Annotated in this window: 48 protein-coding genes, 19 tRNA genes, 3 rRNA genes, 1 pseudogene and 1 riboswitch (2 of these 72 cut by a window edge); of the genes and pseudogenes, 12 read left to right on the top strand and 59 right to left on the bottom strand. The window is 56.8% G+C overall.

Annotation, left to right across the window (positions count from 1 at the left end; genetic code table 11):
• The 9 genes from ACP26L_RS07550 to ACP26L_RS07510 all read right to left on the bottom strand — a co-directional run.
• Positions 1-335: the 5' portion of a hypothetical protein gene (locus ACP26L_RS07550; RefSeq protein WP_426451924.1), read on the bottom strand. It extends 250 nt beyond the left edge of the window; only the first 335 of its 585 coding nucleotides appear in the window; the start codon lies at positions 333-335; its stop codon lies off the left edge, out of view.
• 403 nt (positions 336-738) lie between these two features.
• Complete coding sequence (locus tag ACP26L_RS07545; protein ID WP_426451923.1) at positions 739-1,533, bottom strand: SDR family NAD(P)-dependent oxidoreductase; 795 nt, start codon at positions 1,531-1,533, stop codon at positions 739-741.
• 124 nt (positions 1,534-1,657) lie between these two features.
• Complete coding sequence (locus tag ACP26L_RS07540) at positions 1,658-2,818, bottom strand: UxaA family hydrolase (protein WP_426451922.1); 1,161 nt, start codon at positions 2,816-2,818, stop codon at positions 1,658-1,660.
• A complete protein-coding gene (locus tag ACP26L_RS07535; protein WP_426451921.1) occupies positions 2,815-3,162 on the bottom strand; it encodes a UxaA family hydrolase in 348 nt (115 codons plus the stop codon). The genes ACP26L_RS07540 and ACP26L_RS07535 overlap by 4 nt, the downstream gene beginning before the upstream one ends.
• Before the next feature lie 70 nt (positions 3,163-3,232).
• Positions 3,233-4,144 carry a fumarylacetoacetate hydrolase family protein gene (locus ACP26L_RS07530; protein WP_426451920.1) on the bottom strand — a complete coding sequence of 304 codons (912 nt, stop codon included), beginning with the start codon at positions 4,142-4,144 and terminating at the stop codon, positions 3,233-3,235.
• 57 nt (positions 4,145-4,201) lie between these two features.
• Positions 4,202-4,975: an SDR family NAD(P)-dependent oxidoreductase gene (locus ACP26L_RS07525; RefSeq protein ID WP_426451919.1), complete on the bottom strand. Its 774-nt coding sequence runs from the start codon at positions 4,973-4,975 to the stop codon at positions 4,202-4,204.
• 107 nt (positions 4,976-5,082) lie between these two features.
• Positions 5,083-5,844 carry an IclR family transcriptional regulator gene (locus ACP26L_RS07520; protein ID WP_426451918.1) on the bottom strand — a complete coding sequence of 254 codons (762 nt, stop codon included), beginning with the start codon at positions 5,842-5,844 and terminating at the stop codon, positions 5,083-5,085.
• A 319-nt stretch (positions 5,845-6,163) separates the two neighbouring features.
• Positions 6,164-9,727, bottom strand: a complete 3,564-nt coding sequence (locus tag ACP26L_RS07515; RefSeq protein ID WP_426451917.1) for an S-layer homology domain-containing protein — start codon at positions 9,725-9,727, stop codon at positions 6,164-6,166.
• A 13-nt stretch (positions 9,728-9,740) separates the two neighbouring features.
• Positions 9,741-11,303: a M4 family metallopeptidase gene (locus tag ACP26L_RS07510; RefSeq protein ID WP_426451916.1), complete on the bottom strand. Its 1,563-nt coding sequence runs from the start codon at positions 11,301-11,303 to the stop codon at positions 9,741-9,743.
• 297 nt (positions 11,304-11,600) lie between these two features.
• On the opposite strand from ACP26L_RS07510, the gene ACP26L_RS07505 reads away from it, so the two are divergent.
• The 5 genes from ACP26L_RS07505 to ACP26L_RS07485 all read left to right on the top strand — a co-directional run bounded on the left by ACP26L_RS07505 (position 11,601) and on the right by ACP26L_RS07485 (position 16,745).
• Positions 11,601-12,569, top strand: coding sequence for an AAA family ATPase (locus tag ACP26L_RS07505; RefSeq protein ID WP_426451915.1), 969 nt, complete (start codon positions 11,601-11,603; stop codon positions 12,567-12,569).
• Positions 12,570-12,576: 7 nt separating this feature from the next.
• A complete protein-coding gene (locus tag ACP26L_RS07500; RefSeq protein ID WP_426451914.1) occupies positions 12,577-13,677 on the top strand; it encodes a DUF58 domain-containing protein in 1,101 nt (366 codons plus the stop codon).
• A complete protein-coding gene (locus ACP26L_RS07495) occupies positions 13,674-13,814 on the top strand; it encodes a hypothetical protein (protein WP_426451913.1) in 141 nt (46 codons plus the stop codon). The genes ACP26L_RS07500 and ACP26L_RS07495 overlap by 4 nt, the downstream gene beginning before the upstream one ends.
• A complete protein-coding gene (locus ACP26L_RS07490; protein ID WP_426451912.1) occupies positions 13,811-15,142 on the top strand; it encodes a DUF4129 domain-containing protein in 1,332 nt (443 codons plus the stop codon). Before ACP26L_RS07495 ends, ACP26L_RS07490 begins: the two co-directional genes overlap by 4 nt.
• Positions 15,143-15,237: 95 nt before the next feature.
• Positions 15,238-15,337: riboswitch (purine riboswitch) on the top strand.
• Between the two features lie 70 nt (positions 15,338-15,407).
• On the top strand, positions 15,408-16,745 hold the full coding sequence (locus ACP26L_RS07485) for a 5'-deoxyadenosine deaminase (protein WP_426451911.1): 1,338 nt from the start codon (positions 15,408-15,410) through the stop codon (positions 16,743-16,745).
• Positions 16,746-16,853: 108 nt separating this feature from the next.
• Here the strand turns inward: ACP26L_RS07485 and ACP26L_RS07480 are convergent, their stop codons facing one another.
• From ACP26L_RS07480 to ACP26L_RS07470, 3 genes are all read right to left on the bottom strand, one after another.
• The gene (locus tag ACP26L_RS07480; protein WP_426451910.1) at positions 16,854-17,447 is read right to left on the bottom strand and encodes a DUF1349 domain-containing protein; all 594 of its coding nucleotides are present in this window, start codon (positions 17,445-17,447) and stop codon (positions 16,854-16,856) included.
• A gap of 255 nt (positions 17,448-17,702) precedes the next feature.
• Positions 17,703-18,416, bottom strand: a complete 714-nt coding sequence (locus ACP26L_RS07475) for a FadR/GntR family transcriptional regulator (RefSeq protein WP_426451909.1) — start codon at positions 18,414-18,416, stop codon at positions 17,703-17,705.
• Between the two features lie 259 nt (positions 18,417-18,675).
• Positions 18,676-19,128, bottom strand: a complete 453-nt coding sequence (locus ACP26L_RS07470; protein WP_426451908.1) for a flavodoxin — start codon at positions 19,126-19,128, stop codon at positions 18,676-18,678.
• 503 nt (positions 19,129-19,631) lie between these two features.
• Here ACP26L_RS07470 and ACP26L_RS07465 point away from each other — a divergent pair.
• Together ACP26L_RS07465 and ACP26L_RS07460 are read left to right on the top strand one after the other, a co-directional pair.
• The gene (locus ACP26L_RS07465; protein ID WP_426451907.1) at positions 19,632-20,240 is read left to right on the top strand and encodes a hypothetical protein; all 609 of its coding nucleotides are present in this window, start codon (positions 19,632-19,634) and stop codon (positions 20,238-20,240) included.
• A gap of 701 nt (positions 20,241-20,941) precedes the next feature.
• Positions 20,942-21,076: pseudogene (locus ACP26L_RS07460) on the top strand (recombinase family protein); the annotation flags it as partial.
• Between the two features lie 184 nt (positions 21,077-21,260).
• On the opposite strand, the gene ACP26L_RS07455 reads toward ACP26L_RS07460, so the two are convergent.
• The 5 genes from ACP26L_RS07455 to ACP26L_RS07435 all read right to left on the bottom strand — a co-directional run bounded on the left by ACP26L_RS07455 (position 21,261) and on the right by ACP26L_RS07435 (position 24,158).
• On the bottom strand, positions 21,261-22,244 hold the full coding sequence (locus ACP26L_RS07455; RefSeq protein WP_426451906.1) for a lysophospholipase: 984 nt from the start codon (positions 22,242-22,244) through the stop codon (positions 21,261-21,263).
• A 97-nt stretch (positions 22,245-22,341) separates the two neighbouring features.
• Positions 22,342-22,644, bottom strand: a complete 303-nt coding sequence (locus ACP26L_RS07450; RefSeq protein WP_426451905.1) for a YunC family protein — start codon at positions 22,642-22,644, stop codon at positions 22,342-22,344.
• Positions 22,645-22,760: 116 nt separating this feature from the next.
• Positions 22,761-22,913, bottom strand: a complete 153-nt coding sequence (locus ACP26L_RS07445) for a hypothetical protein (protein ID WP_426451904.1) — start codon at positions 22,911-22,913, stop codon at positions 22,761-22,763.
• 339 nt (positions 22,914-23,252) lie between these two features.
• Positions 23,253-23,639: a DUF423 domain-containing protein gene (locus ACP26L_RS07440; RefSeq protein WP_426451903.1), complete on the bottom strand. Its 387-nt coding sequence runs from the start codon at positions 23,637-23,639 to the stop codon at positions 23,253-23,255.
• 219 nt (positions 23,640-23,858) lie between these two features.
• Positions 23,859-24,158: a hypothetical protein gene (locus ACP26L_RS07435; RefSeq protein ID WP_426451902.1), complete on the bottom strand. Its 300-nt coding sequence runs from the start codon at positions 24,156-24,158 to the stop codon at positions 23,859-23,861.
• A gap of 235 nt (positions 24,159-24,393) precedes the next feature.
• Between ACP26L_RS07435 and ACP26L_RS07430 the strand changes: the two genes are divergently transcribed.
• On the top strand, positions 24,394-24,609 hold the full coding sequence (locus tag ACP26L_RS07430) for a hypothetical protein (protein WP_426451901.1): 216 nt from the start codon (positions 24,394-24,396) through the stop codon (positions 24,607-24,609).
• A 125-nt stretch (positions 24,610-24,734) separates the two neighbouring features.
• On the opposite strand, the gene ACP26L_RS07425 is transcribed toward ACP26L_RS07430, so the two are convergent.
• Positions 24,735-25,472, bottom strand: coding sequence for an ATP-binding protein (locus ACP26L_RS07425; protein ID WP_426451900.1), 738 nt, complete (start codon positions 25,470-25,472; stop codon positions 24,735-24,737).
• Between the two features lie 636 nt (positions 25,473-26,108).
• Here ACP26L_RS07425 and ACP26L_RS07420 point away from each other — a divergent pair.
• A protein-coding gene (locus ACP26L_RS07420; RefSeq protein WP_426454850.1) for an IS5 family transposase occupies positions 26,109-26,869 on the top strand; the annotation gives its coding sequence in 2 pieces (ribosomal slippage) (positions 26,109-26,448 and positions 26,448-26,869; 762 coding nt in all).
• Between the two features lie 206 nt (positions 26,870-27,075).
• On the opposite strand, the gene ACP26L_RS07415 is transcribed toward ACP26L_RS07420, so the two are convergent.
• The 24 genes from ACP26L_RS07415 to ACP26L_RS07300 all read right to left on the bottom strand — a co-directional run bounded on the left by ACP26L_RS07415 (position 27,076) and on the right by ACP26L_RS07300 (position 36,473).
• Positions 27,076-27,149 (bottom strand) — tRNA-Pro (locus ACP26L_RS07415).
• A 5-nt stretch (positions 27,150-27,154) separates the two neighbouring features.
• Positions 27,155-27,228, bottom strand: a tRNA-Arg gene (locus ACP26L_RS07410).
• A gap of 10 nt (positions 27,229-27,238) precedes the next feature.
• Positions 27,239-27,309 (bottom strand) — tRNA-Cys (locus ACP26L_RS07405).
• A gap of 15 nt (positions 27,310-27,324) precedes the next feature.
• Positions 27,325-27,399 (bottom strand) — tRNA-Gly (locus tag ACP26L_RS07400).
• Between the two features lie 3 nt (positions 27,400-27,402).
• Positions 27,403-27,489 (bottom strand) — tRNA-Leu (locus ACP26L_RS07395).
• 13 nt (positions 27,490-27,502) lie between these two features.
• Positions 27,503-27,588 (bottom strand) — tRNA-Leu (locus tag ACP26L_RS07390).
• 17 nt (positions 27,589-27,605) lie between these two features.
• Positions 27,606-27,678, bottom strand: a tRNA-Lys gene (locus tag ACP26L_RS07385).
• 8 nt (positions 27,679-27,686) lie between these two features.
• Positions 27,687-27,761, bottom strand: a tRNA-Gln gene (locus ACP26L_RS07380).
• A gap of 12 nt (positions 27,762-27,773) precedes the next feature.
• A tRNA-His gene (locus ACP26L_RS07375) sits at positions 27,774-27,849 on the bottom strand.
• 28 nt (positions 27,850-27,877) lie between these two features.
• A tRNA-Asp gene (locus ACP26L_RS07370) sits at positions 27,878-27,954 on the bottom strand.
• Between the two features lie 12 nt (positions 27,955-27,966).
• A tRNA-Met gene (locus ACP26L_RS07365) sits at positions 27,967-28,043 on the bottom strand.
• Between the two features lie 16 nt (positions 28,044-28,059).
• Positions 28,060-28,135, bottom strand: a tRNA-Val gene (locus ACP26L_RS07360).
• A 3-nt stretch (positions 28,136-28,138) separates the two neighbouring features.
• A tRNA-Asn gene (locus tag ACP26L_RS07355) sits at positions 28,139-28,214 on the bottom strand.
• A gap of 20 nt (positions 28,215-28,234) precedes the next feature.
• Positions 28,235-28,319: transfer RNA gene (locus ACP26L_RS07350), tRNA-Tyr, on the bottom strand.
• Between the two features lie 9 nt (positions 28,320-28,328).
• Positions 28,329-28,404, bottom strand: a tRNA-Thr gene (locus ACP26L_RS07345).
• Between the two features lie 4 nt (positions 28,405-28,408).
• Positions 28,409-28,484 (bottom strand) — tRNA-Val (locus tag ACP26L_RS07340).
• A gap of 8 nt (positions 28,485-28,492) precedes the next feature.
• A tRNA-Glu gene (locus ACP26L_RS07335) sits at positions 28,493-28,564 on the bottom strand.
• A 16-nt stretch (positions 28,565-28,580) separates the two neighbouring features.
• Positions 28,581-28,656 (bottom strand) — tRNA-Ala (locus tag ACP26L_RS07330).
• Positions 28,657-28,675: 19 nt separating this feature from the next.
• Positions 28,676-28,752 (bottom strand) — tRNA-Ile (locus ACP26L_RS07325).
• Between the two features lie 44 nt (positions 28,753-28,796).
• Positions 28,797-28,913, bottom strand: a 5S ribosomal RNA gene (gene rrf, locus ACP26L_RS07320).
• Between the two features lie 191 nt (positions 28,914-29,104).
• A 23S ribosomal RNA gene (locus tag ACP26L_RS07315) occupies positions 29,105-32,025 on the bottom strand.
• A 267-nt stretch (positions 32,026-32,292) separates the two neighbouring features.
• Positions 32,293-33,829: ribosomal RNA gene (locus ACP26L_RS07310) — 16S ribosomal RNA — on the bottom strand.
• Together the 16S, 23S and 5S rRNA genes with 19 tRNA genes alongside form the textbook arrangement of a ribosomal RNA operon.
• A gap of 546 nt (positions 33,830-34,375) precedes the next feature.
• Positions 34,376-35,767, bottom strand: a complete 1,392-nt coding sequence (gene ltrA / locus ACP26L_RS07305) for a group II intron reverse transcriptase/maturase (protein WP_426445489.1) — start codon at positions 35,765-35,767, stop codon at positions 34,376-34,378.
• A 454-nt stretch (positions 35,768-36,221) separates the two neighbouring features.
• The gene (locus ACP26L_RS07300; RefSeq protein WP_426451899.1) at positions 36,222-36,473 is read right to left on the bottom strand and encodes a hypothetical protein; all 252 of its coding nucleotides are present in this window, start codon (positions 36,471-36,473) and stop codon (positions 36,222-36,224) included.
• Positions 36,474-36,754: 281 nt separating this feature from the next.
• Here ACP26L_RS07300 and ACP26L_RS07295 point away from each other — a divergent pair, with 281 nt between their 5' ends.
• Positions 36,755-37,159 carry a lipoprotein gene (locus tag ACP26L_RS07295; RefSeq protein WP_426451898.1) on the top strand — a complete coding sequence of 135 codons (405 nt, stop codon included), beginning with the start codon at positions 36,755-36,757 and terminating at the stop codon, positions 37,157-37,159.
• Between the two features lie 61 nt (positions 37,160-37,220).
• Here ACP26L_RS07295 and ACP26L_RS07290 read toward each other — a convergent pair whose 3' ends face one another.
• The 9 genes from ACP26L_RS07290 to ACP26L_RS07250 form a co-directional block, all read right to left on the bottom strand.
• Positions 37,221-38,366, bottom strand: a complete 1,146-nt coding sequence (locus ACP26L_RS07290) for a metallophosphoesterase (protein ID WP_426451897.1) — start codon at positions 38,364-38,366, stop codon at positions 37,221-37,223.
• A 288-nt stretch (positions 38,367-38,654) separates the two neighbouring features.
• The gene (locus tag ACP26L_RS07285) at positions 38,655-39,596 is read right to left on the bottom strand and encodes a methylenetetrahydrofolate reductase (protein WP_426451896.1); all 942 of its coding nucleotides are present in this window, start codon (positions 39,594-39,596) and stop codon (positions 38,655-38,657) included.
• 103 nt (positions 39,597-39,699) lie between these two features.
• Complete coding sequence (locus ACP26L_RS07280; protein WP_426451895.1) at positions 39,700-40,848, bottom strand: phosphotransferase; 1,149 nt, start codon at positions 40,846-40,848, stop codon at positions 39,700-39,702.
• A gap of 48 nt (positions 40,849-40,896) precedes the next feature.
• Positions 40,897-41,166: a hypothetical protein gene (locus ACP26L_RS07275; RefSeq protein ID WP_426451894.1), complete on the bottom strand. Its 270-nt coding sequence runs from the start codon at positions 41,164-41,166 to the stop codon at positions 40,897-40,899.
• Positions 41,157-42,056 (bottom strand): transporter substrate-binding domain-containing protein, encoded by a 900-nt coding sequence (locus ACP26L_RS07270; protein WP_426451893.1) that lies wholly within the window; start codon positions 42,054-42,056, stop codon positions 41,157-41,159. The genes ACP26L_RS07275 and ACP26L_RS07270 overlap by 10 nt, the downstream gene beginning before the upstream one ends.
• 7 nt (positions 42,057-42,063) lie before the next feature.
• A complete protein-coding gene (locus ACP26L_RS07265) occupies positions 42,064-42,816 on the bottom strand; it encodes an amino acid ABC transporter ATP-binding protein (RefSeq protein WP_426451892.1) in 753 nt (250 codons plus the stop codon).
• 46 nt (positions 42,817-42,862) lie between these two features.
• Positions 42,863-43,525 carry an amino acid ABC transporter permease gene (locus tag ACP26L_RS07260; RefSeq protein WP_426451891.1) on the bottom strand — a complete coding sequence of 221 codons (663 nt, stop codon included), beginning with the start codon at positions 43,523-43,525 and terminating at the stop codon, positions 42,863-42,865.
• On the bottom strand, positions 43,506-44,171 hold the full coding sequence (locus ACP26L_RS07255; RefSeq protein ID WP_426451890.1) for an amino acid ABC transporter permease: 666 nt from the start codon (positions 44,169-44,171) through the stop codon (positions 43,506-43,508). Before ACP26L_RS07255 ends, ACP26L_RS07260 begins: the two co-directional genes overlap by 20 nt.
• Entirely contained in the window at positions 44,168-45,382 is a 1,215-nt protein-coding gene (locus ACP26L_RS07250; protein WP_426454848.1) for a threonine synthase, read from the bottom strand. The genes ACP26L_RS07255 and ACP26L_RS07250 overlap by 4 nt, the downstream gene beginning before the upstream one ends.
• A 402-nt stretch (positions 45,383-45,784) precedes the next feature.
• On the opposite strand from ACP26L_RS07250, the gene ACP26L_RS07245 reads away from it, so the two are divergent.
• On the top strand, positions 45,785-46,771 hold the full coding sequence (locus tag ACP26L_RS07245) for a pectinesterase family protein (RefSeq protein ID WP_426451889.1): 987 nt from the start codon (positions 45,785-45,787) through the stop codon (positions 46,769-46,771).
• Between the two features lie 212 nt (positions 46,772-46,983).
• Here the strand turns inward: ACP26L_RS07245 and ACP26L_RS07240 are convergent, their stop codons facing one another.
• From ACP26L_RS07240 to ACP26L_RS07225, 4 genes are read right to left on the bottom strand one after another with little or no spacing between them, the layout of a single operon-like run.
• Positions 46,984-47,913 (bottom strand): glycoside hydrolase family 130 protein, encoded by a 930-nt coding sequence (locus ACP26L_RS07240; RefSeq protein ID WP_426451888.1) that lies wholly within the window; start codon positions 47,911-47,913, stop codon positions 46,984-46,986.
• 4 nt (positions 47,914-47,917) lie between these two features.
• Positions 47,918-49,102: a glycosyl transferase gene (locus ACP26L_RS07235; protein ID WP_426451887.1), complete on the bottom strand. Its 1,185-nt coding sequence runs from the start codon at positions 49,100-49,102 to the stop codon at positions 47,918-47,920.
• 19 nt (positions 49,103-49,121) lie between these two features.
• Positions 49,122-50,285 carry a glycosyltransferase family 4 protein gene (locus tag ACP26L_RS07230; protein ID WP_426451886.1) on the bottom strand — a complete coding sequence of 388 codons (1,164 nt, stop codon included), beginning with the start codon at positions 50,283-50,285 and terminating at the stop codon, positions 49,122-49,124.
• Positions 50,282-50,476 (bottom strand): hypothetical protein, encoded by a 195-nt coding sequence (locus ACP26L_RS07225; protein WP_426451885.1) that lies wholly within the window; start codon positions 50,474-50,476, stop codon positions 50,282-50,284. Before ACP26L_RS07225 ends, ACP26L_RS07230 begins: the two co-directional genes overlap by 4 nt.
• 541 nt (positions 50,477-51,017) lie before the next feature.
• On the opposite strand from ACP26L_RS07225, the gene ACP26L_RS07220 reads away from it, so the two are divergent.
• Positions 51,018-52,799: a S8 family serine peptidase gene (locus ACP26L_RS07220; protein WP_426451884.1), complete on the top strand. Its 1,782-nt coding sequence runs from the start codon at positions 51,018-51,020 to the stop codon at positions 52,797-52,799.
• A gap of 540 nt (positions 52,800-53,339) precedes the next feature.
• Here the strand turns inward: ACP26L_RS07220 and ACP26L_RS07215 are convergent.
• The 4 genes from ACP26L_RS07215 to ACP26L_RS07200 form a co-directional block, all read right to left on the bottom strand.
• A complete protein-coding gene (locus ACP26L_RS07215; RefSeq protein ID WP_426451883.1) occupies positions 53,340-54,356 on the bottom strand; it encodes an endo-1,4-beta-xylanase in 1,017 nt (338 codons plus the stop codon).
• A gap of 40 nt (positions 54,357-54,396) precedes the next feature.
• A complete protein-coding gene (locus ACP26L_RS07210) occupies positions 54,397-55,314 on the bottom strand; it encodes a carbohydrate ABC transporter permease (protein WP_426451882.1) in 918 nt (305 codons plus the stop codon).
• 87 nt (positions 55,315-55,401) lie between these two features.
• Entirely contained in the window at positions 55,402-56,373 is a 972-nt protein-coding gene (locus tag ACP26L_RS07205; RefSeq protein ID WP_426451881.1) for an ABC transporter permease, read from the bottom strand.
• A 124-nt stretch (positions 56,374-56,497) separates the two neighbouring features.
• Positions 56,498-56,775, bottom strand: partial view of an ABC transporter substrate-binding protein gene (locus ACP26L_RS07200; RefSeq protein WP_426451880.1) — the final stretch only. It continues 1,402 nt past the right edge of the window; 278 of the gene's 1,680 nt are visible here — the last part of the coding sequence; the start codon falls outside the window, past its right edge; it ends in the stop codon at positions 56,498-56,500.

Here is a 56,775-nt window from a genome sequence, read left to right as displayed (position 1 = left end):
GCCATCGTCTTGAAATCGTCGATCAGCGTGCCGTACGTGTTGAGCTTGTAGCTCGTGAACACTCTATCCTCATCGCGGTACATGTCATCATAGATTTGGCTGCCGGCGGCTTGAATATGGAAGAGTTCAGAATCGGCCGGCACCAGAATCAGTTTGGACTGCGAGACGCGAAGCACTCTCATCTGCGCTTTCGTTCTATAGTTGAATGCGATCACCGATTCTCCCCCGGCGAACGAAGACGGTTCCGTACAGGATACCTCCATCAGATCGTTCCCCTCATATGAGACTTGACCGCGGTACACCTTACCATTGTGCAAAAGTTGCATGTCTTTCATCTCACTCACCCCCTGCTTGATTACTTATAACTATATCCGGGAATCTTTCGGAAAGTTTCAGCTAATTATTAGGAGATTATTAGATTTCGTAAGAGATTTCATCTAATGGAGTCGATTTTTGTCGAATTATAGCAATGTTTTTGCTGCCTGTTAAGTACTTAGCTTTTATATACCCCAAATCATGGAAGTTGATACGTGGTTGTCCCAGGTCATCTTTCCACTTCGAAGCCGCGCTGCCGCCCCGACCCGTGCCGGTGCCGCTCCTGCTACCCTTTTTTACACAAGAGCGCTGCCGCTTAAACCCCCTTCCCGACCCACCTAACGCCCAAAGCAAAAAGCCCTCCTGTCTCCAGGAGAGCTCTACCTGCCGCGTATAGGACATTCGGCGCATTCTAATGCCTTTCTAATGCTCGAGATGGTCATCCGGCTGGGCTGCCTTAACCGTCAGGCCTCCGTCCACCATGAGCAGGTGACCGTTGATCTGCATCGCCTCCTCGGAGGCGAGGAACACAACCGCATCGCCGATCTGGCGGGCCGTCCCGAGCCGCTTCATCGGGTTGGCTTCCACTTCCCTGGCCCGGATGCTCTCATCCGCCAGGTAATCGGTGCACATATCCGTGTCCACGGTGCTCGGACCCACGGCGTTCACGTTGATGCTGTAGCGGCCGAGCTCGATCGCCATTCCCTTGGTCAGCATATGGGCCGCCGCCTTCGAGGACTGATAGTGGGGGATGACGGGACTGGTCACGACCAGGCTTGCCGTGGACAGCACATTGATGATTTTGCCGTACCGCTTCGGAATCATCGCCTTGGCGGCAAGCTGCGAACAGAGGAACACCGACTTCACATTCGTATCGTAGGTGCGGTCCCACGTCTCTTCGCTGGCCTGAAGGAACGATTCGAAGGGGGCGATGCCCGCATTGTTAACGAGAATCTCCACCTCCCCAAGCTGCTCGCGCACCTGCTCGAACATCGCCGTCACCTGATCTTTCTTGCCCACGTCCGCCTGTACGATGATACTCCGGACGCCGAGCGCTTCCGCCCGGGCTTTCACGTCTTCGGCCAGTGCCCGCGAACGCTCGGAAGTGAAATTGACGGCCACATGCGCCCCCTCTTCCGCCAGCCGGATGACGATGGCCTCACCGATCCCCCGGCTGCCCCCGGTGACCAGCGCCACCCGTCCTGCCAATCTGCCCATACTGCCCTGCCTCCTCTGCATCTTATCGCTAGGTATAACAAAGCGGCGCCCCGGCTCCTGCCGTCCGTCCCGCAGAAGCCGGCAGAACGCCGCTTCGGTCAAGAAGCCATAATTCGCCCCAAGCTTACAAGCTCGGACCGATCCGGTTGATGCTGAACTCCGTATGGCCGAGAATTTCGGCCTTCGTCAGCTTGCCGGCCGCCACAGCCGCTATCTCTTCCCAGACCGCCGCCCCGGCCGCCTCCAGGCTCATCGTGCCCTCCAGCATGTCACTGACATCCACGTCCATGTTGTCGGACATGCGCAGGTACATCTGTTTGTTGCCGGTAATCTTGATCACCGGCACGACCGCCGAGCCTGTGGGCGTCCCGCGCCCGGTCGTGAAGCAGACGAGATGGGCGCCGCCTGCGGCCATCCCCGACACGCACTCGATATCGTTGCCCGGCGAATCCATGAAGTACAGGCCGCCCTTCGGAATGCGCTCGGCGTACTCGATGACCCCTTGGATCGGCGCCGTACCGCACTTCGAGATGCAGCCGAGCGACTTCTCCTCGATCGTCGTCAGCCCGCCTGCGATATTGCCGGGGCTCGGATTGCCGCCGCGCATGTCGGCGCCCATCCGCTCCACCTCCCGCTCGAAGCGACCTACGATATGGTAGAGCTGATCGGACACCTCCGGCGCCGCACAGCGGGAGGCGAGCACATGCTCGGCTCCGATGATCTCCGTCGTCTCGCCGATCACGACGCCGCCGCCCAGGCCGATCAGCGTATCGGCGGCCGCGCCGAGCGCCGGATTGGATGCGAGGCCCGAGGTCGCATCGGAGCCGCCGCACTTGACGCCGATGATCAGCTCGCTCATCGGGAACGGTTCCGGCTGCATGGCGTCCAGCTGCGCCCGCATCTTCCGCGCAATCTCGGTCCCATGCTGGATCGCCTTGACCGACCCGCCTACGGACTGGATGTCGAACACCTCGACGAGCTTGCCCGTCTCGCGGATCGTCTCCGCCAGGGCGTGTGGATCGACCACCTCACAGCCGAGCGAGATGATGATCACCCCGCCGACATTCGGGTTGCGGCCCGTTCCCGCCAGCACCTCGAAGGTGCGGTCTTTGTCCGCGCCGATCTGCGAGCAGCCGTGCTGGTGCGGAATCGCCACCGTCTCCGGCACGAGCTGGGAGATCCGGCTGCAAACCTGGTTGGAGCAGATGACGGTCGGAATGATCAAGAGATGATTGCGGATGCCGATATCGCCGTTCGGTCTGCGGTAACCCATCAGGGTAGTCATGCGTTCAGGCCCCCTTCGCTTGTCGTCCCCGTACCGGCCGCCTGGTCCCCGCGGCCCCGGATGCCTTCGACATTATGAACATGCACATGCTCCCCCGCACGGATAGGGGCTGTCGTACGACCGATCACTTCCCCGTATTTGCGCACCTCCGCGCCTTGGGGGAGATCCTGCAGCGCCACCTTGTGCCCGAACGGCACCGGCTCCAGAAGCGTCACCTGCAGCTCTTCGCTGCCCCGGTAGCAGGTGATGCGCGCCCCTGCCGCCAGCTCCCTGATCGCCGTCGCCACATGATCTCGCGGGTCCATCACCAGCGCCTGCGCGCCTGCGGTAATCTGTCCTGCCATGCTGCCGCTCCTCCTCTTTTATGCTCGCCGCCTGACGGCCGGATGCCTCCCAGCGTAGGCCCCTGCCGCTTTACTTCCGCTCGCTGACCAACCGGTTCGTCAGAGCGCCGAGCTTCTCGATCTCGATCGTCACCACGTCGCCATCCTTCAGATACACCCGCTCGGCTTCCGGCAGACCCAGCACGACGCCCTCCGGCGTTCCCGTCAGGATCACATCGCCCGGCTGCAGGGTCATATGCTGCGAGATGTAGCTCACGATCTCATCGCAGCGGAAGATCATGTCCGACGTATTGGAGCTCTGGCGTGTCTCCCCGTTCACCTTGCAGGAGATCGCGAGCTCATTCGGATTGCCGACCTCATCGGCCGTCACAAGATATGGGCCGAGCGGAGCGAAGCCGTCGAGCGTCTTGCCGAGCATCCACTGGGCCGTGCGCAGCTGCAGGTCGCGGGCCGAGAGGTCATTGGCGCAGCTGTAGCCGAGCACGTAATTCAGCGCCTCTTCTCGTGAAACATCCTTCGCCTCTTTGCCGATCACGATAGCCAGCTCCGCTTCATAATCCACCTGGGAGGTCACGCGCTCCGCCAGGGAGACGTCGTGCCCATGCCCGGTTAGAGCGTTATTGAATTTGTTAAAAAGAATCGGATACTCCGGGATCGCCGCCCCCGTCTCCTCGGCGTGCTTACGGTAGTTCAGTCCCACGCAGATGATTTTGCCGGGCTGGAGTACGCTTGGACCGAAGGTCTGATCCGCTTCGTCGAACAAAGCGCCTCCCTTGGCGCCGGAAGCCAGCGTCTTGTCCACGAGACTCTGAAGCGCCTGCAGGGCACCTTCTCCACCTTCGATGACTTCCTGGATGCTTAGCGGCACATTCACCTTGCCGTCCTCCAGAATATCCAGTGCGCGCTCCACATACAAAATGCCCTCATTCGTCTTGATGCCCAGCTGCAGCCGGCCGCCTTGCACAAAGTTAAGCAGTTTCATAGCAGTCTCTCCTCCTGTACATCTATAGTAGATTCAGAGCTTGCGCTCTTGTAGCGTTTACCCGTTCTTCCCGAATACGACTCCGCCGTCGATATACAGCGGGGAGCCCATCATGAACTTCGATTCATCCGAAGCCAGGAACAGGGCCGCCTTCGCGACATCCTCCGGCCGGCCGAGATCGCCGCTGAGCTGACGCTTCTTGAGAGATTCGTAGCCTGCCTCCGGATTATCGTAAGATTTCCTCAGATAGTCCTCAACGAAGGGCGTCAGAATCGTACCCGGCAGAAGCGCGTTCACCCGGATGTTGTACGGAGCGTAGTCCACCTGCATGGACTTGGTCAGCGCCAGCACCGCCCCCTTCGTCGCCGAATAAGAGGCTCTGCGTGCCAGCCCGATCTCCGCGATGCAGGAAGACATGTTGATGATCGAGCCCTCCCGGCGGGCCATCATATGCGGCAGCACATACTTGCTCGGCAGGAATACACCCCGGATATTGACCTCGATGACCCGGTCCCACTGCTCCGGCTCCACCTCGTGAATCGCACCTACTCCACTGATCCCCGCATTGTTGAACAGTACGTCGATACGGCCGTAGGTTCCGATCACCGTATCCACCAGCCCCTGAACCGATTCGGGCTTCGTGACGTCCGCCTGAACGAAGACCGCCTGGCCGCCTTCGCTGCGGATCTCCTCCACGGTCTCCTGCCCTTTGTCTTCCGCCAGATCGTTCACAATGACAACCGCCCCCTCGCGGGCGAACAGCAGAGCCGAGCTCTTCCCGATCCCCGAGCCGGAGCCTGTGATGAGAATGATTTTGCCGTCCAGTCTCATAGATGCCTTCCTTCCTCTCTCCCTGTGGTTGCAAAGCCTGTTCCTGCTTGCGTACCTGTGTGCCTGCCTGTATTCTGCCAACCTGCGTGTTCCGGGTCCGGACCGTTTCAGACGGCGACCGGGTTCTGGGACAACCGCCCGGCGAGCGCGCAGATCTCACGGACCGCCAGTTCCCGTTTCGACTCCCACTCATGAAGGAACATCGAGCAGGAGATCGCGGCGATCACGCTCCCTGCGCTGTCTCTCACTGGAGCCGCCACACAGCAGAACCCCATGACCGCCTCCTGCAGATCGAAGGCATACCCCTGCTCCCTGACGTCCTCCAGCTGCTTCAGCAGTTCTTTCCGGCTGCGGAGCGTATGCGGAGTGGAAGCCGGCTCCAGCGCCTCCTGCGGATAGAACGCTTCCAATTCGACGCGGTCCTTCCACGCCAGCATCGCTTTGCCCAGCGCTGTGGCATGCGCCGGCAGCTTCAAGCCGGGCTCGGAAGCCAGCCGCACGGGAGAAGGCATCTCTTCCTTCGCCAGATAGAGCACCTCGTGTCGCTCCAGCTTGGCGAGCTGTATCGTTTCGCCCAAGGCGTGCTTGGTCACCGAAGCCTCCTTGCGGAACCGGTCGATCAGGCTGAAGCCTTTGAAGAAAGCGTGGCCGAGATAACCCATCCGCGCACCGAGCGCATACGTTCCGTCCGCGTCCCGCTTCACCCAATCGAGCGCCTCAAGCGTCGCGAGCAGGGAGAACATCGAACTCTTGTTATACCCGAGCCGCTTCGACAGGTCAATCAGCCTTAAAACCGATGGCTCTGAAGCGATGGCCTGCAGGATCGCATCCGCTTTCTCCAGGGCAGGCACCCAATATTTTTTATCCACTGTGCCCTCCGTGCTGTCTCTTATTGGTTTATTATAGTAAACCACAGTTTATTATTTTAACGTTTTAAGTGTAACGCCGGTGGCGCTTTGGTGTCAATTGGAATTTTACCTGGTGACGGGAGAGCCTGCGAAGCCAAGATAAACGGCTTCGCCGTCCTTTACGGACGATGCGCGTTGATGCGCGTTTATAAGAAATATAAGATGACGGGATCGAGCTCTGGCGAGAACTAAATTCTTATATTAAAAAAAGACCGCCCCCTCTGGGGCAGTCTTCGGCCGATCCTTCGGCATGTTATGCCGTTCATTCCGCTTCCGTTCACTAAGGACGGACAAACCGGAGCTTAGCCGCCTCAAGGAGGCTCGCTTTACCCGAAGGAGCTGCGATTGGAGCTTTGAAGGCCGCTGCAAATGCTCCTCCCGTACCCTTGACGGTCAGCGTGAAGTTCAGATCGAACTTCTCGTAACGGTTGGTGAGATGCGCCGTCAGCGTCACCTGCGTATCGGAAACCGGACGGGTTACCCTTCCCTCGGCCGTAATGACGGCAGGCACCGATGAGATCCAGCTGACAGCCGCACCGTAAACCGGAGCGGCTGCAGGAAGGATCAGGTCCTGCGTCACACTGTCATTCCGGTCTCCCGCTGCAAACATCGGCTCTAGAGCCGAGGCGTCCTCAATAATCGCATCCCAATCTTCAAGAATCATATAGATGATCGCGTCAAAATCATACTGAATGGCACTCTGCGTCGTATAGGCCCCATTCTGCGCCACTTGGTCAATCAGATACTTCCCGATGATCAGCAGCTCATAATCTTCCATATACGTATAATACTCATTGTCGAGATGCAGGAGCGGAGACATCAGTGCGCTCAGCATCTCTTCCGGGGTACCCGCTTCATTGACCGCAAGGATGGCTCCCGCTTCGTCTCCTTCCAGCTGCAGTCTCTCCACTGTAAGATCGAGCAGGTCCTGTACCGCCCAGCGTCCGGTGAATCCCGAACCCCGGCCGAGCAGCACCTCCTCCGCTACCTGGGTCTGCCTGGCATCCGACAGGCTGTAGTAAGGAGTGAGCTCCAGCCACAGTCCGGCCGATTCCAGAGCTTCCCGCATCTCAGCCGCATTAGCTGCACCGTTAATATAGGAGAGAGCGAGACGCACCTCCTCTTCCAGCGGAAGAACTTCGAGCGGCAGCGGGGCTGTGAGCCCGTTCAGCTTCAAGGTCAGCGTATGCTTTCCGGCAGCCAGCGTATTCAAGAATGCAGGCAGAATCAGCACTTCGCCCGGTTCCATGCCAGGCGCAAAATCTCTGCCCTGAACGAGCCCTCTGTCACCCAGCCGGATCGATGCGGACGAGAGGTCGCCCGGCACGGACGGCTGCCCGCTTCCCTCCGACTTCGTCAAGGTGAAGAGCGCTTCGACGGCCGCATCCGCTTCCCGAAGCACCGCTCCGTATACGGCCTGCGCGGTCAGCGAGCCTGCTGCAGGCCGGACCTCCAGCACCGCTCCGGCCGTCAGCCCGCCAAGCGTGAATGATAGCGGCACGAAGCCCTCTTCAAGGGAGTTCAGGAAGTCCGGGGTCAAGGTAACCTCTCCTGTCAGCTCATCCAACAGATAATGCTGTCCCTGTACCAGCAGCATACCCTGGGCGCTTACGGTCAGGCCCGTAAACGCCCCCGCCTCCGCTCCCGACTCGCTTAGATGCTGCAGCCGGATCACGGCAGGCTGGTCCACGCCGCCGGCCGGGAACGAAGCGCCAGAGAGGAGGGCTGCCGTCAGGAGCTCATCCATAACGATTCGAACGGGAACGGCAGCCGCCGTAGTGTGCGGGCCATCCGTGATGCTTACCGTCACCATGGCCGAGCCGATGCTTCTAGGCTGAATGACGAGGCTGCCAAGCTCCAGCTTCGTATATACGGCCTCATAGACGCTCGACTGCACCGTTCCCGGTACAAACGCAAGGGCATCCCCTTCCCTATCCTCTGCCAGGTCCGATGGAAGCAGGGTGATTCCGCCGCTTTGGGCCAGATGCAGCACTCGTTCCACGGCAGGCCGTACCGCCGGTGCTTCGTTGGCAGCCGGGCCGCCGGTTCCGCCGGAGGAGGAATCCCCGCCGTCTGTGCCGGTATCTGATCCGGTATCCGTACCTTGATCGGGTTCAGCCCCCGTATCCGTGTCCGTGCCCGTGCCTTGGTCCCCACCGGTGTCTGTGCCTGCTTCCGTCCCTGTACCTGTATCCGTACCGGTGCCCGTTCCGCTTCCGGTGCCGCTGCCTCCTGTGCCGCTCCCGCTGTTTTTGCCCTTTCCTCCGCCGCCACCGCCTCCGCCGCCCCCTACAGGAGTAGACGAAGCCGAGCCGGTGCCAATCCGGCCCTTCGCCTGGTCGTAGTTCTCAACGACATCGGACGGCGTCTTCCCGGCAGGCACGATCAGCTGCCCGATCCGCGTGCCCTCCTTCACGGAGATCCGCCCTCCGGCGCCCCTTACCTCGACGGTACCGATGCCGCCCGGCAGGTCCAGCTCGAGAAGCCCCTGCCCTGCCGCGTGGACTGCGGCCACCGCACCGCCGCCGGACACCGCTGTGCCGGACCGGCCGGTCCACTCGAGCAGGGTAACCTCCGCCTCCAGCTTCACCTTCTGCGCCCCGGCTTCTAGGGTAAGCTTCGGGATCACCACCCCGGCAGCCGCCTCCACAACCGCATTCGCCTGCAGGGCCATCGAACCGACCGTCGTCTCCCCGACTGTTTTGACCCGGACATCGGCCTTCCCAATGTCAACGGCACCCAGCACCGCCCGGTCGAATACGACCGTGTTGGAGTCGCCGCCGTTCACCACGGTCCGCCCAAGCACGGTCAGACCCGAGGACAGGAAGTCATGCTGCAGCTCCCGCCCGATCTCCAGTTCACCCGTGACGGTGAGATTGTTCAGCGTCAGATAGTCCGCCGCCGCCTTCACCTTCCCGTCGATCCGGGCTCCGCCGCCGTCCAGCACCCGGTTGCCGCTGAACTCCGCTTCACCGGCCCCGGCGGGCTGCCCTGCCGCTGTCAACTCCAGATAGGTGATCCGGGTCAGCATACCGTCCCGTGCCTCGAACCGGATCTTCGCGTTCTGCAGTACGTCCGCATTCGCCTCGGAGAGCAGGCCGGCCAGTTCCTGAGGAACGCGGTATTCCGTACCGTTCAGGACGGCCTTCCCCTCCTTCAGCGCGGTAAGCTCCGCTGGCGGTGCTTCCTTGAGCAGCGGGAGCGCCTTGGCCAGCACCACGGCAATCTCCTGCCGGAGCGCGTGCCGGCGGGGAGCAAAAGCCGTCCCGTCGCCGGACATGACGCCCGACTCATAGAGATACTGCACGGCGTCCTTCGCCCAGGCACTGATCTGATCCCGGTCTGCATAGGGTAGACGGGAGCTAAGGCCGCCGGCTTCCACCCCGGACGCACGCACCAGAATGGCCGCGATTTCTTCCCGGGTGATCGGCGCTTCCGGGCGGAATACGCCTCCGCCGTCGCCTTCCATATACCCCATCTCGCGGACCGCCTCAATGTAAGGGACGGACCAGCCCTCTGCCGGAACGTCGGCGAATGAAGAACGGGCCGCCTGATCCAGCGGAAGCCCCATCGATACGGCCAGGACGGCCGCAAACTCCTGGCGGGTCAACCGATCGAGCGGATGGAAGCCCCCGTCCGGGTATCCGCTCATGATGCCGAGCCTGCGCATCTCCAAGATCGCCTCCTGTGCCCAGGAAGCCGCCTGATCCGCATCCGTGAAGCCCCCGTCCGCTGCATAGGCTCTGGCCTCCGGCAGAGACCGCAGAGGCCCGCCGCCTGTCAGAGATCCCAAGGCTGTCGTAACCACCAGGACCGCCGCCAGCATGCCGTTGCATTTTCTCATGATTCCGCTCCTCCTAGTTCACGCCGACGGCCGTCCAGGCTGCCTGCAGTTCTGTGTATTCCCGCGACTGTTCCCCGTAAGCATCCCTGCACGCAGCCAGTGTAGCCGCCCGTGCTCCCGAGAAATCGGTATTCGGCGCCATGTAATTCAACGAAGCGCTGTACCAGATCTTCCCCGCATTCACCCGGGAGCCGATCGCCGTGGCAAAGGTGTAGAACGCCTTATTCGGAATGCCCGAATTCGTATGCACGCCGCCGTCGTCATCGTTTAGATCCGTATAGTAATAATCGCGCATATGCGAGGGCTGATCCCCAAGTTCGGGCTGGTCCATATACCGCAGCGCATCTCCCGGCACGCCCGGAGTCCAGACGTCCTCACCGATGAGCCAGTTCCGGTTCTCGATCGCCGCAGCCATCGCATCCGACCAAGACTCATTCAGTGCGCCGGATTGCCCTTGATAGATAAGACCAGACGTATACTCAGTGACGGCATGGGTGAGCTCGTGCGCTACGACATCCAGTCCTCCGGCCAAGGAACTCATATTCACGCCGTCCCCGTCGCCATATATCATCTGCCCCATGGAGCCGCTCCAGAATGCATTATTGTAGCCATTGGAGTAGTGCACGCCGGAGATGATGCTCGCTCCCCTGCCGTCATATGAATTGCGGCCGAGTACGTTCAGGTAAAAGTCGTACACCAGGCCGGCATAGTAATGAGCATCCACCGCCGCCTTCTGCGCCTCCGAATCCCACACATTGTCCTTGTCGCTCACGTACGTCTGAGCCAGAGACCCGTTATTAAACGTATACGTGTAGATGGCCGATCCCCCAAGCGAGAGCAGCTTCGTCCGGTCTTCCAGCACATAGGTGCCGCTTCCCTTCGCTACAGTCTGTACTTTCTTCGGCGCTCCGTCCAGCCCATAGCCCTTGGCTGCCAATTCGGCGGCAGAGTTAAAAGCGCTCACAATCGAGCCGTCCCCCGCATCGACAAAGATCGTCCAGTCTCCAGGCGCTTCCCCCGCAAGGTAGCAGACGCTGACTTGATATGTAAGCACGGCCTGATCACCCTGCGGCAGATACGTCAGCACGCTGGAGGCCGGAACGCTGAGAGGACCCTTGTAGCCCGTGTGTTCCACGGCCTTCCGTACCGCTTCGGAAGCCGTGATCGATGCGGCAGACGCTGCGGGGGCCAGAGGCTCGTATTTGCCCGTCACGCCCGTCAGAGACCCGTCCGACTCATGGACAATCAACTGCTCCCCGTACACGGGAATCCCGTTCAGAAGGCGGTCGAACCGGGTATGGGCCCGTTTGCCCTCGGTTACGGTTTTCTTCAGCTTGAACTCCTTGGAGACATCGCGAATGCCGTAATCCGCCTTGATTTTGGTCAGCGCGTCGGCCGCACGATCCTGGACTCCTGCCCCTTTCAGTGTGCCGAGCTCCCCTTGTATCGTATGGATTTCTCCCTTTTCGTTCTTGAGCACCTTCTTGCCCACGATCGCTTCCGCGCTTCCTGTACCGGTCAAGGCCGATACGAACAAGGCGGATACCACCAGGGTGGACACCGTTCTGCTGTTCATTGTGGCATACTCCTCCTAAGGAATGAGTGCCGGCCATCCTCGGGGACTCCGGCCTGCTGCACCTCCTGCCGGCCCGATGGGCAAACAGAGGTTCTTCCCTTATTTCGGCAGAAGCCCTGCCACAATTTAGCTTTTGTTGTCGAACAAAAAGTTGAGTTCGATTTCCTCGATCGTACCCGATATACTGAAATCAACAGCAAATTGCTGAAAACCACAGGATGAAAACAGACGCAGCCCCCTCACTCCAACATGATATGGCGCGAGAACCGTCCGTCTTTCCGAAAGGAGCACTTGCATATGTCCGAATCCTTGCAAACCGTCCGCAGCCTGGCGGACCGTGTCCGTACCCAGGTCAACCGGGTTATCGTCGGCAAAGAAGATGTCATCGACCGGCTGCTCATCGCCTTGTTCTCCTCCGGCCATGTGCTGCTGGAGGATGTGCCCGGCACGGGCAAAACCCTGCTGGCCAAAGCGCTGGCCCATTCGGTCGGCGTCGATTTTAAGCGCATACAATTTACGCCCGACCTGCTGCCGTCGGATCTCAGCGGCATTCATTTTTATAACCAGCGGACCTCGGAATTCGAATTCCGTCCGGGTCCTCTCTTCACCAACCTCCTACTGGCCGACGAGATCAACCGGGCGACGCCCCGCACCCAGTCCAGCCTCCTCGAGTGTATGGAGGAGCGGCAGATCTCCATTGACGGAACGACCCACCGGCTGCGCCGGCCGTTCCTCGTCATTGCTACGCAGAACCCGGTGGAAAGCCAGGGCACCTTCCCGCTTCCGGAAGCCCAGCTCGACCGGTTTCTTCTCAAGATCCGCATGGGGTATCCGTCGCGCAGCGAAGGTCTGCAGATTCTGAAGCGGTTCCGGCAGGACAACCCGCTTGGGGACATGACTAGCGCCGCCTCTGCCCATGACATTACGGAGGCCCAATCCTTCTGCGCCGGAGTGACGGCAGCTGACGACGTGCTCACCTACCTGCTGTCCATCGTGGAGGCGACCCGCGAGCACAGCGACGTGGCGGTGGGCGTGTCCCCCCGCGGCAGCCAGGCGCTGCTTCGCGCTTCCCAGGTGCACGCCGTCTTGCGCGGACGGGACTTCGTCACGCCCGACGACATCAAGGCGCTTGCCCTTCCGGTGCTCGCCCACCGCATCGTGCTGAAGCCCGGCCTGCGGGTGCGGCCGCAAGCGGCGGAGGCGCTCATAAGCCGGCTGCTCGAAGAGCTGCCCGTACCGGCAGAGCCCTCCACGTCAGCGAGGTGAGCGCGCGATGAGCCTGCACGGCGTACTGCTCATCGCTGCTGCCGCCGCAGCCGGCCAGGGCCTGCTCTTCTCGCGGTTCAATCTCCGCAGGCTCACCTACGAACGCCGCTGGAGCACCCGCACCTGCTATCCCGGCGAGGAGATCGAGCTTGTCGAGAGCATCGAGAACCGCAAGGCCCTCCCGGTCCCCTGGCTGCGTCTCGAATCCCTGCTTCACGGCTCCCTGCAGTTCCGCAGGCAGTTTAACCTGCAGGTCAGCGGGGGCGAGCATTACCAGAACCACCGCAGCTTCTTCAGCCTGATGCCGTTCACGCGGATCATCCGGCGCCACAAGGTCGTCCCCCTGAAGCGTGGCTGCTACCGGCTGAGCTCCGCTTCGCTCACGGCAGGCGACGTGCTGGGGCTGCTGCACACCACCCGGCAGCTGGAGCTTGGCGCCGAGCTGCTCGTCTACCCTGAGCCGCTCCCCGCAGGAGCGCTGGTCCGGCCGGGCCAGCACTTCCAGGGCGACCTCACGGTGCGCCGGTGGATGATCGACGATCCGTTCCTGACCTCCGGCACCCGGGAATACCAGGCCGGCGACCCGCTGCGACGGGTCAACTGGATGGCCAGCGCCCGGACCGGCTCCCTGCAGGTTCACCGCCACGAATACACCGCCGAACGCCGCCTGATGGTCTACCTCAACGTCGAGGACCACGAAGGCATGTGGGACCAGGTGAACCGGCCCCAGCTCATCGAGTGGGGCATCTCGGCCGCCGCCGAGCTGTTCCGGCAGGCGGCGGAAGCCGGCATGGAAGCCGGCTTCGGCTCGAACGCAGGCTCCGTCGACGCGCTCAATACCCCGACGCGGACCGGCCTGCAGGGCGGGGCAGGCCAGCATGAATCGCTGCTCGACACGCTGGCACGCCTGGTGCTGGAGCTCAGCATCCCGTTCGACGCGTTCCTGGAGGAAGAAGCCGACCGGCTGGAGGGCGGACCGTGCCTGGATATTCTGCTGGTCACGGCCTTCGTCAGCGCCAAAATGGCCGGACCAATCGACCGCCTGCGCAGCCAGGGGCATACCGTGGACATCCTCACCATCCCTTCGGAAGAGGAGGAGGGCTCATGACATTTACGCTGCGCCCAATTCAGATTGCCGACGTCCTCAGCGCCAGCACAGACGTGGAGATCAATCCGCCGCTGCTCAGCCGTGAGTATGACGCTGACCTCCACTTCACCTTTGCAGAAGTGGAGGTGGGCTCATGACAAACAAGCTGAACCGCGTCCTCAGGGCCCTGCTGCAGGGAGCTGCCGAGCTGCTGCTGTTCCTGCCCCTGCCGCTGCTGCTGGCCGTCTACGCGCTGCCTGCGCCGGGCCGTTGGCTGTGGCTGGCATCGCTTCCGCTGCTCTATGCCGCAGGCTGTGCCCTGGCCGTGCGCCTTCCGCAGGAGCGCCGGCTGACGCAGCACGCCGTGGCGGCCGGCGCCGGCCTGCTCCATGGCGTCTGCACGCTCGGCGCCGGCCTTCCGGCGCTGCTGGCATTGCCGGCCGGTTGGCTGCTGGCCCGGCGCGGGGCACGCATGGCGGCGGAGCCCTGGGCGCTGCTCTTCCCTCCGCCCGCCCTCGCCGCCGGGCTGCTGCTGCAGTTCGCCGCGTCCTTCGTCCTGCAGTTTGCCCCCTCGTTCGCCCCCTCCCTGCCCCTACTGCTGTGGGGCGGTCTGGCGGCCCTCGGGACCGCGCTGTTTCGGATGAACCGCATCCGGCTGCAGGACGAGACGCTGAACCGCAGCAGCAGCGCAGGGGGCCAGCCGGCCCTGCCACCGGCGGTGCTCTGGCCGAACCGCCTGTGGACCGCCCTGCTGCTGGCCGGCGTGCTCCTGCTCGCCTTCGGCTCGACGCTGGAAGCGGCCCTCCGCGATGGGCTCACCCGGCTTGCGGCCTTCCTGCTCGGCCTGCTGCCGCAGGGCCAGGAGCCGCCTCCTCAGGCCGCACCGCCGGCTGCCCCCCCTTCGCCGCCCGCCCTGCCGCCGGCTGAGCCGCCGCCGGCTTGGCTGCAGCTGCTGGAGCAGGTGCTGTTCTATGCCGCAGGGGCGCTGCTCGCTTTGCTCGCGGCTTACCTGCTCTACCGGCTGGCCCGCCGCCTGCCGGGCCGGCTTCGGCGCCTGCTCGCCTGGCTCGCAGAGCGCATGAACCCCGTGCAGCGGTCCGGCAGCGCCGAAGGCTACGAGGACGAAGTCGTCTCGCTGCTGAGGGCACCGTCCACTGGGCGGAACGGCAAAGGCCTCCAGCGGGGCACCCGCAGCCGGGAGCCCCGCTGGGAGGAGCTGCGAAGCGGCGGCGAGCGCGTCCGCTACCTATACCGGCAGTGGCTGCGCGGACAGCGGCGCCGGGGCTTTGAGCCGCCGCCGCAGTGGACACCCGCCGAGTCGGTACGCGAGGCGGCCGCAGCGAACGGTGCCGCCGGGCCCGGCCCGGCAGCCGGGGAGCTGCTGCGCCTCTACGAGATCGTCCGGTACGGAGAGAAACCCGTCACAGACGAAGAAGCGGCGCAGCTGCGAAGCCGTTTGGAGGCGGAGGCTGCCTCCAAGCGGTAAGGCCTGGCTTCCTTTGTTTTTCTTGCAATTTCGAGGATGTCAATTTCCATGACATAGATTGACAATTAACCTTCTACCCATGTATCATTGAACTAATTTCATACCGCATTTCTTTTCGTATAACCTTAATAATTGGATTAAGGGTCTCTACTTGGAAACCGTAAATTTCTAGCTACGAAAAAATATGTTCTTTGCCCAAAGACATGTTTTTTCGCCGCTAGTTTTTTTATGCATAATCATCCGTCGGAAGAGGAGAGGAATCGCTATGGGGAACTTGCTGATCAAACAGGCGCAGATCATTACGATGAATGCTTCGGAGGATATTTTCACAGGGGACATCCGGATTGTGGACGACCGGATCGCCGCAATCGCCCCTCACCTCGCGGAGGAACCGGGAGAGTACATCATCGACGCGGCCGGGCGGACCTTGATTCCCGGGTTCGTGCAGACCCATATCCACCTGTGCCAGACGCTGTTCCGGGGCAAAGGCGACGATCTGGAGCTCATGGATTGGCTGCGTAAACGCATCTGGCCGCTGGAAGCCTCTCATGATGAAGAGTCGATCTATTACTCTGCTATGCTTGGGATCGGAGAGCTGATTCAAAGCGGTACGACCACGATCGTCGATATGGAGACCGTGCATCATACCGAATCAGCCTTTCAGGCGATTGCCGCCAGCGGTATCCGGGCCCTGTCGGGCAAGGTCATGATGGATAAAGGCACGGAGGTCCCGCTTCCGCTGCAGGAGAAGACGGAAGATTCCATTCAGATGAGCGTCGATCTGCTCGAGCGCTGGAACGGATATGACGGCGGCCGTATCCAATATGCGTTCTGTCCCCGCTTCGTGGTCTCCTGCACCGAAACGCTGCTCCGCGAGGTCCAATTGCTTTCGGCTTCGTACAATGTCAAGGTTCACACCCATGCCTCCGAGAATCTCGGCGAGATCGAGATTGTCCAGGCGGAGACGGGCATGCGCAACGTCGTGTATCTCGACCATCTAGGCCTTGCCAACGAGCGCCTGATTCTTGCCCACTGCATCTGGCTCGATGAGGAGGAGAAGCGGATCATCCGCGAGCGGGGCGTGCATGTCAGCCATTGTCCGGGATCTAACCTCAAGCTGGCCTCGGGGATCGCCGAGACGCCGGAGTTGCTGAAGCTCGATATCTCGGTATCCCTCGGTGCCGACGGCGCGCCGTGCAACAACAACCTCGACATGTTCAACGAGATGCGGCTAGCCGCGCTGATCCAGAAGCCGATTCACGGACCTACGGCGATGAATGCCAGGAGCGTCTTCCGTATGGCTACGATCGGCGGAGCCAAGGCGGTCGGCATGGAGAAGGAGATCGGCAGCATTGAAGTCGGCAAGAAAGCGGACCTCGCCCTGCTCAATTTGAACGGCTTCCACACGTTCCCTTCCTACGATGTCGATCCCATTTCCCGCATCGTCTATTCCGCCACACGGGCGGATGTAGAAACCACTATCATCAACGGACGGATCGTGATGGAAAAAGGCATCATGCGCACCATCGATCCGCTTACCGTGCTCTCCGAAGCGGACCGTTCCATCCAGCGTCTTCTGAAGCGCGCCGCCCTCCCCGTTTAATTTTTACGCATAACCAGAAGACGGTCTATGGGACAAAGGCTCCCTCAGCCCCTTGTCATATCCCTTAGACCGCCTTTTTATTGTGATTCCCCGCCTTATTTCTTGTGCTTATCCCATCTGATGGGCTTCCCACTGACATTCGGTCATTTCAAACTCGCTGAATACGGCTTTGAAAGAAGAGGACTCCGGGCTGCACGCATACATACCGAATTGAATCTCTCCCCCGCCTTCAAATAAATGAAAAATGCGCATTTGATGATACACAGCCCCGTCATAGGAAACCTCAATGCAGTAATCACTCTCTCGGCGGCTTAATCGGTAGTATATACACTTCAGATCGGCCCGAATGTCCGTTGTCGCCCAATCGGAATAGCCATGGTTGGTGACCACGCTCCCTAGCCTCTGAAATTCCTCATTTTCATATTCGGCCGATGCTTTAAACCAGTTGTCACTGTTTTGATAAAGGATAATCCCGCATTGGTCGAACCGCTTCTTGCTGTCAAATTCTGTTTTGACGGTAAAGGAAAAATAGGGATCGCCCGTTTTCAGCAGCAAAGCCGGAGCGTTGTCATTTCGGAAGCCATAATAGGTCCGCTGCCAAAAGTCCGTTCCCGGCTCCGTTATAATCACTACCTTGTCATCCTGCACGGAATAATCTTTTGGCTTATGAATCCAGAACGCTTGATCCGTATCATATTTCATATGGAAGCCCCCTACCCTCACACTTTAGAATCCTATTTCACAAAAAACAAGCAGCCGAAGTCCGCTAATTACGTTTTGCAATCATGCTCTTGGTTTAAATCGTTCATTCATTCTTTCCTTCAATCCTTCAATCCTTCAATCCTTCAATCCTTCGTTCCTTCGCTCCTTGACCTACCGCACCACCCAAGTTCGCAGCAGCCGCGGCTGTGGAACCAAGTGATCACCTGTGCTGCCTCCACATAAGCTCCCTCCGTCTTAGCGTTTCATAAAACGGACAAGCACCCTCTCCACATGGGACAGATGGCCCCGCATTGCTTCCTGAGCGGCTGTTGGGTCCCGGCGCTTAACCGCTTCGTACACGGCCTGATGCTCCTTCAGCAGCTGCCGCGATACTTCAGGACTGCCGTACATCTGCAATCTTCGGGTCTCGCGGATCGCGGTCTGCATCTGGGATGAGATGGAATCGATCATCCGCACGAGAATCGAGTTATGGGTCGCCTCCGCCAAAGTCAGATGAAAGGCAATATCGCTGTGCTCGCCTTCCACCTCATCCCCAAGACTTCCTTCCATCCGTTCGAGGACTTTTTCAAATTTGGTCAGGTCGGCATCGGTCCGTTTTACGGCAGCCAGCGCTGCGTTCGAAATCTCCAGCGCCTGCCGTGCCTCAATGAGCTCAAGCACAGTCTCCCTGCTCATGAGAAGTGAATCAAATTCCGGCAGTCCCACGTCCGACGCCTCAATGGCTCTGACATAGCTGCCCTCACCCTGATGAATTTCCACAAGCCCCATCGCTTTCAGGGCGCTGAGCGCCTCCCGTACGGTCGACCGTCCCACTTCGTAACGCTCCGACAGTTCTTTGGCGGACGGGAGCTTGTCACCCGGCTGGAGCCGGCCGGATACAATTTGCTCTTTGATCTGTTCCGCGATCGCTTCATATATTTTTTGCGGAGTAATCCGCTTGATTTCCATGCTTCGTCTGCTCCTTCCGTACCCGCAGCTTCCCGTTTCCTCCCATTGTATACTCCACTTTGCCAATAATACAACCGGAGGATGCTCGAACTCCGCCTCTCTTCCCTCTATCGTAAGTCTCCTACATAGCATTCCAGCCCAAACAAATACCCCCTAAAGCAGGCGGGGGTATACCCCGAACGGGGGCTTCCCATCTATCTTCTTTAGGGGGTGCCTCTTGCCTGCCGGTACTGTTCCAGCGCTTCGCCTTCCTCTCAGCTTAGGCTGTTACCTGAAGGGAGCGGGCCAGTGTTTCGCCGAGCGACTTGCATACTTCCTTATCTTCGGAGGAAGGACCGAGTTCTACCTTCAGGCCTTCCGTTACGATTTCCGCACCGCGTTCCTGCAGCTTCTCGATCAGCGTATCGACCGCTGCCCCGTAAGCGGAGTAGGAGGAGTCGCAGGATCCGAACACTGCAGCCTTTTTGCCGGTAAGATCTACTTCATCCAATTCGTCATAGAAATCGAGGAACTCATCCGGCAGGTCTCCGTCGCCCCACGTATAAGCACCGAGAACGATTCCGTCATAGCCCGCCAGCTCGGATGCATTCGTATCCATTACATTTTTTTGCGTGAGCTGAGCTCCTGCCGCTTGAACGCCCTCAGCGACCGCATCCGCCATATCCTCGGTGTTGCCGGTCATGCTGGCGAATACCAGAATTACATTTGCCATGATTTTATCCGCTCCTTCTCCGATTCCAGATGATAATGATACTCAATATCATAACAAAGAGAATGATAATCGTTATCAGTTATGCTGTCAATACTTTCCCCTTGTTTTTTTCAAACCTGACGAAAAACCCGAGCCGCTTCCGGCCGGGTTAGTTGTTACGCTTTATCCCTTTATGCTGCTTAATGCCTCCGCCTTATATCTCCCGCCTTACGATCTTACATGGAGCAGCTTCCCCGGTGGTAGCTGCTCTATTTTCATTAAGCGATCAGGGAACGATAATTATAAGCTGATAGAGCGGCAGCAACCTGTTTGGATACAGAGCAGCAGTGCGATACCGGATTTCCCGCCAATATATAGCACAAAGTGTTAAACACTGCGCACAAATTGGCAAGACTTGGGGGAAGTAATCAATTATTATCATTACTTGTAAGAGGCATTCAAGTGAAGATAGTACTGTAAAAAGGGGGAACCCAATGAGCCAAGTATAAAAAAGAAGATTTCTAATGTTGGTCCCAGGATGGGTAAAAGGAGTTCCCCAGCAGCCCTATACTGCTCTTGTTTGGAAAATTAAAATAGAAAAGAGGATATTTATGAAAAAGCTTTCATTATTGTTATTGGCAGTGTTCATGCTTCAGTTCTCTATTGTTACCGCCGCTTCTGCAAAAAACAGCCTTCTTCCTGGCGAAAAGCTCGAAAAGGGACAGATGTTGGTATCCAATAATGGAAGGTTCGCCTTGGTCATGCAAACTGACGGCAACCTCGTACTTTATCAAGATGGCGGCCATCCGATCTGGGATACAAATACGGATGATGTAATCCACAAATATTATGATCCGTATTATAGGACTTGGAGAAATGTTAAAGCTGATACATTGGTAATGACTTCTACTTTGACTTTAGAAAGTTCAGTCGGAAAAGGTTACGGTACTCCCCCATTCTGGCATTCTGACATTCCGAGCTGGATGCGTAGTTACTATCCCTCAAATAATATGCCTCCGCTTGTCGGCGCCGATAGCTTGTGGGTTCAAGACGATGGGAATGTAGTCCTGTATAGCACAAAGACATCTAGAGGCACATATCCCGTCTGGGCCTCGAATACAGGCGGACGATAAGAATATTACTAGCTGATCCGCATGTAAAAAGGCTCCAGCCTGTAGACAACCCTTCCCTAATAGGAAGGATCTACAGGCTTTTTTGTTGAAATTTTAAGTAGGCCGTTTCCTGAGGGAGACGACCCATTAGAGGAGCACTTAGATGACGATTTTTTTGAGCTCCAGCTATATCGATTGTACTGGTATGCATAATTCGCAATATTCCCGGTACATCAGTTCACCTGTGTATCGTTCCACAATCGGTCTGTTAACCATCAAGTACGGGGAACGTAGCGTCTATGCAGAAGGGGTGGTACACCCGATCAATCCATCTACCCATGTACGAGAAAGGTCGACTGCGCAGCGGATCGGAAGATATGGGCGTGGTCGGAGCGGTAGCAGCATTCCTGTGATTATTATTCGGGTCCAGATCGAGAGACAGAGGGAAGAGACCTTGAAGCAAGCGGAGACATTGAAACACTTTGGGAAGATCAATCCACCAGCAGGCACTCCGCCATATCGTAGAAATTAACTGAGGACCGGAAATCGGTCTTTTTTTTCATAACTTCTCAGAGAAAGTAATGTTGTAGCCGTGTCAAAAGGCACATACTTTTTGACACAACATGAAACAGAGATAATTTAGTGTGTCACAAAGTTATATATATTACTTTTGACACGTTTCACAAAAAAATGGGTATATTTCACATAAAAAATAGCTTGCTGTGAAAATTGGATATGTACGCGTGTCCGATAAAGACCAAAAGACCGAGCGGCAGCTGATTAAGATGCGCGAGCTCGGAATTGAGGAACGGTTCATTTTTATTGATAAGCAGAGTGGCCGAGACTTTAATCGGCCGCTACGCCTTACACTCGCGCCTTATGCTTCACGCCTTACGCTCCCTCCTTTCCGCCCCCGCCTCACGCTCCCGCCTTACGCTCCACGCCTTACGCTTCACGCCTTCCGCTACAGCCTTACGCTTCTCTCCCCTGTGTCTGCTTCTTCCCGTTTCCTCACTGTTCTCTCCCCTGCCCTCTCCCTTACTACCTTATGCCACTATTTTTTCCATCCTCATCTATGCTCCCGCTGCGCTTTTCCTTATCGAGATGCGCCTCCAGCCAGTCCAGCACATCTCGTGTGACCTCATCCCGATTGATCTCATTGATCATTTCGTGCCGCCCGCCGGGGTAGAGCTTCACTGTGACATCTTTTATGCCGATGGCTTTGTAGAGCGCCTCTAACCGGCGAACCCCCTTGCCCATCATTCCTACAGGGTCGCGATCTCCCGAGATCAACAGCAGGGGAAGCCCCTTAGGAATCCTCTCCAGGTACTCTCTCCTGTGAAGCTCTGCCAATCCCTTGAAGAACTCGACCCAAAAATGAGCCGGAAACACCGCCCCGCAGTCCGGATCGGCCGCATACCGGTCGACCTCCTCCTCGTCCCGGCTGAGCCAGTCGAATGGCGTCCGGACCGGCCGGAAGGCGCGGTTATAGCCTCCAAAGGTAAGCTGTGTGAGCAGGCTGCCCCGGTGCTCCTCGCCTTTACGGACGGCGATCCTCTGTGCCAGCCAGATTCCCAGGTGAATCTTTCTTCCCTGGGGGCCGTTCGAGCCGGACAGGATGACGCCATCCGCCTTAATCGGATACGTATACATATAGCGCTGGGTCAGGAATGAACCCATGCTATGCCCGAACAAGAACACGGGAAGCTCCTTATGCCGCTCCCGGATCAGGTCCGTCAGCTGTGCCATCCCCGCGCACATGAGGCGAAACCCATCCCGGCCGATGCTCCCAAGCCGTGATCGTTCCCCCGCCGTCCGGCCGTGCCCCCGGTGGTCGCTTGCATAGACCACGTAGCCCGCGGCGGTCAGCGCTTCAGCAAACCTTCGGTAGCGCAGCGCCGTCTCGGCCATACCGTGGGCGATCTGTACCGCCCCTCGCAGGAGCTTATCCTCCTCCGGCAACCAAACGTAAGTATGAATGTTCGTCCCGCCTTCATCCTCGTATGTAAACTCCTCACTGCGCATGCTGAACCGCCCCCGTCCTATATCATCATTTTTTTCATTATAGGACTTGCCTTCCCCAAAAAGAAAGCCGCAGGTTCGCTCCCGCAGCTTCTTGCCTTCAGAACATCAACGACACCGCGTCGCTCCCTTTCATACCGGGAACGATCCCGAGCGCTTCCGCGCCGTAGGTGACTGACTCCAGCGGAGCCTCAAGCAGCTCCTCAATCGTCCGAACACCTGTTGCTCTTGCCGCAATGATGCCGCGCTCCTTCAGCTTTTCATTCAGCAGGCCGACATCCAGTGCCCCGCACATGATATATCCTTTGTCCGTCGTGACCACGAGCAGCGTCGTCTTCGGCAGCTTGACTTCGATGGCCAGTGCGGTGCGTCCCCCCAATTCGACCGGTTCCATACGCATCATGACCTTGTCTCCCCCTTCACGCCCGTATGCTATCAATATATGTCAGGGGAGAGAGTGTGGTGCCGTCCTAATGGCCTGTGTGATAGAAGTCTATCTGTGCGTTACGGATGCTGGGCTCATTCCGGCTGAGCTGAAAAACATCCCCTATCGCCCTTTTCTCTCCAATCTTCTCCACTGGTCGCTTTAGACACACTTATGCTGTTCCTGTCTACATCCATCAACTGGATGGTCAGCCCATCAATCCATAAGTATTTTTCTACGCCCTTCATCCCAGGTCCATCCATGGTTCTGCTCTTACCCCGACCCGCCTCTTAGGAGGCGGTCCTGCACTCCAACATGCTCGTACGCTAAACCGTCCCTTACTTACATCATTCCTAATCTCGGCTCTAGCCCTCTTTCTATGGATGAAAGTGCCACCCCGGTGACCCGGGCCAATCTCTTTTATGAAAGCTTGCTTTCTGCAGCAATTTCTTTTGCTGCTCCTCCTAGTCTACGCCTAGATGTAGGAATGGCTTGATCTGTTCTGCCTGCTGACCATAGGCTATAAAAAAAGAGAGCCCTCTGAGTGGACTCCCCCATCTTACCATAGCGAATCTTAATGCTATTCATTACTTCGTAACCGTCATACTGCCGCGGCATGCCAGGAACAGCGAGATCCATCCGAATAAAAATGCCACCCCGCCGATCGGCGTGATTGCCCCAAGGAAACGGAGATCCGTCAGAGCCATAACATAAAGACTGCCTGAAAAGATCACAATGCCGATCAGCATAGCCCAACCCGCGCGGCGCAGATGCCCTTGGCTTGGCAGCACGGACGAAGCGAGGCCGATGACCGTCAAAGCTAATGCATGGAACATGTGATACTGAACACCCGTCTGATAGTTAGCGAACATAGCCGCACTGATATTGTCTTTCACGATATGGGCACCGAAAGCGCCGATGGCCACGGCCAGGAATCCGCAGATGGCCCCAATACGAATAAACGTCCATTTCATAAGATCACCCCCGCTCTTAAGTCTACCGTATCCGGCCCACCCTGCGTCAAATGAACTTTCCTTGCACCGGTGCATTTCCCACCCGACTTCACTGAAATTTCATTATCTGAAGGGGCTCCCACACCAAACAGCCCGGACGCGGCACCCTGTTGGGGCTGCAGAACCGGACTGTCCTTGGCATCTATACACAGCAATTCTGGAAGCTTACGGAGCAAAAAGTTAAGCCTGCCCGATATCGTGCTGTCCCACGATGAGAGTCACCGGCTCAAGGAAGACGCGGGTGCTTGTCGGGCTGGTCATCAGATCGATTTCGACATCAACGACGCTGTAGCGCTGATGCTTGCCTTCACGCTTATCCAAGACAACGTCAAATTCTCTCAAACCCAGCTGGTACGCAAGTACGGAAGAACCTACCGAGATCGCAGGGGCTTCGTATTCCCCACGGTTGAACAGCGTTTGCGTCAGAATTTCTTCATTCATATCCACAATCTTGACCTCTTGGCAGATGATGTATTTCATCATGCTCCTCCTCTGTCCGGGATGCGTGTGTTGGTTATCTATCTTTTGTTACCCCGGGTACTCTGTTTTTATTCAACATTCCTCTTGAATCTCCTGCCGCCGGCTAACGGAATCTGATATTTCCCCCTTGGCTGCAGCCCTCACATGATCCTCATATAAAATTATGCCGGCTCCCTGCCGGGCTGTCGCCAACCCCCAGGCTTCGTCATATGATGCATCATCCAAGGCGTGGGAGATGAATGACGTGAGCAAGGCTAAGAACAGTAAAGCCAAGAAGAATACTCCTGCCTCCTCCATCGACAAAACGCAGTTTATGATGAAGGTGGTCACCTCCGATGTGTGTGCGCGCTGCCGCAAATGCGAACGCGGTTTACGCTATCTTGAGAAGATGTCCCAGCCCGGAGTGGTCGGTAAAGGTGTGCCCTGTATCCTGACCAAAGGCAGAGCCTAAAGCTGCCCAGCCGCGATCTGCCGCCATGTGAAACACCTATTTTCTCCCCGGACCGGCCGGAGTTTATATCCCTAGCTGCTTCGACACCCCTCCCAAAACACTCCGGACCGGCCCCTTATCCAGCCCTAAGACTCAGGCTCCCCACTGTGCGTACGGAAGGTAAGCAGGAAAGTCGTCCGCTTCGGTCCCGTTACGCAGCCGATCTCTCCGCCGTTCTTCTGCATGATGGTCTTGCAGACGGCAAGACCTAGCCCCGTGCCTTCCTCCTTATCCGTCACGAACGGCTCGAAGAGCTCATCGAGAATGCGGGGATTCACTTCCGGGCCGTTATTTGCGATTTCAAGAATATAGCATCCGGGCCTGTCGTATCCGCAAATATGCATCTCCTTCTCATGCTTGACTTCCTCCATGGCGTCCAGACCATTGTTTATGACATTGGAGAGTACCTGCTGAACGGCCACCTTTTGTATGTACAGCACGGCATCGTCTTCTAGATCTACGGTAAGGTTCACGTTTTCGCTGAGGAATCGGGGATTCAGCAGAGAAATGACCGAATCCAGCAGCTGCCTGGCCGTAAGCCGGATAACCGGCTCCTCAATGACTCGCTTCTTCGAAAAGCTGAGGAATCCGGTGATCTGCATATTAATGTTCTCAAATTCGTTATCCACTACACTTAAATAACGCAGCGTTTTATCGGAGCTTTCCTCGACAGACAAACTTTCCCGGATCAGCTTTAAAAAGCCCTTGATCGAGGTCAGGGGATTGCGGATCTCATGGGCCATACTCGCAGCCATCTTCCCAATGAGGTTGAGCCTGTCATCATGCAGCTGGGTGAGGGCTCGCTCCTTATCCTTCAGTCGCATACTTGTCCGCTCAATATACTGGGAGCATACCAGCTCTTGAATATACTCAAGTCTCCTTGTAATCACAGCCAGAAATGAAATCGCATTTAAGAGGTCCGCTCCTTCCGCTCTCATTGCCTTCTCTAAAACACCAAATACGGCAGTTCGCCAAAAAGAGGTGCTGTGGAAAATGTGCTGCAGCGGCAGCCCACGATCCACCAAATTTCGGGACCAAATCGGCACCCTCTCGTTCAGCTCGTGCGTTTCGGGTGGGATTTGGAGATCGATCGTATAATCAAAGTAAATCTCTGCCTGCCTCCGCAGCTCTTCTGAACCATAGAACTCCGGAAAGGCTTCAGTCAACAGTACATACCAGCGTGTAATGATCTCTTCCCTGCTGTTTTGGAGCGCTTGCAGTTCCTTTTCAAATTCCGCCATACTGCCTCCACCCTGCGTCTATTATGTGAACAGACACTGCTGTCTAATCGTCTTCTCTTATTATCTATTAAAATATCATATTCTATTTCTGGAATATAGCCTGCAATCGAAAATACTCCAGATTCGTCGGATACTGGAAAATGAAGCATCTTGAGAGGGGAGCATAACTAGGGCGTGTATGCAAACCATGACCCAATAAAATGGGTAAATATAGATATGATGAGACGATACGAAATCCGTGACGACCAATGGGATAAAATCAAGGACCTGCTGCCAGCCGAAAGAAAACCACAAGGAGGGAGACCCGCGAACAACCATCGCCAGATGCTGAACGCTATGCTGTGGGTGGCGCGGACAGGTGCGCCCTGGCGGGATTTGCCTGAATACTACGGCTCCTGGTCTACCGTCTATAGCCGGTTCTGCCGCTGGAAAATCGCCTGCATTTGGGATCGGATCTTAGAGCACGTTACGATTGAACCTGATTTTGAAAGTGTCATGATTGACGCGACAATTGTACAGGTCCATCAGCATGGGGTCGGTGCAAAAGGGGGACCCTCAAGCAAGCTATTGGGCGGTCCCGAGGCGGATTGACCACCAAAATCCACGCGGTCGTCGACGCCCTGGGGAACCCGCTGCGGTTTGTGCTGACCGGAGGCCAATGTCATGACTCGGTAACCGGCTACGAGATGCTAAAGCAGATGGACTTAACGAAAAAGCAGGTCCTGGCCGACCGTGCTTATGACAACAACCGGATTCTCCACCTTTTAAAGGAACAATCCGCCACTTCGGTGATACCAAGTAAGAAAAACCGCCGGAAACCGCGGGAATGGGATAAGGAAATCTACAAGGAGAGGCATCTGATCGAATGCTTTTTCAATAAAGTGAAGAATTATCGCCGATTAGCCACACGCTATGATAAATTGGCCTGTAAGTTTAGGGCATTTTTGACCTTAGCTTCGATTATGGTGTGGCTCGCATAGGTTTGCATACAGGCCCTAGAATTTACTCAAGCGTTTTTCCGTACTTCTGCCCTTACAGAGCACAATTCCGTTACCCATGGCCACAAGCGGTAAGGATAGAGTGGAGATCAATACTACTCGACTCTTCTTTCTCGCGCCGTTTTCACAAAATAGTCCGGACATAACAAAAAGAGCCCATCGATATGGACTCTTTTTGTTATGACTTATCGGGATGACACGATTTGAACATGCGACCCCCTGGTCCCAAACCAGGTGCTCTACCAAGCTGAGCTACATCCCGTCAAGCGTTCCCTGAGAGATTCGAACTCCCGACCTTTTGATTCGTAGTCAAACGCTCTATCCAGCTGAGCTAAGGGAACATAAAGGCTAAGGCACCACCCAGATTCGAACTGGGGATAAAGCTTTTGCAGAGCTCTGCCTTACCACTTGGCTATGGCGCCTTATCAAGTAAAATATGGAGCGGAAGACGGGAATCGAACCCGCGACCCTCGCCTTGGCAAGGCGATGCTCTACCGCTGAGCCACTTCCGCAGGTGGTGCGGTCGAGAGGACTCGAACCTCCACGGCTGTTACACCACTAGAACCTGAATCTAGCGCGTCTGCCAATTCCGCCACGACCGCATATAAAGTTAGATGGTGCGGTTGAGAGGACTCGAACCTCCACGAGCTTACGCCCACTACCCCCTCAAGATAGCGTGTCTGCCATTCCACCACAACCGCATATGAAATTAAAAACGTGAGCCATGTAGGACTCGAACCTACGACACCCTGATTAAAAGTCAGGTGCTCTACCGACTGAGCTAATGGCTCAAACTGAATGGCTGGGGATCTAGGATTCGAACCTAGGCATGACGGAGTCAAAGTCCGTTGCCTTACCGCTTGGCTAATCCCCAATGGGTTAAAAATGGGGCGGTCGAAGGGAATTGAACCCTCGAATGCCGGATCCACAAACCGGTGCGTTAACCACTTCGCCACGACCGCCAAAGCAAAAAAACAAGTAAAAGAAGAATGGCGGAGCCGACGGGATTCGAACCCGCGGTCTCCTGCGTGACAGGCAGGCATGTTAGGCCTCTACACCACGGCTCCACACAAAATATTTGGTTGCGGGGGCAGGATTTGAACCTGCGGCCTTCGGGTTATGAGCCCGACGAGCTACCGGGCTGCTCCACCCCGCGTCAGTTTAAAGAAATATGGTGGAGGCTGACGGGATCGAACCGCCGACCCTCTGCTTGTAAGGCAGATGCTCTCCCAGCTGAGCTAAGCCTCCATATGGCTCCCCGAACAGGACTCGAACCTGTGACAACTCGATTAACAGTCGAGTGCTCTACCAACTGAGCTATCAGGGAATAAAATTACTGAAAAGAAGTGGTGGAGGCTGATGGATTCGAACCACCGAACTCGATGAGAGCAGATTTACAGTCTGCCGTGTTTAGCCACTTCACTAAGCCTCCACAAAACAATGGTGCCGCCGAGAGGACTTGAACCCCCAACCTACTGATTACAAGTCAGTTGCTCTACCAATTGAGCTACAGCGGCATAATGGTGGAGGCTGACGGGATCGAACCGCCGACCCTCTGCTTGTAAGGCAGATGCTCTCCCAGCTGAGCTAAGCCTCCATGGGAACTGACCCGTAGGGGATTCGAACCCCTGTTACCTCCGTGAAAGGGAGGTGTCTTAACCCCTTGACCAACGGGCCATACTAAAGTAAATCATGGTGGAGCCAAGCGGGATCGAACCGCTGACCTCCTGCTTGCAAGGCAGGCGCTCTCCCAGCTGAGCTATGGCCCCATGCGTTTATAAAGTTATATGGTGGGCCCTAGTGGACTCGAACCACCGACCTCACCCTTATCAGGGGTGCGCTCTAACCAGCTGAGCTAAGGGCCCTCATGATGTTTAATTCATACGGCTTGTCCCACGAAGGTGGTACCGCTTGGCGACGTTCTACTCTCCCAGGACCCTGCGGTCCAAGTACCATCGACGCTGGAAGGCTTAACGTTCGTGTTCGGGATGGGTACGCGTGGTTCCCTTCCGCCATCATCACCAAACGGTTTGTGTATCGGCCAGGATACACGGTAATACATATTCAAGGCAGCTTGTACCTTGAAAACTGGATATACGTTCGGGTACATCTTTTTGCGCTCCGTTATGCTTCGCATAAAGATCGCTTTCAAAAAGATATCTCCTCGCTTGCTAGCTAAAGACCTAAAGTTCCGCTGCCGCTTCCTTGCGGAAGCTAGTGGATAAGCCCTCGACCGATTAGTATTCGTCAGCTCCACACGTTGCCGCGCTTCCACCCCGAACCTATCAACCTCGTCGTCTACAAGGGGTCTTACTAATTGGGAAATCTCATCTTGAGGGGGGCTTCACGCTTAGATGCTTTCAGCGCTTATCCCTTCCGTACTTGGCTATCCAGCCGTGCTCCTGGCGGAACAACTGGTACACCAGCGGTACGTCCATCCCGGTCCTCTCGTACTAAGGACAGCTCCTCTCAAATTTCCTGCGCCCGCGACAGATAGGGACCGAACTGTCTCACGACGTTCTGAACCCAGCTCGCGTACCGCTTTAATGGGCGAACAGCCCAACCCTTGGGACCTACTTCAGCCCCAGGATGCGATGAGCCGACATCGAGGTGCCAAACCTCCCCGTCGATGTGGACTCTTGGGGGAGATAAGCCTGTTATCCCCAGGGTAGCTTTTATCCGTTGAGCGATGGCCCTTCCATTCGGTACCACCGGATCACTAAGCCCGACTTTCGTCCCTGCTCGACCTGTTTGTCTCGCAGTCAAGCTCCCTTATGCCTTTGCACTCTTCGAATGATTTCCAACCATTCTGAGGGAACCTTGGGGCGCCTCCGTTACGCTTTAGGAGGCGACCGCCCCAGTCAAACTGCCCACCTGACACTGTCCCCGTACCGGATCACGGTACCAGGTTAGAACTCCGATACGATCAGGGTGGTATCCCAACGGCGCCTCCACCCAAGCTGGCGCTCAGGCTTCTCAGGCTCCCACCTATCCTGTACAGATCGTACCAAAGTCCAATATCAAGCTGCAGTAAAGCTCCATGGGGTCTTTCCGTCTTGTCGCGGGTAACCTGCATCTTCACAGGTATTAAAATTTCACCGGATCTCTCGTCGAGACAGCGCCCAAGTCGTTACGCCATTCGTGCGGGTCAGAATTTACCTGACAAGGAATTTCGCTACCTTAGGACCGTTATAGTTACGGCCGCCGTTTACTGGGGCTTCGGTTCACAGCTTCGGGTTACCCCTAACCGCTCCCCTTAACCTTCCAGCACCGGGCAGGCGTCAGCCCGTATACTTCGCCTTGCGGCTTCGCACAGACCTGTGTTTTTGCTAAACAGTCGCTTGGGCCTTTTCACTGCGGCCCCCTCGGGCTATTCACCCTACCGAGGCACCCCTTCTCCCGAAGTTACGGGGTCATTTTGCCGAGTTCCTTAACGAGAGTTCTTCCGCGCGCCTTAGCATGCTCTGCTCGCCTACCTGTGTCGGTTTGCGGTACGGGCACCTTCTCCCTGGCTAGAGGCTTTTCTTGGCAGCCTGAACTCATGACCTTCGGTACTTAAGTTTCCCTCCCCATCACAGCTCAGCCTTACGATGTGCGGATTTGCCTACACATCAGCCTCACTGCTTGGACGAGCATCCATCAGCTCGCGTCACTATCCTTCTGCGTCACCCCATTGCTCATAACGGTTCACGGTGGTACAGGAATTTCAACCTGTTGTCCTTCGACTACGCCTTTCGGCCTCGCCTTAGGTCCCGACTTACCCTGAGCGGACGAGCCTTCCTCAGGAACCCTTAGGCTTTCGGCGGATCAGATTCTCACTGATCTTTTCGTTACTCATACCGGCATTCTCACTTGTATGCAGTCCAGCTGTCCTCACGATCAACCTTCGACCCGCATACAACGCTCCCCTACCCCAGGATATCATAGATATCTAGTCATAGCTTCGGTGGTGTGTTTAGCCCCGTTACATTTTCGGCGCAGAGTCACTCGACCAGTGAGCTATTACGCACTCTTTCAATGGTGGCTGCTTCTAAGCCAACATCCTGGTTGTCTGTGCAACTCCACATCCTTTCCCACTTAACACACACTTGGGGACCTTAGCTGATGATCTGGGCTGTTTCCCTCTTGACAATGGATCTTAGCACTCACTGTCTGACTCCCGGGCATCACGTTTGCGGCATTCAGAGTTTGACTGGACTTGGTAACCCTTGGCGGGCCCCGCACCCAATCAGTGCTTTACCTCCGCAACGCTAACCCGAGGCTAGCCCTAAAGCTATTTCGGGGAGAACCAGCTATCTCCGAGTTCGATTGGAATTTCTCCGCTACCCCCACCTCATCCCCGAATTTTTCAACATTCGTGGGTTCGGGCCTCCAGTGCGTGTTACCGCACCTTCACCCTGGACAGGGGTAGATCACACGGTTTCGGGTCTACGTCCACGTACTCATTCGCCCTATTCAGACTCGCTTTCGCTGCGGCTGCGGCTTCTCACCTTAACCTCGCACGGGAACGTAACTCGCCGGTTCATTCTACAAAAGGCACGCCATCACCCATGAACGGGCTCTGACTTCTTGTAAGCACACGGTTTCAGGTTCTTTTTCACTCCGCTCCCGCGGTTCTTTTCACCTTTCCCTCACGGTACTGCTTCACTATCGGTCACCAGGGAGTATTTAGCCTTGGCAGATGGTCCTGCCGGTTTCCCACGAGGTTTCACGTGTCTCGCGGTACTCAGGATCCGTCTAGGGTGTTCGCAGAATTTCGGTTACGGGGCTTTTACCCACTCTGGCCGGCCTTTCCAGACCTGTTCGCCTACTCTGCTTAACCCACATTGACGTCCTACAACCCCAAGGAGCAAGCTCCTTGGTTTGGGCTTCTCCGCTTTCGCTCGCCGCTACTGACGGAATCACTATTGTTTTCTTTTCCTGAGGGTACTTAGATGTTTCAGTTCCCCTCGTCTGCCTCCGATGCAGCTATGTATTCACTGCATGGTACATGCGAATTACCACATGTGGGTTTCCCCATTCGGACATCCCCGGATCAAAGCCTGCTTACGGCTCCCCGAGGCATTATCGTTGTTCGCCACGTCCTTCTTCGGCTCCTGGTGCCTAGGCATCCTCCGTGTGCTCTTAATAGCTTAACCAAGTCGCTCGATGATTTTATTTTGCGTTCCGTTGAGCTTCGCTCAAAGGTCTCTACCAAAATAAAACATCTCGCTAGGCAGCTAATAAAAAACATTAGATACTTCAGCTAGTTTGTTTCGTATATCCAGTTTTCAAGGAACAAACATTGAGTTTGAAAGGCATTGCACCTTTCAAAACTGAACACGAGTGAGTGTCCCGCATACGCGGTTGATGCAGCTTGCGCTGCCGATTTGATCCGGCCATCTTCATGGCCATGATCTCCATAGAAAGGAGGTGATCCAGCCGCACCTTCCGATACGGCTACCTTGTTACGACTTCACCCCAATCATCTACCCCACCTTCGACGGCTGGCCCCCTTGCGGGTTACCCCACCGGCTTCGGGTGTTGTAAACTCTCGTGGTGTGACGGGCGGTGTGTACAAGACCCGGGAACGTATTCACCGCGGCATGCTGATCCGCGATTACTAGCAATTCCGACTTCATGCAGGCGAGTTGCAGCCTGCAATCCGAACTGAGACCGGCTTCTAAGGATTCGCTCCATCTCGCGACTTCGCTTCCCGTTGTACCGGCCATTGTAGTACGTGTGTAGCCCAGGTCATAAGGGGCATGATGATTTGACGTCATCCCCACCTTCCTCCGGTTTGTCACCGGCAGTCACTCTAGAGTGCCCAACTTAATGCTGGCAACTAAAGTCAAGGGTTGCGCTCGTTGCGGGACTTAACCCAACATCTCACGACACGAGCTGACGACAACCATGCACCACCTGTCTCCTCTGTCCCGAAGGAGGACCCTATCTCTAGGGCTTTCAGAGGGATGTCAAGACCTGGTAAGGTTCTTCGCGTTGCTTCGAATTAAACCACATACTCCACTGCTTGTGCGGGTCCCCGTCAATTCCTTTGAGTTTCACTCTTGCGAGCGTACTCCCCAGGCGGAGTGCTTATTGTGTTTACTTCGGCACCAAGGGTATCGAAACCCCTAACACCTAGCACTCATCGTTTACGGCGTGGACTACCAGGGTATCTAATCCTGTTTGCTCCCCACGCTTTCGCGCCTCAGCGTCAGTTACAGTCCAGAAAGCCGCCTTCGCCACTGGTGTTCCTCCACATCTCTACGCATTTCACCGCTACACGTGGAATTCCGCTTTCCTCTCCTGCACTCAAGTCTTCCAGTTTCCGGTGCGAACCGGGGTTGAGCCCCGGGCTTAAACACCAGACTTAAAAAACCGCCTGCGCGCGCTTTACGCCCAATAATTCCGGACAACGCTTGCCCCCTACGTATTACCGCGGCTGCTGGCACGTAGTTAGCCGGGGCTTTCTTCTCAGGTACCGTCATTCGCAGAGCAGTTACTCTCCACGACATTCTTCCCTGGCAACAGAGCTTTACGATCCGAAAACCTTCATCACTCACGCGGCGTTGCTCCGTCAGGCTTGCGCCCATTGCGGAAGATTCCCTACTGCTGCCTCCCGTAGGAGTCTGGGCCGTGTCTCAGTCCCAGTGTGGCCGATCACCCTCTCAGGTCGGCTACGCATCGTCGCCTTGGTGGGCCATTACCCCCCCAACTAGCTAATGCGCCGCAGGCCCATCCGTAAGCCACAGGTTGCCCCGTGTTTCATGATTCCGGCATGCACCGAAACCAGCTATCCGGTCTTAGCTACCGTTTCCGGTAGTTATCCCGATCTTACAGGCAGGTTGCCTACGTGTTACTCACCCGTCCGCCGCTAAGCACCGAAGTGCTCCGCTCGACTTGCATGTATTAGGCACGCCGCCAGCGTTCGTCCTGAGCCAGGATCAAACTCTCCATTAAAGAAAAGCTGATGACTCATTTTGAAGCTTGGCAGAAACTCATCGCTGAGTCTCTATATTTAACACTCACTCGTTGTTCAGTTTTCAAAGGGCAATTCGTTTCGATTTCGTCCGCCTTTTCAGCGGCGAGAATCAATGTAGCATATTTCATCTCATTATGCAACCTACTAATGTTATCCAATCTAAGGATGACCCGTAAGACCAGCACTAGAAGATTTCAATCGCGAAATTTTTCCGCGAGATGTAATCTACCATATTGTTTACAATAAATCAAGATTTAATTTTCAACGACTTAAATCCTGATAATTTGTAACCGGAGCACTTAAGCGTCCCGGGAAAGTAATATATCACGGCTGCCCTTTCGATTGCAAGTCATTAGCCCCCTTCCATTTTCTAGTTAAAATCGCCACCTTGAGAATACACATCAAATGAAATTGAAGCCTTAATTAATATTGACTATATGAATTAATCGAGTAGGAGGAGGCGGCTAGCCTCCGTCCTCTCACACCACCGTACATGCGGGTCCGCATACGGCGGTTCCAAAAGGTTAACAAAGTTCCGAGTAACGAGAAAGCAAACTTTTAAGCCCTTTCGCTTCCCAGTAGGAAGTCGGGAGGGCATTGTTTGTGCTACGGGACATTTCCCACGGACCTCGACGGGAGTTTGCCAACATATAGGCAGCCCAGTTCGGAACGCCGAGCGCACGTAGTTCGCGAATGCGTGTCTTCACCCGTTTCCACTGTTTCCATAGACACATGCGGAGTCTTCTCCGAATCCACTTGTCAAAGGCTTGGCAGTGCGTCTTCGCCGAGGCTAGGCGAAAATAACCTAGCCAGCCCAGCATGTACTGGTTCAGGCGCCGGATGCGTTCCTCCATCGGTACAGGCTTGGTTCGGTTCGTCAGTTCCCGGACTTTCTCTTTGAATCGCGAAATTGTCTTAGGAGCCAGCCGAATCGTCGCCTGTTTGTTCGACAGGAAACTAAAGCCTAGGAATTTGCGGTTCCATGGCCGGTCCACTGCACTTTTATCCCGGTTCACTTTCAGTTTCAGCTTTCCTTCCACAAAGCGAATCACCGATTCCATCACGCGCTCCCCGGCTCGCTTGCTGGAGACAAAGATGTTGCAGTCGTCCGCATAGCGGACAAACCGCAGTCCCCGTCTTGTCAGTTCCTTGTCCAGATCGTCCAGCAGGATGTTCGCCAGAAGCGGACTGAGCGGACCGCCCTGCGGCGTGCCTTCCGGTGTGCGCTCCAACGCTCCATGCGACATGACTCCGGCGTTCAAATAGGAGCGGATGAGCTTCAGGACACGCTTGTCCTCCACCTTCCGTGCTACTCTAGCCATGAGCATGTCATGGTTCACCCGGTCAAAGAATTTCTCCAGATCCATATCCACGACCCATCTGAGGCCGCTTTGGATATAGCTTTGTGCCTGCTTTACGGCGTCATGCGCCCGTCTTCCCGGGCGGAAACCGTAGCTGTACCCCGAGAAATGTGCATCAAAAATCGGATTCATCACTTGCAGAAGCGCCTGCTGGAGAAAACGGTCCATTACGGTCGGGATGCCAAGCAGCCGTACACCGCCTCCGGGTTTGGGGATTTCCACCCGTTTGACTGGCGCGGGTCTGTAGCTTCCCGTCAGGAGGTTGGCTTTCACCTGTTCCCAGTGGGTTTTCAGGTAAGCTTGTAGCTCGGCTACCGTTACACCATCCACTCCGGGCGCTCCTCCGTTCTGTACCACTCGCTTGTAGGCGAGCCGAAGGTTGTGCCCTTCGAGCATCTTCTCCAGCAGCCTGCTCTGGCCTTTGCGAGAGAAAAGGTCGGCTTGTGCCGGCGAAGAACTCGGCGCTCCGGCATACCCTGGCGGCTTCACCGCTTCTCTCTGCCGCGAGCTCCCTTGCGGAATATTCTGCTGTCTCTGCTCTTCACGCGAACGCACCGGTTTCCTCTCTCCTTTCGGTTCAGCCCTTCCGCTTTCCGGCGTCCCGTACTCGCGTACTATGGCCTCTGCTGACTCCTGCGGATTCAGCGCGGCTTCTCAGCCGCGGTTACGAAGTCACTTCGCGTATCCGCAGGCCTCCCCAGATAAGAACGCCATCTGTCTGCCCGCGACCACCTAAGTTTACAGCATCAGCCCTTGGCGGCTTTGGATTTCGTCTTGTCTTGGAGACTCATCCGACTGACACTGCCTCAAATTAGGTTCGTGTACCTTGGCCCGTGCATTTGCCTCCGGCTTCCTTCAGATTCCGCCTCACGGCCGACACCCTTGCCCTTGGCTAACGGTAGGCGCTCGCCAGCCCCCGTTCGGGACTCTCACCCTAGAGATGGCGCCCATGCTGGGCGTACAAGTAAAAAGGAGATGCAGCTGACCAGCTTCATCCCCCTATAAGCTATCACTCAGCCGGCTCTTCTTCGAGTTGTTCATAAGCTGCATCAACCAATTCGTCGAAAAAATCATCGTCTTTCTCCAGCTTGTCTTCAATGATCAGGATTTCTTCTTCCGGACCAGACTCCTTAGCGAAAATAAGACTGTAATCCCAATCAATCCCCCGCTTACTGAACAGGGCAAGCTCGTACGGCTGCTTGTGTTCCCCGTAATGGAACTGCACATACCCTCTGTATCCATCGTCCTTACTGTGTGTCATCGCTGCTTCTATTATACGGATTGGCATTGATCTGCACCTCTCTGGTTCAATGTCTGTATACTGCGCATTATAGCACACCTGTCGGGGGAATACGGAAATGGCAGAATAGCGCAGTGTATTTCCATATTTTTGTAGACAGTATTTCTTTGACCTGCTATAGTTATACTACAAAATTCAATATGGAACGGCCTTTTTTAGCGAAGCACGCTGTCACTCTTTTGGTGACCAGTGTGCTTTTTTTGCATTTCCCGTGCCCTTCCACTCATAAGGAGAAAATGAAAATGAAACCTTCTTCAACCCTGCTTATCCTGCTGATTACTTCCGTATCCCTGACAGCTTGCGGGTCCAAAACGAATCCCGGGTCACTTGACCTGAAGCCAGGCACCTATGCCGTCACTTCGGCCGAATATGAAATCCCCGATGATGATTACGAACTGACATTGAAAGACCACGGCGAATACGATATCGCTTTTGCTGACCTTTATCTCGTAATGGACCCTACCAAAACTGCTACTACTCTTGAGATCACACAGGATTACCGCAATATCTTGTACCTCAATCATCCAAGAGATCTTAGCAGGGAAAAGGAGAAGAAAGAACAAGAAAAGAAAAATGCAAAAAGCAAGCCTGCTCAGCCCGTTACCAAAAACGGCTCGACTTCCCAAACCCCGAAGGCAGACAAATGAGTCAAGAAATACAAAAGAGCGGCCTCAGCCGCTCCCCATCAATGTATACTCAAAAGACATATCAAACTCCAAAGGTAATCCGGATGTCAATAACCTCCGAGCGGCTGCCCAGGCGGATCGGCGGCCCCCAAGTGCCGAAGCCCGACGAAACGATAGCGTGCATGCGGTCTTTAAGCAGATATCCCCAATCCAGTTCGAAGACACGCCGGGTAATCAGATGGTTCGGAGCCATCTGCCCCCTATGCGTATGACCGGAGAGCATGAGATCGACGCCTGCCGCAGCCGCTTTATCCAGTTGATGAGGCTGGTGATCCATTAGGATAACCGGCTTGTTTTTATCAATAGCAGAAGTCAAAGCCTCAACAGCCATCCTTCCGCCGGGTTCCATCGACTCCGCTGTGCGGTCCTTGCGTCCAACCAAGTAAAAGCCTTCTTCAATAAGTACATGCTCGTCTTGCAGGACCCGAATGTTGATTGCGGCAAGCTCTTTAACAAGCTGAGGCACGTGGCCGCCGTAATAATCATGGTTACCAAGTACGGCATAGACGCCAAGCGGCGCTTTCAGTTTCGCGAGACCCAGGGACATGTTCTCCCTGACGAAAGGCTCGATATCGTCATCAATAATATCGCCCGGAAGCAGGATCAGCTCCGGCTTCAGCTCCTCCATCACTTTTTGCAGGCGCCCAAGGTGACGATTCCCGACAATGGTACCTAAGTGGATATCTGAGGCAACGGCCACGTGCAGGCTCTCCCTCCCGCCGCCGCTCTTCGGGATGTGAATGTCATACCTGCGAATAATCGGATTCCAAGCGTTATACGATCCTCTGATCATGAGGGCGGCCAGGACCACAAAGACCAAGCTGCCAAGCAGCTCGAGAACATCCTCTGTCGGCATGCCTCCTGCTCGCAGAATCACCGACACCATATCAGCCAAAGGAAGCAGCAGCACCGAATATTCGATTACGCCGAACCAGATTGACCCGACCTGCCTTAACATTCGTCCCACAGACCTTCCTACGACCCGAACCCCTGCGCGGCCGATCACATAAGAAAAGGCAACGATCCAAAAGAGAATCCAATAGACCGCCGAATTATCGAAATCCAGCATATAAGAAAGATACATCCACAAGTGGTAGCCTATATAGTAGTTGAGCGCTGTAAAGATCAACATAAACAGCGCCAGCATGGGAATCATTCGCGATCTCATCTCAGGCCTCCAAAGTAGTTGAATCTTACAACCAATTACTCGAGATTTACTATAGCGCACGGGATTCCGCCGCGTCAAATTCACTGAAAGTCAATAAGACGGATAGCCCGCAGGCAGGCAGTTTCTACAGGAGACAGCAGCAAAAACCGGGAACAGCCGGTCACGATACATATGGATCTAAATTGAGGCGACCTGAGAAAAGCTCGGATTGCGGCTCGAAATGTACTGCAAAAAAACACCTGAAACATGGAAGTCCACATTTGCAGGTGCTTTTGTAATGGAGGGTATCTACAGGCTTTGCGGCAGCAGGAGACGGCTCTCCATGCTCCGCTTCACATCTTTCAAAAGCTGGACGGATGCGTCAATCTCCACCTTGCGGGTAGATACGCTTTCGACGCTGCATCCGATGGGGATTCCTTTTTCCATGCCGAAGTCCATAAGCTCCTCCATGATCTTCAGGGTCAGCCGGACGGACTTGTCCAGTATGTCGTTGGAATGCATGAGATCGTTCTCTAACCACTTGGGCACGCTGATGCCAAGCCATTTCATGAATTCGAGCGTTTTCAGCGAACCGCAGGGGGTAAGGTTAAACAGTATCGGAACCATCTCCAGCCCCTGATCCTGACAGTAATAGTAGTATTCGGAGAGCACATTCTTAGAGGCTTCCACATCATAGGTCGCTTGGGAAACGAAAAACTGGCAGCCGCTTCTCATCTTGTCCACCATGCGAAGATGCTCGTCTTTCCTAGTCAGATGCCTCTCGGGGATGACAACACCGCCGAAATGTAGTTTATCATTCAAACTGCGGCTGAGTTCATAGGCCTGCGGCAGGCCAAGCCTGACTTCCTGCTTGCTCGAGGATGCGCCGACATAGACAGAGTACCGGTCTTGTCCTGTGTCCGAGCTGATCCACTTCGAAAGCTCACTCTCCGAATATTTGCCTACACTTCGATAAATGATATGAGGGACGTTCAGAGGTCCCAAGTACTCCTTGCTGTAGGTAGTCGGGTCCACGGTGCTCAGGTAAGGGAAAGGCCTTTCCTGGTCGATCCGGTCCGCCTCGTCCTGGATATCATATATGATCAAGCCGTCGATCCCGATGCCGGCAATGCGATCAATCTGTTTCCTGGCGATCTCCGCCACCTTCTCGGGCGGGTGATTTTGTTTGGGCGGTGTAATGCCGTAGGTGATGATTCCCGGCTTTCTTCCTCGTATCTTCTCTTTGAGCATCTGCTGACCTCCGCTTCCGTCGACACATCGTTGCTGTTCATTGGTATTTTTCATACTAAACAGGGGGGGATAATTAGTCAATAGAAGACACAAAGAAAGACGCTTACAATAACCCGCTTAGCCCTCTCAGCTCTTCAGCCATGTCCATCTGCTGTGCCGTGACCCGGACCAGCCTGTCGATCGATTCTTCCTGACGCTGCTCAGCACCCTGCCTGTTCTCCTGCAAGGAACCCTGATGTAAAAGCTTGGGCACCTCCCATACGGAGCGGATGGCACAGGAAGCCAGGAAACCCATACGGGGAAGCCGTTCGTCTCCTCTCCATCCGGCATCCCGAAGGCCGTCCAGATACCACTCGATAAAGAGCTCACGATATCTTGCAAAGCTGGATGCCGGAATCTGACCCTTGGTCATTGAAAGCCCAAAAAAGCGGCCCAGATCCTCCCCGACACCCGACAAGCTGGCAAACTGCCAATCCAATGCCGTCAATCCAAGAGGCGACTGATCCGACGGACTGCGGAGCAGGATGAGATTATTTTTATAATAGTCTTGGTGGGCCAAGGTGCGGGGAAGCTGTTCCAGTCTATCCACCCAACGATCGATTACCTGTGAAAATTCCTCATACTTCTCCAGTATTTGTTCTATCCCGTGGTTTCTCCAGGCGTGTATCACAGCTTCGGGCTTCGTAGAGGGCCTATGTACGCGGCACTGCTGGACCCAGGACCGCAGCCAAGCCCGGTTCAGCCACCAATGGTCCGGAAGAGGCGTCCCCGTCAGGTAGGCCCCTTGGAATCGGCCGAGCTGTCGCGCGGCAAAAGCAAACTCAGCCTCACCCCAAGGCATGCCATCTTCAGGGATGTCCTCCAGCCAGAGCCAAACCGAACCGTCGTCCTTCTCCTCTACACCGTAGCAGAGGGGGGTACTGAGACCACCCGGCAGGGAATTCAGAAGGCCGGAGCCGTAGACCAGCGCTTCTCTCCGCCAATAATGATAATGAGCAGAGTCGTCCCGTGTCCGGTCGGAACGGATCATTTTCACAACAACGGACCAGGGAATAGGCCCGTCGGCCGCTTCAGACCATCCCTCCACCCGGAGGACGCCGTCGGTCACAAAATTCCCCTCCATGGCGCCTAGAGGTTGGCAAGTCCAGGAACCGATGATTCCCCCGCATTCCCCGGTCAGCCGGTTTACAGTACGTTCCAATAAGGACTCATCGAGTCCGAATACTTTGTCCGCAATCGTCGCTCCACCCATGCTCCACGCTCCTGTACCATTTTTGCGCCCTTCACGTTGTATGTCCTATCACACACTCATCATGTCAGACGATTCATCGCGCCAGAAAGGTGCAAAAATCAGTAAAAAAATACAAATATATTCATAGATGCTTGAAGCATTTGCAAAAGACGCGGCCTCTTGCTTTCCTGGAAGCTGCGAAAAGACAAAAAGACGATCTCCAAAAAGATCGTCTGCACTAGCATAAATGCATGATGGAAGAAAGGAGAGTTCCAGGGCAAAGGAAATCCACGGAGCTCCGATACGGTCAAATTCACCGCCGGACGTCCCTATTCCCACTTTCCGCCTTCCACGATGATATCGTTCGGATTCGTTTCCGGTCCGAGCTCCTCTTTTACATACTTGTTGTACAGTTCGAGCAGGTACTTCTCTTGACCAAGCTTCTCCAGCTCCTGGTTGACCCAGTCGCGCAGCTCCGTATTGCCTTTTTTGACCGCCGGTGCAAGAGGCGCCTCCTTCTCCAGCTTCTCCGGCAGAACTGTAAAGCCCGGATTCTTCCTGGCCCAGGAAAACAGGATGATATTATCCTGGGCATAAGCCACGCCCCGTCCATCCTTCAGCGCCTGCAGCGATTCCGTGTTCTTGTCGAACTTCACCAGTTCGACATCAGGACGATTCTTGGTCAGGAAAATATCGGCGGTGGTCCCCTTCGTAACGATGACTTTCTTGCCCTTGAGGTCGGCGAGACTCCCGATGCCCGCATTCTGCTTAACGAGCACCTGTGTGGCAACCTTCAGGTTCGGATTGGTAAAGTCCACGGCCTGCTTCCGCTCTTCGGTCACCGTCATATTGGCCACGATCAGATCCACCTTGTCACTCTGCAGATACGGGATCCGCGAGGCCGGTTCTACGGTGACGAATTCGATCTTCCACTCGTCGCCGAGCAGGTCCTTGGCAAACCGCTTGGCCAGTTCATTCTCGAAGCCGGTCGGGTTGCCCTTCTCATCGACCGTCCCGAACGGCGGCTTGTCGGTGAACACGCCCACGACCAGCTTGCCGCGGTCTTTGATCTTTTGTATGTAGCCGCCCCCCTCCGCCTTGGAGGCTGCAGGGGCTGCAGGGCTCGTGCCCGCGGCCGGAGTACTCCCGCCGCTCTGGCCTCCGCACCCCGCCAGCATTCCCATCACAATCACCAGGCCCGCGGCCAGCCACTGGGTTCCTTTTCTCATAGCACGATCATCCTCTCCAAGATTCGATAGTCAAAAATTGATCCAAAAAACGCTGGGCCCTCTCCGTCTGCGGCTTCGTAAAGAACACGGCCGGATCCCCCTCTTCTGCGATGATCCCAGCATCCATGAAGACCACTCTGTCAGCCACCGCACGGGCAAATCCCATCTCGTGCGTCACGATCACCATGGTCATCCCCTGACGGGCCAAGCCGAGCATCACCTCGAGCACTTCCTTGACCATCTCGGGGTCCAAGGCGGCCGTGACTTCGTCAAAAAGCATCACCTCCGGGTTCATGCACAGCGCCCGGACAATGGCAATGCGCTGCTGCTGCCCTCCCGACAGCTGTCGGGGGAAAGCGTGCTTTTTCGCCGAGAGACCCACGCGCTCCAGCAGCCGCTCGGCCTGGGCCTGCGCTTCCTCACGGGAGCGGCGCTGCACCTTGAGCGGGCCGAGCAGGATGTTGTCCAGAACATTCAAATGAGGGAAAAGCTCATACCGCTGAAATACCATGCCGATCTTCTGGCGGATCTCCCGCCAAGGGACTCCCCTGCCGGTCAGCTCCCTGCCATGAAAGCGAAAGGTCCCGAAGTCGGCAGGCTCCAGCCCGTTCAGGCAGCGGAGCAGTGTGCTTTTGCCGCAGCCGCTTGGACCCAGAACCACGATGACTTCCCCTTGGCGCACCTCCAGGTCTACGCCCCGTAAGACTTCGTGGCCGTCAAAGGATTTGCGCAGCCCCCTCAGCTCCAGGATCGGTTCCACCGTCCCCCCTCCTTCCTGTTGAACCTATGTACCCGGTTGATCCTGGTCAGCTCCAGGAGGTCCATCTCCGTTCCAACCGGCGCGAGAATGCGGACAGCGGATAGCACAGGGCAAAATAAAAAACGAATAAAGAGCCGTAAATCAGCAGCGATTCCCCTGTACGTTCAATAATCTGCTGGCCGGCCTTGATGGCCTCCATCACACCGATGAGAACCGTTAATGAGGTCGTCTTGATGAGCCTCGTGCAGACATTGATGCCGGGCGGGAGCATCCGCCGGACCGCCGCGGGCAGAAGAACATGGATCAGCAGCTGCCGTTCGCTGAGTCCAATGGCCCGGCCAGCCTCACGCTGTCCCTTCGGCAGCGACTGCAGCGCCCCACGGACCACCTCCCCCATCTCGGTAATGCCCCACAGGGACAATACCAGCACAGCACACTGGAAGTTCGGGATATCGATTCCGAAGAAGATCGGCAGCCCGAAAAAGAAAAAGAAGAGCCATACGAGGATCGGCACCGCGCGAAACAGCTCCAGGTAGATCCGCAGTACCACACGGAGCGGCCCCAGCCTGGAAGTTCTCAGAGCGCCGAATATCAGCCCTCCCGCTGCACTGCACGCAATGCTTGCCAAGGCGATCTCCGCGGTAGCCAGCGCCCCCCTGCCCATCTGGGGAAGGGACTGCAGCAGCAGATCAAAGTCCGAGCCGTCCATGACGAAACCTCCTTTCCACCCAATCCAGCAGAAAGGACAAGGGAAGGAAAATCAGCAGATAGAGTGCCGTCATCATAAAGAGCATTTCGTAGGTCCGGTATTCAAGAGCGATGAAATTCGTTGTCGTGTACAAAATCTCAGGAACCGCCACGGCGGAAGCCACCGTCGTTTCTTTCAGCAGAAAAATAAAATTGCTGAAAAGGGCTGGAAGCGTAATCCGGATCGCCTGCGGCAGCACTACATGCTGCAGCAGCTGCCAGCGGGACAGCCCGAGAGCCAAACCCGATTCCAGCTGCCCCCTCGATACGGCTTCTACACCGGAACGGATTACCTCGGTCAGGTAGCCTCCTCCGAGAAACGTCAGTGCGGCAACGGCCGTCACAAACCCGGACAGCCGGATGCCGACGGAGGGCAGCGCAAAATATAGAAAGAAAAGCTGGATGAGCAGCGGCGTATTCCTCGCCGCCTCTACGTATACTCTCACGGCCAGCCTCAGAACCGGAATGCGGAAGAAGAGAATGGCCGCATTCAGCAGTCCGGCGGCCGTGGACAGAATAATCGCGGCGCCTGCGACTTGAAAGGTTACGACGGCGGCCTTCCAGAAGGCAGGCAGCCTCTCCAGCATATAGACGGTATCGAACGTCATGAAGGCAGCGCATCCCCCGGCTGGAGTACGGGGGCATCCACTGGCACTGTCTCCGGGTACTTGATGCCCATTCCCGTATTGAGAACGACCACCCGCTCTCCGTCTTCAATCCATCCGCTCTCACGGAGCTGGCGTGCGGCTGCGAATGCCGCGGCGCCTTCGGGGCAGACGAACGCCCCTTCCAGCGAAGCCGCCAGACGCTGCTCTTCCAGCAGAGCCTCATCTTCCACTGCGACGGCGCAGCCCCCGGTGGCATAAACCGCCTCAAGCACGAGGAAGTCGCCGAGCGCCTTCGGCACATTAATACCGAAGGCTGCCGTGCTGGAGTTCGTCCAGAACTCCGAGTGCGCCGCTCCTTCCTGCCACGCCTTCACGATGGGCGCGCAGCCTGCCGCCTGCACAGCTACGAGCCTTGGCAGCGGACCTTCGACCCAGCCAAGCTCCAGCAGCTCGCCGAGTGCTTTATAGATGCCGATCAGGCCGACACCTCCCCCGGTGGGATAAAGAATAACTTCAGGCAGGGACCACCCAAACTGCTCGGCGATCTCGATGCCCATCGTTTTTTTGCCTTCGATGCGGTAGGGCTCCTTGAGGGTGGAAGCATCATAAATGCCCTCGGAGGCTACCTTCCCGGCCACCATCCGCCCGGCGTCACTGATCAGCCCGTTGACGAGATATAGGTCTGCACCCGAAGCGGCGCATTCACCGCGGGTGATCAGAGGCGCATCGACCGGCATGACGACCGACGCCCGGATTCCTGCACGTGCAGCGTACAGGGACCAGGCTGCACCGGCATTGCCGTTCGTCGGCATGGCGAACTGCCGGACCCCCAGCTCCTTGGCCTTCGACAGGCCGACAGCCGCTCCTCTGGCTTTGAACGAACCGGTAGGGATGATGCCTTCGTCTTTCATATAGAGACGGGGGATATCATACGCTGCTCCGAGCTTCGGCAGAGGGAGAAGCGGAGTCAGCCCTTCCCCGAGCGTAACCTTGTTCTCCGGATGCTCCACGGGAAGGAGCTCGTGGTAACGCCACAAGCTGGCCTCTCTTCCATTCAACTCGGGACGGGGCAGCGACTGTCTCAGCCCCTCCAAATCGTAGCGGGCCAGCAGCGGGGAGCCGCAGTCACACAGCTGCTGCACGACCTCCCCGGAGAAGGTCCGGCTGCACTTCGGGCACTGCAAATGAGAGAAATAACTGTAACGGGACATCGGGAGCACCTTCCATTTCTTGTTAAACGACAAAGAGCCCCTATCCTTTCCGCTGCATGCCGCCTGGGCTACAGATGCGCAAAGGAACAGGAGCTTCCGTTCGTACGGTCAACTCTTTAGGTCATAAAGAAAATCTGTATCCATCTTATTCCATAAAAACATAGCTGTCAACTCGGAATTTGATGATTGTTTCAGAGGCTGTTTTATAAGAATGAGACTGCCTTTTTATCTTTGAAATGACAAATATATGTAATAAGAGAGTAAACCGGACAATTCTAGAGCAAGACAAAGCGAAGTTTAATTTGGTAACGTTTTCACTAAAGGAGGTGCATGACCCCACTCTACTATGCTGCCTAGGCTGCAGCCCATTTCAATCCATTTTGTGAAAAGGTTGTGATTCTAATGAGACCATGGAAGAAGCTGCGCTCCCCCTTGCTGGCTGCCGCTGCCCTGCTTGCCTTTTTGCCCGGAAGTCCGTCCCCTGCTGAGGCTGCCACCCAGCCTGCGGGAGCCATCGTCGTCGATAAAAACGGAACCGGGGCTTATAAGACGGTTCAAGCGGCCATCAACTCGATTCCTGACAACAGCACGACAACCCGTACGATCTATATCAAAAACGGCACGTATAATGAAAAGATCAATATCCCTGCGACCAAGCCTAACATCACCATGCTCGGCGAGAGTACCCTGGGGACTATCCTGACCTATAACGACACGGCTTCCACGGCGGGAAGCACCACGAACAGCGCAAGCACCATGGTGCGGGCAAACAACTTCCAGGCCCGGGACATTACGTTCCGGAATACGGCCGGACCTACTGCCGGTCAGGCGGTAGCCCTCTACGTGTCCGGTGACCGGGCGGTCTTCAAGAACATCAAAGTTCTCGGGTACCAGGATACCTTGTATGCGACGGGAACGGGACGGCAGTACTACTATAACAGCCAGATCGAAGGTACGGTGGATTTTATCTTCGGCTCGGCGACAGCGGTGTTCGAGAACTGCGAGATCCGCAGCCTCGGCACGGGCTTTGTTACGGCGGCCTCAACGGACCAGTCGCAAAAATACGGGTATGTCTTCCTGAACTCCAGGCTGACCAAAAACGGGGCGGGCAATCAGACGGTGTATCTCGGCAGGCCCTGGAGACCTTATTCCGCCGTCACATACATCAACACGGCGATGGATTCCCACATCCGTCCCGAAGGCTGGAACAACTGGGGCAATACGGCCAATGAAGCGACCGCCCGTTATTATGAATACGGGAGCACAGGCGCCGGAGCCAATCCGACGGCACGGGTGAGCTGGGCGAAGACGCTGACCACGGCGCAAGCAAGCGCGATTACCGCGAAGAGCGTGCTTGCCGGATCGGACGGCTGGGATCCGACGAAGTAAGGGTGCGGGAACAGAGGAGACGCTTCCTGCTGAGTCAGCGTACAGTTGCGGGTCGGAGGATGAAAAAGCCGCTTCGAGCAAGAATTACGCGCCAGAGCGATCAAAGTTGATCAGTAGACGGAGGCTTCAAAAGTAAGCGGATATCCCGTGCATTCCATACAGAAAGCCCTTGCCCCTTTGGAAAAGGAGGGACAAGGGCTTTTGGGGCATTTTTATAGCTCCCAGGGCGGATTACGGCCTGCTGCGGCTTCACTCTGCCGCTGACCCGCCAACGCGTCGAACGGACGCGGCTTCTTCTCGGAGAAGGCGGCGACCCCCACGCGGGAGTCAGCCATACCGTAGTACAGCAGCCATACGTCGCGGTGGTGCACCAGCCCTTCGCCGAAGACGACAAAGTCGATCTGCCCCCGCACTTCGTCCGACGTGCTCGGATCGAACACCGAATGGGGCGTCCGGCGGAGCAGACAACGGGGATCGCCCAGGCAGAACAGGGCCTGGCCCATACTGTAATAGGGCTTGCCCCGGTCGCCTCCATCCGCCGCAATCAGCCGGGCTCCGTTGTAGAGCAGCACGATGCCATCTTCCGTGAGGACCGGGGCGGGGCCCGGCTCGATCAGATGACTGTCAAAGGCGGCAGGGTCTGCGCTTCTTCGGAGCACCGGCTCCGCCTCGGACTCCCACCGGATGCCGTCGTCCGAGAAGGCGATCCAGATGTCGGTATCTCCAAAGTACATTACATACCGGCCGTTCACTTTGGCCGGGACGATGGCTCCGGATTTGGTCCACTGGTAGGTCTCCCCGTCGTCAAACTGGGGAAAAAGCAGCCCGTGCTTATCCCAGTGGAACAGGTCCGAGGAGGTGGCCAGACACAACCTTGCGGTAATGCCGTCGAAAGCCGTATAGGTCATGTAATACGTCCCCTCGATGCAGCTGATCCTCGGATCTTCGCAGCCCCCCGGAAGCTCGTAAGGCTCCGTCGGGAAGAGGACCGGCTCCGGATGCCGCTCGAACGTCAGGCCGTCCCGGCTCCAGGCCAAGCCGATCCGGGAGGTGCCGTTCCACACGCCCTCCCCCGTATGATCCTCCGCCCGGTACAAGAGATACACCAGGCCGTCCTTCACGATCGCGGCCGGGTTGAACACGTCCTTAGCTTCCCATGTGGAGCCCTGGGGCTGGAGAATCGGGTTGCGTGGGAACTTCGAGAAAGGCCCGATCGGAAATGACAGCGAGGTGCGTTCCAACCGCACTCACCTCCTCTCTGCCGCTTGCGGCAAGGAGCGCTTCGGTCAGCAGGTAAGCCAGCGTTGACTCCGCCCCCCGATTGGCATTCGGCCCCTCGGGCGTCAAGCCGTCGCAGCAGCTGCCATCCAAGGGGTCTGCCAGCGGCACACGTCCGTCGTTCTCCCCGTGGAACCACAGCCGGCAGCGCTTCGCAGTCTCCAGATAAGCGGGCTCCCGCAGCAGTCTGTATGCTTCCAGCGAGGCGAGGGAGAGCTTCAGCACTTCAAGCGGCTGCTGGTCCCAGAGCGCCTGCGATGTGCGGTCGCACCAGCCCCGGTTGCCCACCGGCCGGATCCAGCCCTGAGGCGCGGTCATCCGCTCCGTCAGGAAGTCCAGCGTCCGGCGGGCAGCGTCCAGGGCCTCGGGGTTCCCCGTGACGCTGTAAGAGCGGAGCAGGGCCCACGGCAGGAGGCCGTTGCCGTAGGTCAGCTGCGGCTCGAACCAGACCCACCGCTCATCCGAAGCCTTCCGGAAGGCGTCCAGCAGCCGCGCCTCCAGCTCACGGATGAGCGATCCAAGCCCATCTGCGGACAGGGGCCCGTAGAGCGGCGCCTGCTCTCTCCAGGCGGGGCTGTGTTCCAGGAGGCAGCAGGCCGACAGGGCATAAGCCCAGCCCCTCAGGGCGGTCATGCGGGGAATATGCTCTGCAGCCTGCAGGAGCATCTCGCCTGCCGGCAGCCGCAGGTCCGCTTGGGGCAGGCGGCTGCACACCTGCGCCAGCGCCCATACCGCCCGGCCGAGACAGTCGTCGGAGGGCACTTCCGGCTCGGGGCGCCGGTCATAGCTGAAGTTGTTATGGAACAGCCCGTCCCCACGCTGTGCCCAGAGAAGGAACGACAGGTACCGGTCGGCCAGCCGGCGCAGGACCGAAGCATGCTCCGGCCGAGCCTCGGCCTCCAGCCACTCCACGCAGGCCCACAGCGCCCGGGCGTTATCATCCGTCGTGTAGCCTTCGCGCCGGCGGGGGGTCCGGCCGAGCGCATGCTCCAGCAGCGCGGTGTCATCCGTCATCCGTTCGAGATGTGCGAAAGAAACCCATGGTTCCTGCATGCCACGACACCTCCCCGGCTTACGTCGCCTGCCGAACGGGCAGCTCTTCGGCCGCTTCCCGGAACAGCTCCAGATGCTCCCTGCCGACCTGCGGCCAGCGCATGCCCGCGCCGATTTCCTCGATCGTCTGCTCCCACTTCTGCAGGGCCCCGGGCTCCGTCAGCAGCCGGATGATCCGGAAGCTCCACTGCACCTCGTCGCCGTAAGGAATCAGGAGCTCGGCGTGTGCCTGCAGCAGATCGCGGGCGTAGCTGTACGGGGTGCTGAGCACCGGACGACCGAGTCCCACGGCGTACGCCAGCGTGCCGCTTGTGATCTGCTCCATCCCCGGGTAAGGGGTGAGGTACAGGTCGCAGGCCATGAGGTGCCGGACCAGCTCCGGCTCGTCCAGGTAGCGGTCGACCATGACGACGTGGTTCCCGAGACCAAGCGAGTGCACGAGTGCCTGCAGCTCCTCGCGGTACGCTTCGCCCTCATGTTTTCGTACCTCGGGGTGTGTTTGACCCACGATTGCATACAGCGTCTGCGGCACTTCCCGGACGACCGCCGGCAGGGCGCGCAGCACCATCTCGAGCCCTTTGCCCCGGCCCAGCAGACCGAAGGTCATAAGCACCCTCCGCTCGGTCCAGCCGGCTTCCCGGCGGAACGTCTCCCGGGCGCCCTGCAGCGGAATCGGCGTCCCGTGAGGGATGAAGCGGACCCGGCTCCCGGGAATGCCGAACGCCTTCTGCAGATACCCGGCAGCCCGCTGGTTCATCACGATGATCCGGTCGCTTCGCTCCGCCAGCTCCTGCTGGATGGAGCGGTAAGGCTCCATCGGATGCTCGAATACGGTGTGAAAGGTCGTCACGAGCGGCTTGTCCAGATGCCGCACGAATTCAAGCACATGCCGGCCGGCTTCCCCGCCGAAGATCCCGAATTCGTGCTGCAGGGACACGACGGAGACGTCGCTGTTGTTCAACTTCTCGGCCGCCTTCCGGTAAGCGGCCCGCTCTCCTTTGGCAAGAAGCCATACCGCGGGGTCGGCGGCGGGAAGCGTATCGGCCGCATCGGTTACTGCGAGAACCGGGTCCACGCCCTTCCAGCCCTTGGCGGCACGAATACTCTGCCTCAAGTGGTGCGTGTAAGTGGCAAGTCCGCATTTTTTGGGAATATAGGTGCTGAGATAAGCAATCCGGCTCATGCCTGTCCCCCTCCTTCAGCAGGAAAAATCAACGTATCCGCCCAGTATGCCGAGGGCATCCAGTATCCTCCGGCCGCCCGATGCAGCAGCCGCCGCAGTCTCCGCTTGTACGTTCTTCTCCCTGCGCTGCCGACGCCGGATTCCCGTCCTCGCGTTTGCGTCAGCGCATAAGTCCATGACATGGTTTTCATCACGAAGATCCCTCCATCCCAAGTTTCGAAATGTCGGCACCGCCGCCTGCCTTCTGCTGCCTTCTTCCGCATTACGACTTCTGCTGGCTGCTCAAGCCGACTCAGTCACTGCAGCGCTGTGTGGCCCTTATGGGAAAAAGCTTGTCGAGCCTCCCTGTTCGGATGGCAACTTAGCACTCCTCTGCATTGACTGCTAATATTAATATAAAAATGACCCGGATTCAGATCAAGGCCCGTTATCCGTGACAAGATCGCATTTCTTGCGAATATCCCGGAGGGTTTCGCCTATTTTGGGGATTTTTAGCTTTTTTCTCCGTCTCTCATCCCCCCGCTCCGTAGGTTGCAGCTGCGACTGACATCCGGCCCGCATGCCGTAATGCCCGGCGCCCTCACTCTCCCAATTATTCGGGTCTGCCGCCGTTATTACGCCAATATCCATGACAGAAAAAAGAGCTTGATTTCTAAATGTACATGGTATAATATGGTTTTTACATCACGATATGCGAACAAACGTTTGTAATTTTATAGCGAAGGAGCGAACATGATGCCGCAAAATGGAGAAATCTATACGTATCGCGCAGGCAGGAAGATCACCCTGACCAAGGAACCCGACCAATTCGTCGTTCGTGCCCTGCCCGGTGAGGTTCAGCGGAAGATCGGCATTCCGGACGCCAAGCAGGTATCCGCATCCTCCTCCCGTGTCGTTACGGACCGGGAAGAGCTGGAGCCCCTGATGACCCGGGCCCGGAATCTGGCCCCGACCCATCATGTCTACCGCGCCGCCGATACGCAGAAAGAATTTCTTGTTACCGACCGGATCATCGTTTCCTTCCATGAACCGCTGCCGCCCGCTGAGGTCGGCTCGTTCGCGGGCCGCTACGGCCTGTTTGTACTCGAGGCCTACAGCGACCGGGACTATCTCTTCCAGCTCACCGACCAGACGGGCATGAATCCGGTCAAACTGGTGGTGGAACTGACCGAGCAGGAACCCCTTGTAGCCTCCGCCGAGCACGATCTCAACTATGTGATGAACAAATATCAGGAAGTGGTCCCGAGCGACCCTTCTTACCTTAAACAATGGCATCTGCATACCCGCTCCGGGGAGTCTGATTTCGATCCTCGGGCCTCTTCCCGTTGTGAAGAGGCCTGGCAGCTGCTCGGGCATTACGGAAGCCCCGAGATCGTGGTCGGGGTTACGGACGACGGATGCCGGCTGGATCATGCCGATTTTGATTCGCCGGACAAGTTTGCCGGCTGGGGATACTTCCGCGGCCCGCGTCTGTACACGAATAAGGATGTGGATGCAAACCCGGCGCACATGTACGAAGAAGGTTCGGACCATGGGACCTCCTGCGCCGGCGTCATTGGGGCGGAAGCCGACGCGCTGCTAACCGTCGGAGCCGCTCCCGGCTGCCGGCTGCTTCCCATCAAGTGGGAGTCGAGCGGGCCATCGCTCTTCATCAGCGATTCCAAGCTCCTGCGCGCCCTGAATTATGTTCAGGACAAAGTGGACATCCTCTCCAACTCCTGGGGCGGTGTGCCGGTAACCCTGTGGCCTGAGGTCGTCATCCGGCGGATCAGGGAGCTGGCTCTTACCGGAGGCCGGCGCGGACGCGGGATTCTCTTCCTGTGGGCGGCCGGGAACGAGAACTGCCCTATCCACCATACGGCTGATCAGGATGTGCCGTATACGAGCGGCGTCAGCTTCAGACAGGACGGCTCCCTTGTCTGGGTAGGCGTGGAGAAGACCCGCATCTTCAGCAACAATCTGGCCGGCATTCCGGGCGTCCTGCATGTGGCGGCATTGGCCAGTACGGCACAGCGAAGCCATTATTCCAACTACGGAACCGGCATCTCCATCTGCGCGCCAACCAACAACGTGCATGAATATTACCGCATACCGGTACAGGGACTTGGCATCACGACAACGGAAGGCCAAGGAGTGACCGACCGTTTCGGCGGAACATCCAGTGCTACGCCGCTGGCGGCCGGGATCGCAGCCCTCGTGCTGTCCGCCAATCCAGGGCTGAGTGCGCTGGAGCTTGCTTCTCTCCTGAAGCGGACCGCTTCAAAGGAACTGAACATGGAGGGCTATCCGAAGACACCGCCCGCCAGCTTCGATCCGGACCCGTCATGGGACGTCTCTCCCGTCGCTCCCTTTGACCGGGGAGACTTTCAGGATATCGGCGATCCCGACGGCACATGGAGCCCTTGGTTCGGACACGGGAAGACCGATGCCAGGGCTGCCGTGGAAGAAGCGCTGAAGAACCGGGAGCCCGTACCCGGAAGCTCCGGCCTGGATGAAGAGAGACTGAGAGCTTAGGAACCGTGTGTAGCTCCGATCTCTAATCCACCGGCCTTAGACGAACGCAGCCTCATTGGCGGGCTGTGCTGATCCGGCAATGTCGGGTTAGCATAGTCCCTTACATAGATCCACCTCGATCCATTATCCCCTCCCCCCTTACCAAGCTGCCCGGCATCATCCCCGGTACCTGGTGGCCCCCGGAACACTGTGCCCTCTTACCATATCCGGCCTTACCGCTCATGCGGCTCCCCGAAATGCAGAAAGACTGGCGGGTCTCCCCTCCAGTCTTCCGCATACTGCGCCGGCAGTATCACTTAGGCTATACGTCCGGAGCGCATCGTCCGGCCTTTGCTCTGCATGCTGTAATTACCGGAAGCTTCGTCCACGTACTGCTTTGGACGCAGCCGCCGTCACTTAATTTGTAAGCAGATTCGCAGGCTGTCCAAGTTGTCCGCCTGTGTTTTTCTAAGCAATGTGATTCAACCAGCATCTTTGTTCTTGTACTGCAATTGCCTTGCCTCACAAAATCGTCACTGCCTGCAGCCGCACCTATAGCCACTAGAAGCGTGCGACTCTCCAAAAGGAGCCCTTCGGCTGATGCTTCTCATCGAAGAGGAACGGCCAGTTCTTACGGCTCCTCACGGGAAAATGATCGAGCCACGTATAATCGTCAGCGGCTCCCCAGAAGGTCACGGAGGTGATGACCCCGCTGTATTCCCGCAGCAGGCTAAAGATCTCTTCGTACCGCCGTTCTTGGGTTTCCAGCATCTCGGCCGTCGGCTCAAGCAGGTCCGTCCGCTTGTCATCCCACTCGAATACCGACACGTCGAGCTCCGTGATGTGCAGCTGCAGATCCAGTGAGGCATACAGTTCAATCGCCGCCCGGATTTCTTCCGCGGACGGCCGCTGCAAACTCCAGTGGCCCTGCATGCCCATGCCGTGAATAGGGGTCCCCTGCTCCTTAAGGGACTTCAACAGCCGGTGGATGCGGTCCCTTTTATCGGGATGGCACTCGTTATAGTCATTGTAGAAAAGAAGCGATTGCGGGTCCGCCTCATGCGCATATTCGAATGCCCTGCGGATGAACTCTTCGCCCGCCGACTCCAGCCACTTCGACGGGCGGAGAAGCTGCGGCCCCTCGTCCGATACGGCTTCGTTGACAACATCCCACACTTTTATCCGGTCCTTATAGCGTCCTACCACGGCACCAATGTGGTCCCTCATCCGCTGAAGCACGAGGTCCTTGCCGACAGGCTGTCCCAAAGCATCGGCGAACATCCAATCGGGCGTCTGGTTGTGCCAGACAAGCGTATGCCCGCGCATCAGCAGCCCATGCTCTGAAGCAAACCGGGCGATCCGGTCCGCATCTTCGAACGTGAACCTTCCTTCCTCCGGCTGCACGGAGACCGGCTTCATCTCGTTCTCCGCAGTGAGGCTGCCATAGTGTGCCGCCAGCAGTTCCCTCTGCGTTATGATCGTCTGCGGACTCACCGCCGCACCGATCGCAAACCGGTCCGCGTACACCTCTTTCAGAGAGGGGATAACGGTGACCTGATCTTGTCGTCTCTGTTCCATTTCATGTCCAGCTCCCCTCTCGGTAATAACTGTTTCCCGACTAGCCCTTCACGCCGCCGACCGTCAGCCCTTTGACAAAATACTTCTGCAGGAACGGATACACGAGGATGATCGGGATGCTCGCGATAATGGTCATCGTTGCCCGAATGGAGGTCGGCGTCACGAACGTGACGTTGCCCTGCGCCGAAGCAAACTGGTCCGCCGCTGATGTTGCGGAAGTATTCGTCGTCTGCAGAATCTTCTGCAACTCATACTGCAGGGTGCTCAGGTTCTCATTGGATGAGTTATAGAGGAAGACGTCGAACCAGGAATTCCACTGGCCAACGGCAACGAAGAGGGATACGGTTGCCAGCGCCGGGATCGTGAGCGGCAGTACGATCTGAAGGAACGTAGCGAATTCGCCTGCGCCGTCTATCCTCGCCGATTCCAGCAGGCCTTCCGGCAGCCCCTCGATGAAGGAGCGGATCACAATCAGATTGAACACGCCGATCACTGCGGGAAGAATGTAGACCCAGAATGAATTCGTAAGGCCGAGGCCCTTGATCAGCAGATAGCCTGGGATCAATCCGCCGCTGAAATACATCGTGAAGATAAAGGCCATCGACAAAAATTTGCGCAGCACGAAATCGGGACGGGTCAGCGTATAGGCCAGCATGGCCGTGCAGAAGACTGAGATTACGGTGCCCAGCACGGTCCGCAGGACGGAGATCAACGTGGCCTGGTAGATCGAAGCCTCACTGAAGATGTAGTCATAATTCTCCAAGGTCCACAGGCGTGGCCACAGGTAAATACCTCCTCGGATCGAGTCGTTCGCATCGTTGAACGATACGGCCAGCATGTTCACGAACGGATACAGCGTGACTATCATCAGACACACCATGAATACGATATTGCACACATCAAACACTTTGTCCGGCATGCTGTTGTATCTTGCTCCGGAAGCGGATGGTTCGCTCATTGGTTCGTTCCTCCTTGCAGTGGGTAAAAGTAAAGCCGCGACAGCCTGTGGGCTACCGTTAAGCTGGTGAGATTGACGGTACTGTGGTCAGTACAACCGGCTTCCCCCAAGCCGCTTGGAGATGGAGTTCGCCGAGATCAGCAGAATAAAGCTTACTACGGTCTTAAACATCCCCGCCGCCGTAGCCAGGGAATAATTCCCGAGGTTCAGGCCCCACTTGAGCACATATATGTCCAGGTTGTCGGAGTAATCAACGGTCATCCCGTTGCCGAGCAGGTACTGCGGCTCGAAACCCGACTCCAGAATATTCCCGATGTTAAGGATCAGCAGAATGACAATCACCGGTTTCAGGCCGGGCAGCGTTATATGCCAGATCCGCTGGAAGCGGTTCGCTCCGTCGATCTCTGCCGCTTCATACTGCGACGGATCAATCGTGGTAATCGCCGCAAGATAGATGATAGTGTTCCAGCCTACGTCCTTCCATACTTCAGAGGCGCCCAGGATGCTCCAGAAATATTCTCCTTTGCCCAGCCACAGCACCGGGGCGGAGATCCAGCCGAGCTTCAATAACAGCACGTTCACAATGCCTTCCGGCGCAAGAGTGGTCGAAATAATGCTCGCCGCCACGACCCAGGATACGAAGTGGGGCAGATAAGAAATCGTCTGAACGACACGCTTGAACAGCAGGCTCCGCAGCTCATTGAGCAGGATGGCGAGAGCAATCGCCGTAACAAATCCGAGAATCAGCTTGATCGAGCTCTGAACGAGGGTATTGCGCAGGACCTGGTAAAAAGCCGCATCTTTGAAAATCATCTCGAAGTTCAGCCAGCCTACCCACTGCTGGTCAGCGAAGCTCCTCGCGGGACGATACTTCTGAAAGGCGGTCACCCAGCCCCAGAGCGGTAAATACTTGAATACGATCAGCCACAGCAGGAACGGGACCGACATGAACACCAGCACCTTCTGCTGAGCAAGCTTCTTGAAGAACAATTTCATTCCGGTAGGGCTTGCCGCTGGCCGGGCTCCGGCCGGAAATACATTCTCTATAGGTTTCTCCACTGGATGCAGCTCCTTTCCTTATCCGTTCACAGCGGGCAGGAGAACCGAAGCATGCTTCTCCGGTCCTCCACTCGCCTCTCTACCCGTACACCTCGGTCAAGTCAGGAGCAGTGCCCCCTGCCTATTACCACTTGCCGGCGATCCGGTTCTTAACGACCTTCGTGATCGTCGCTTCATAGGTCTTGCTGTCCAGCTTGCCGAACTCGGTAGTGTATTCCTTCCACGTTCCTTCGAATGCGTCCGGCGAGCCCATAATGAGCTTCGGCAGATACTTCAGCTGCAGGTCCTGCGACTTCTGGCCGAAGATCTGCTCCGGCGTGCCTTGGCCGAGGTTGATGCTCCATGCAGGGTACCATGGACGGTCATCCGGCTTCGAGAACATATCCGCGAAAGTCTTCGCTC

The sequence above is a fragment of the Paenibacillus sp. S-38 genome (assembly GCF_049942825.1).
Taxonomy (GTDB): Bacteria; Bacillota; Bacilli; order Paenibacillales; family NBRC-103111; genus Paenibacillus_G.
This window is presented reverse-complemented; position numbering and strand designations above follow the sequence as displayed.

Bases quoted from the DNA above. Each gene is read 5' to 3' on its own strand.
- ACP26L_RS07545 (WP_426451923.1), bottom strand. From the start codon at position 1,533: ATGGGCAGATTGGCAGGACGGGTGGCGCTGGTCACCGGGGGCAGCCGG.
- ACP26L_RS07540 (WP_426451922.1), bottom strand. From the start codon at position 2,818: ATGACTACCCTGATGGGTTACCGCAGACCGAACGGCGATATCGGCATC.
- ACP26L_RS07535 (WP_426451921.1), bottom strand. From the start codon at position 3,162: ATGGCAGGACAGATTACCGCAGGCGCGCAGGCGCTGGTGATGGACCCG.
- ACP26L_RS07530 (WP_426451920.1), bottom strand. From the start codon at position 4,144: ATGAAACTGCTTAACTTTGTGCAAGGCGGCCGGCTGCAGCTGGGCATC.
- ACP26L_RS07525 (WP_426451919.1), bottom strand. From the start codon at position 4,975: ATGAGACTGGACGGCAAAATCATTCTCATCACAGGCTCCGGCTCGGGG.
- ACP26L_RS07515 (WP_426451917.1), bottom strand. From the start codon at position 9,727: ATGAGAAAATGCAACGGCATGCTGGCGGCGGTCCTGGTGGTTACGACA.
- ACP26L_RS07510 (WP_426451916.1), bottom strand. From the start codon at position 11,303: ATGAACAGCAGAACGGTGTCCACCCTGGTGGTATCCGCCTTGTTCGTA.
- ACP26L_RS07505 (WP_426451915.1), top strand. From the start codon at position 11,601: ATGTCCGAATCCTTGCAAACCGTCCGCAGCCTGGCGGACCGTGTCCGT.
- ACP26L_RS07500 (WP_426451914.1), top strand. From the start codon at position 12,577: ATGAGCCTGCACGGCGTACTGCTCATCGCTGCTGCCGCCGCAGCCGGC.
- ACP26L_RS07495 (WP_426451913.1), top strand. From the start codon at position 13,674: ATGACATTTACGCTGCGCCCAATTCAGATTGCCGACGTCCTCAGCGCC.
- ACP26L_RS07490 (WP_426451912.1), top strand. From the start codon at position 13,811: ATGACAAACAAGCTGAACCGCGTCCTCAGGGCCCTGCTGCAGGGAGCT.
- ACP26L_RS07485 (WP_426451911.1), top strand. From the start codon at position 15,408: ATGGGGAACTTGCTGATCAAACAGGCGCAGATCATTACGATGAATGCT.
- ACP26L_RS07480 (WP_426451910.1), bottom strand. From the start codon at position 17,447: ATGAAATATGATACGGATCAAGCGTTCTGGATTCATAAGCCAAAAGAT.
- ACP26L_RS07475 (WP_426451909.1), bottom strand. From the start codon at position 18,416: ATGGAAATCAAGCGGATTACTCCGCAAAAAATATATGAAGCGATCGCG.
- ACP26L_RS07470 (WP_426451908.1), bottom strand. From the start codon at position 19,128: ATGGCAAATGTAATTCTGGTATTCGCCAGCATGACCGGCAACACCGAG.
- ACP26L_RS07465 (WP_426451907.1), top strand. From the start codon at position 19,632: ATGTTGGTCCCAGGATGGGTAAAAGGAGTTCCCCAGCAGCCCTATACT.
- ACP26L_RS07455 (WP_426451906.1), bottom strand. From the start codon at position 22,244: ATGCGCAGTGAGGAGTTTACATACGAGGATGAAGGCGGGACGAACATT.
- ACP26L_RS07450 (WP_426451905.1), bottom strand. From the start codon at position 22,644: ATGATGCGTATGGAACCGGTCGAATTGGGGGGACGCACCGCACTGGCC.
- ACP26L_RS07445 (WP_426451904.1), bottom strand. From the start codon at position 22,913: ATGAAGGGCGTAGAAAAATACTTATGGATTGATGGGCTGACCATCCAG.
- ACP26L_RS07440 (WP_426451903.1), bottom strand. From the start codon at position 23,639: ATGAAATGGACGTTTATTCGTATTGGGGCCATCTGCGGATTCCTGGCC.
- ACP26L_RS07435 (WP_426451902.1), bottom strand. From the start codon at position 24,158: ATGAAATACATCATCTGCCAAGAGGTCAAGATTGTGGATATGAATGAA.
- ACP26L_RS07430 (WP_426451901.1), top strand. From the start codon at position 24,394: ATGAATGACGTGAGCAAGGCTAAGAACAGTAAAGCCAAGAAGAATACT.
- ACP26L_RS07425 (WP_426451900.1), bottom strand. From the start codon at position 25,472: ATGCGACTGAAGGATAAGGAGCGAGCCCTCACCCAGCTGCATGATGAC.
- ACP26L_RS07300 (WP_426451899.1), bottom strand. From the start codon at position 36,473: ATGACACACAGTAAGGACGATGGATACAGAGGGTATGTGCAGTTCCAT.
- ACP26L_RS07295 (WP_426451898.1), top strand. From the start codon at position 36,755: ATGAAACCTTCTTCAACCCTGCTTATCCTGCTGATTACTTCCGTATCC.
- ACP26L_RS07290 (WP_426451897.1), bottom strand. From the start codon at position 38,366: ATGAGATCGCGAATGATTCCCATGCTGGCGCTGTTTATGTTGATCTTT.
- ACP26L_RS07285 (WP_426451896.1), bottom strand. From the start codon at position 39,596: ATGCTCAAAGAGAAGATACGAGGAAGAAAGCCGGGAATCATCACCTAC.
- ACP26L_RS07280 (WP_426451895.1), bottom strand. From the start codon at position 40,848: ATGGGTGGAGCGACGATTGCGGACAAAGTATTCGGACTCGATGAGTCC.
- ACP26L_RS07270 (WP_426451893.1), bottom strand. From the start codon at position 42,056: ATGAGAAAAGGAACCCAGTGGCTGGCCGCGGGCCTGGTGATTGTGATG.
- ACP26L_RS07260 (WP_426451891.1), bottom strand. From the start codon at position 43,525: ATGGACGGCTCGGACTTTGATCTGCTGCTGCAGTCCCTTCCCCAGATG.
- ACP26L_RS07255 (WP_426451890.1), bottom strand. From the start codon at position 44,171: ATGACGTTCGATACCGTCTATATGCTGGAGAGGCTGCCTGCCTTCTGG.
- ACP26L_RS07250 (WP_426454848.1), bottom strand. From the start codon at position 45,382: ATGTCCCGTTACAGTTATTTCTCTCATTTGCAGTGCCCGAAGTGCAGC.
- ACP26L_RS07245 (WP_426451889.1), top strand. From the start codon at position 45,785: ATGAGACCATGGAAGAAGCTGCGCTCCCCCTTGCTGGCTGCCGCTGCC.
- ACP26L_RS07235 (WP_426451887.1), bottom strand. From the start codon at position 49,102: ATGCAGGAACCATGGGTTTCTTTCGCACATCTCGAACGGATGACGGAT.
- ACP26L_RS07230 (WP_426451886.1), bottom strand. From the start codon at position 50,285: ATGAGCCGGATTGCTTATCTCAGCACCTATATTCCCAAAAAATGCGGA.
- ACP26L_RS07225 (WP_426451885.1), bottom strand. From the start codon at position 50,476: ATGAAAACCATGTCATGGACTTATGCGCTGACGCAAACGCGAGGACGG.
- ACP26L_RS07220 (WP_426451884.1), top strand. From the start codon at position 51,018: ATGATGCCGCAAAATGGAGAAATCTATACGTATCGCGCAGGCAGGAAG.
- ACP26L_RS07215 (WP_426451883.1), bottom strand. From the start codon at position 54,356: ATGGAACAGAGACGACAAGATCAGGTCACCGTTATCCCCTCTCTGAAA.
- ACP26L_RS07210 (WP_426451882.1), bottom strand. From the start codon at position 55,314: ATGAGCGAACCATCCGCTTCCGGAGCAAGATACAACAGCATGCCGGAC.